This is a genomic window from Williamsia sp. Leaf354 (assembly GCF_001424365.1).
Classification (GTDB): domain Bacteria; phylum Actinomycetota; class Actinomycetes; order Mycobacteriales; family Mycobacteriaceae; genus Williamsia_A.
The window spans coordinates 115344-173014 of sequence record NZ_LMPL01000004.1; the positions used below are offsets into that span (position 1 = coordinate 115344).

55 protein-coding genes (3 of these 55 running past the window's edge) are annotated in these 57671 nt (G+C 69.2%); 33 read left to right on the top strand and 22 right to left on the bottom strand.

Annotated features, from left to right (window positions below; translation table 11 throughout):
- Positions 1-3, top strand: the end of a protein-coding gene (locus ASG12_RS15025) for a condensation domain-containing protein (protein ID WP_055791256.1). The gene continues 1500 nt to the left of window position 1, outside the view; 3 of the gene's 1503 nt are visible here — the last part of the coding sequence; its start codon lies beyond the left edge, outside the window; it ends in the stop codon at positions 1-3.
- Positions 1-1408 carry the 3' portion of a condensation domain-containing protein gene (locus ASG12_RS15030; protein ID WP_082502044.1) on the top strand. The gene continues 17 nt to the left of window position 1, outside the view, so only the last 1408 of its 1425 coding nucleotides appear in the window; its start codon lies beyond the left edge, outside the window; the stop codon is at positions 1406-1408. The genes ASG12_RS15025 and ASG12_RS15030 overlap by 20 nt, the downstream gene beginning before the upstream one ends.
- A 50-nt stretch (positions 1409-1458) precedes the next feature.
- Positions 1459-2343, top strand: coding sequence for a sulfurtransferase (locus tag ASG12_RS15035; protein ID WP_055791258.1), 885 nt, complete (start codon positions 1459-1461; stop codon positions 2341-2343).
- The gene (locus tag ASG12_RS15040) at positions 2340-2774 is read left to right on the top strand and encodes a SufE family protein (protein ID WP_055791261.1); all 435 of its coding nucleotides are present in this window, start codon (positions 2340-2342) and stop codon (positions 2772-2774) included. The genes ASG12_RS15035 and ASG12_RS15040 overlap by 4 nt, the downstream gene beginning before the upstream one ends.
- Positions 2775-2794: 20 nt before the next feature.
- On the top strand, positions 2795-4264 hold the full coding sequence (locus ASG12_RS15045) for a condensation domain-containing protein (protein WP_055791264.1): 1470 nt from the start codon (positions 2795-2797) through the stop codon (positions 4262-4264).
- 135 nt (positions 4265-4399) lie between these two features.
- Complete coding sequence (locus tag ASG12_RS15050) at positions 4400-6196, top strand: acetyl-CoA carboxylase biotin carboxylase subunit (protein WP_055791267.1); 1797 nt, start codon at positions 4400-4402, stop codon at positions 6194-6196.
- A 38-nt stretch (positions 6197-6234) separates the two neighbouring features.
- The gene (locus tag ASG12_RS15055; RefSeq protein WP_055791270.1) at positions 6235-6627 is read left to right on the top strand and encodes a hypothetical protein; all 393 of its coding nucleotides are present in this window, start codon (positions 6235-6237) and stop codon (positions 6625-6627) included.
- Between the two features lie 177 nt (positions 6628-6804).
- Positions 6805-7827, top strand: a complete 1023-nt coding sequence (locus ASG12_RS15060; RefSeq protein ID WP_200932798.1) for an alpha/beta hydrolase — start codon at positions 6805-6807, stop codon at positions 7825-7827.
- Positions 7828-7893: 66 nt separating this feature from the next.
- On the opposite strand, the gene ASG12_RS15065 is transcribed toward ASG12_RS15060, so the two are convergent.
- From ASG12_RS15065 to ASG12_RS15080, 4 genes are all read right to left on the bottom strand, one after another.
- Positions 7894-9117: an acyl-CoA dehydrogenase family protein gene (locus ASG12_RS15065; protein ID WP_055791272.1), complete on the bottom strand. Its 1224-nt coding sequence runs from the start codon at positions 9115-9117 to the stop codon at positions 7894-7896.
- Positions 9118-9205: 88 nt separating this feature from the next.
- Entirely contained in the window at positions 9206-9850 is a 645-nt protein-coding gene (locus ASG12_RS15070) for a histidine phosphatase family protein (protein ID WP_055791274.1), read from the bottom strand.
- Entirely contained in the window at positions 9748-10569 is an 822-nt protein-coding gene (locus tag ASG12_RS15075) for a CbtA family protein (RefSeq protein ID WP_055791276.1), read from the bottom strand. The genes ASG12_RS15070 and ASG12_RS15075 overlap by 103 nt, the downstream gene beginning before the upstream one ends.
- Before the next feature lie 38 nt (positions 10570-10607).
- Positions 10608-10841, bottom strand: a complete 234-nt coding sequence (locus ASG12_RS15080) for a CbtB domain-containing protein (protein WP_045822276.1) — start codon at positions 10839-10841, stop codon at positions 10608-10610.
- A gap of 266 nt (positions 10842-11107) precedes the next feature.
- Between ASG12_RS15080 and ASG12_RS15085 the strand changes: the two genes are divergently transcribed.
- From ASG12_RS15085 to ASG12_RS15105, 5 genes are all read left to right on the top strand, one after another.
- Positions 11108-15943 carry an ATP-dependent helicase gene (locus ASG12_RS15085; protein WP_055791278.1) on the top strand — a complete coding sequence of 1612 codons (4836 nt, stop codon included), beginning with the start codon at positions 11108-11110 and terminating at the stop codon, positions 15941-15943.
- Position 15944: 1 nt separating this feature from the next.
- On the top strand, positions 15945-16727 hold the full coding sequence (locus ASG12_RS15090; protein ID WP_055791281.1) for a DNA-formamidopyrimidine glycosylase family protein: 783 nt from the start codon (positions 15945-15947) through the stop codon (positions 16725-16727).
- 53 nt (positions 16728-16780) lie between these two features.
- Positions 16781-17203 (top strand): PPOX class F420-dependent oxidoreductase, encoded by a 423-nt coding sequence (locus ASG12_RS15095; protein WP_055791284.1) that lies wholly within the window; start codon positions 16781-16783, stop codon positions 17201-17203.
- A gap of 162 nt (positions 17204-17365) precedes the next feature.
- Positions 17366-18736 (top strand): HNH endonuclease, encoded by a 1371-nt coding sequence (locus ASG12_RS15100; RefSeq protein ID WP_055791287.1) that lies wholly within the window; start codon positions 17366-17368, stop codon positions 18734-18736.
- Positions 18737-18784: 48 nt separating this feature from the next.
- Positions 18785-19684, top strand: coding sequence for an SDR family NAD(P)-dependent oxidoreductase (locus ASG12_RS15105; RefSeq protein ID WP_055791290.1), 900 nt, complete (start codon positions 18785-18787; stop codon positions 19682-19684).
- 12 nt (positions 19685-19696) lie between these two features.
- On the opposite strand, the gene ASG12_RS15110 is transcribed toward ASG12_RS15105, so the two are convergent.
- The 3 genes from ASG12_RS15110 to ASG12_RS15120 all read right to left on the bottom strand — a co-directional run bounded on the left by ASG12_RS15110 (position 19697) and on the right by ASG12_RS15120 (position 23295).
- Positions 19697-20521 (bottom strand): SDR family oxidoreductase, encoded by an 825-nt coding sequence (locus ASG12_RS15110; RefSeq protein ID WP_055791293.1) that lies wholly within the window; start codon positions 20519-20521, stop codon positions 19697-19699.
- Between the two features lie 43 nt (positions 20522-20564).
- Positions 20565-21743, bottom strand: a complete 1179-nt coding sequence (locus tag ASG12_RS15115) for an aminotransferase-like domain-containing protein (RefSeq protein WP_156378129.1) — start codon at positions 21741-21743, stop codon at positions 20565-20567.
- Positions 21744-21873: 130 nt separating this feature from the next.
- Positions 21874-23295, bottom strand: a complete 1422-nt coding sequence (locus ASG12_RS15120; RefSeq protein WP_055791299.1) for an NAD(P)H-quinone dehydrogenase — start codon at positions 23293-23295, stop codon at positions 21874-21876.
- 161 nt (positions 23296-23456) lie between these two features.
- Between ASG12_RS15120 and ASG12_RS15125 the strand changes: the two genes are divergently transcribed.
- Entirely contained in the window at positions 23457-23942 is a 486-nt protein-coding gene (locus ASG12_RS15125) for a gamma-glutamylcyclotransferase (protein ID WP_045822129.1), read from the top strand.
- 3 nt (positions 23943-23945) lie between these two features.
- Here ASG12_RS15125 and ASG12_RS15130 read toward each other — a convergent pair whose 3' ends face one another.
- On the bottom strand, positions 23946-25103 hold the full coding sequence (locus tag ASG12_RS15130) for an amidohydrolase (protein ID WP_055791302.1): 1158 nt from the start codon (positions 25101-25103) through the stop codon (positions 23946-23948).
- On the bottom strand, positions 25103-25786 hold the full coding sequence (locus tag ASG12_RS15135) for an enoyl-CoA hydratase/isomerase family protein (RefSeq protein WP_055791305.1): 684 nt from the start codon (positions 25784-25786) through the stop codon (positions 25103-25105). The genes ASG12_RS15130 and ASG12_RS15135 overlap by 1 nt, the downstream gene beginning before the upstream one ends.
- 55 nt (positions 25787-25841) lie before the next feature.
- On the opposite strand from ASG12_RS15135, the gene ASG12_RS15140 reads away from it, so the two are divergent.
- The 3 genes from ASG12_RS15140 to ASG12_RS15150 are packed head-to-tail and all read left to right on the top strand — an operon-like array spanning position 25842 to position 29133.
- Positions 25842-26672, top strand: coding sequence for a purine-nucleoside phosphorylase (locus ASG12_RS15140; RefSeq protein ID WP_055791308.1), 831 nt, complete (start codon positions 25842-25844; stop codon positions 26670-26672).
- Complete coding sequence (locus ASG12_RS15145; protein ID WP_055791311.1) at positions 26669-28336, top strand: phospho-sugar mutase; 1668 nt, start codon at positions 26669-26671, stop codon at positions 28334-28336. Before ASG12_RS15140 ends, ASG12_RS15145 begins: the two co-directional genes overlap by 4 nt.
- Positions 28333-29133: an ABC transporter ATP-binding protein gene (locus ASG12_RS15150; protein ID WP_055791314.1), complete on the top strand. Its 801-nt coding sequence runs from the start codon at positions 28333-28335 to the stop codon at positions 29131-29133. The genes ASG12_RS15145 and ASG12_RS15150 overlap by 4 nt, the downstream gene beginning before the upstream one ends.
- On the opposite strand, the gene upp is transcribed toward ASG12_RS15150, so the two are convergent.
- The gene (gene upp, locus ASG12_RS15155) at positions 29115-29738 is read right to left on the bottom strand and encodes a uracil phosphoribosyltransferase (RefSeq protein WP_055791316.1); all 624 of its coding nucleotides are present in this window, start codon (positions 29736-29738) and stop codon (positions 29115-29117) included. The genes ASG12_RS15150 and upp overlap by 19 nt on opposite strands.
- A gap of 78 nt (positions 29739-29816) precedes the next feature.
- On the opposite strand from upp, the gene ASG12_RS15160 reads away from it, so the two are divergent.
- From ASG12_RS15160 to ASG12_RS15170, 3 genes are all read left to right on the top strand, one after another.
- The gene (locus ASG12_RS15160; protein ID WP_156378130.1) at positions 29817-30122 is read left to right on the top strand and encodes a type VII secretion target; all 306 of its coding nucleotides are present in this window, start codon (positions 29817-29819) and stop codon (positions 30120-30122) included.
- Positions 30119-31201: a C40 family peptidase gene (locus ASG12_RS15165; RefSeq protein ID WP_055791322.1), complete on the top strand. Its 1083-nt coding sequence runs from the start codon at positions 30119-30121 to the stop codon at positions 31199-31201. Before ASG12_RS15160 ends, ASG12_RS15165 begins: the two co-directional genes overlap by 4 nt.
- Before the next feature lie 88 nt (positions 31202-31289).
- Positions 31290-32582 (top strand): hypothetical protein, encoded by a 1293-nt coding sequence (locus ASG12_RS15170; RefSeq protein ID WP_055791325.1) that lies wholly within the window; start codon positions 31290-31292, stop codon positions 32580-32582.
- 22 nt (positions 32583-32604) lie between these two features.
- Here the strand turns inward: ASG12_RS15170 and ASG12_RS15175 are convergent, their stop codons facing one another.
- The 3 genes from ASG12_RS15175 to ASG12_RS15185 are packed head-to-tail and all read right to left on the bottom strand — an operon-like array spanning position 32605 to position 35497.
- A complete protein-coding gene (locus ASG12_RS15175; protein WP_055792157.1) occupies positions 32605-33705 on the bottom strand; it encodes an adenosine deaminase in 1101 nt (366 codons plus the stop codon).
- A 41-nt stretch (positions 33706-33746) separates the two neighbouring features.
- Entirely contained in the window at positions 33747-35075 is a 1329-nt protein-coding gene (locus tag ASG12_RS15180; RefSeq protein ID WP_055791328.1) for a thymidine phosphorylase, read from the bottom strand.
- Positions 35072-35497 (bottom strand): cytidine deaminase, encoded by a 426-nt coding sequence (locus ASG12_RS15185; RefSeq protein WP_055791330.1) that lies wholly within the window; start codon positions 35495-35497, stop codon positions 35072-35074. Before ASG12_RS15185 ends, ASG12_RS15180 begins: the two co-directional genes overlap by 4 nt.
- A gap of 225 nt (positions 35498-35722) precedes the next feature.
- Here ASG12_RS15185 and sdhC point away from each other — a divergent pair, with 225 nt between their 5' ends.
- From sdhC to ASG12_RS15205, 4 genes are read left to right on the top strand one after another with little or no spacing between them, the layout of a single operon-like run.
- The gene (sdhC, locus tag ASG12_RS15190; protein ID WP_082502046.1) at positions 35723-36127 is read left to right on the top strand and encodes a succinate dehydrogenase, cytochrome b556 subunit; all 405 of its coding nucleotides are present in this window, start codon (positions 35723-35725) and stop codon (positions 36125-36127) included.
- A gap of 15 nt (positions 36128-36142) precedes the next feature.
- Positions 36143-36598 carry a succinate dehydrogenase hydrophobic membrane anchor subunit gene (locus ASG12_RS15195; protein ID WP_045822116.1) on the top strand — a complete coding sequence of 152 codons (456 nt, stop codon included), beginning with the start codon at positions 36143-36145 and terminating at the stop codon, positions 36596-36598.
- Between the two features lie 51 nt (positions 36599-36649).
- A complete protein-coding gene (gene sdhA / locus ASG12_RS15200; protein WP_055791333.1) occupies positions 36650-38404 on the top strand; it encodes a succinate dehydrogenase flavoprotein subunit in 1755 nt (584 codons plus the stop codon).
- On the top strand, positions 38404-39213 hold the full coding sequence (locus ASG12_RS15205) for a succinate dehydrogenase iron-sulfur subunit (protein WP_055791336.1): 810 nt from the start codon (positions 38404-38406) through the stop codon (positions 39211-39213). Before sdhA ends, ASG12_RS15205 begins: the two co-directional genes overlap by 1 nt.
- An 84-nt stretch (positions 39214-39297) precedes the next feature.
- Here the strand turns inward: ASG12_RS15205 and ASG12_RS15210 are convergent, their stop codons facing one another.
- Positions 39298-40296, bottom strand: coding sequence for a YihY/virulence factor BrkB family protein (locus ASG12_RS15210; protein ID WP_235457119.1), 999 nt, complete (start codon positions 40294-40296; stop codon positions 39298-39300).
- 103 nt (positions 40297-40399) lie between these two features.
- Between ASG12_RS15210 and ASG12_RS15215 the strand changes: the two genes are divergently transcribed.
- Positions 40400-41662 (top strand): glycoside hydrolase family 27 protein, encoded by a 1263-nt coding sequence (locus ASG12_RS15215; protein WP_055791342.1) that lies wholly within the window; start codon positions 40400-40402, stop codon positions 41660-41662.
- A 47-nt stretch (positions 41663-41709) separates the two neighbouring features.
- Here ASG12_RS15215 and ASG12_RS15220 read toward each other — a convergent pair whose 3' ends face one another.
- Positions 41710-42636: an HpcH/HpaI aldolase/citrate lyase family protein gene (locus tag ASG12_RS15220; protein WP_055791345.1), complete on the bottom strand. Its 927-nt coding sequence runs from the start codon at positions 42634-42636 to the stop codon at positions 41710-41712.
- 145 nt (positions 42637-42781) lie between these two features.
- Here ASG12_RS15220 and ASG12_RS15225 point away from each other — a divergent pair, with 145 nt between their 5' ends.
- Together ASG12_RS15225 and ASG12_RS15230 are read left to right on the top strand one after the other, a co-directional pair.
- On the top strand, positions 42782-43237 hold the full coding sequence (locus ASG12_RS15225; protein WP_082502095.1) for an acyl-CoA thioesterase: 456 nt from the start codon (positions 42782-42784) through the stop codon (positions 43235-43237).
- Positions 43234-44349, top strand: a complete 1116-nt coding sequence (locus tag ASG12_RS15230; RefSeq protein ID WP_055791351.1) for an alcohol dehydrogenase catalytic domain-containing protein — start codon at positions 43234-43236, stop codon at positions 44347-44349. Before ASG12_RS15225 ends, ASG12_RS15230 begins: the two co-directional genes overlap by 4 nt.
- On the opposite strand, the gene ASG12_RS15235 is transcribed toward ASG12_RS15230, so the two are convergent.
- A complete protein-coding gene (locus ASG12_RS15235) occupies positions 44328-44987 on the bottom strand; it encodes a DedA family protein (RefSeq protein WP_055791354.1) in 660 nt (219 codons plus the stop codon). The two genes, ASG12_RS15230 and ASG12_RS15235, sit on opposite strands and share 22 nt — an antisense overlap.
- Before the next feature lie 146 nt (positions 44988-45133).
- Here ASG12_RS15235 and ASG12_RS15240 point away from each other — a divergent pair, with 146 nt between their 5' ends.
- Positions 45134-46648, top strand: coding sequence for an APC family permease (locus tag ASG12_RS15240; RefSeq protein WP_055791357.1), 1515 nt, complete (start codon positions 45134-45136; stop codon positions 46646-46648).
- The gene (locus ASG12_RS15245; RefSeq protein WP_055791360.1) at positions 46638-47549 is read left to right on the top strand and encodes a universal stress protein; all 912 of its coding nucleotides are present in this window, start codon (positions 46638-46640) and stop codon (positions 47547-47549) included. Before ASG12_RS15240 ends, ASG12_RS15245 begins: the two co-directional genes overlap by 11 nt.
- A 22-nt stretch (positions 47550-47571) precedes the next feature.
- On the opposite strand, the gene ASG12_RS15250 is transcribed toward ASG12_RS15245, so the two are convergent.
- The 3 genes from ASG12_RS15250 to ASG12_RS15260 all read right to left on the bottom strand — a co-directional run bounded on the left by ASG12_RS15250 (position 47572) and on the right by ASG12_RS15260 (position 51082).
- Positions 47572-48036: an SRPBCC family protein gene (locus ASG12_RS15250; RefSeq protein WP_055791362.1), complete on the bottom strand. Its 465-nt coding sequence runs from the start codon at positions 48034-48036 to the stop codon at positions 47572-47574.
- Positions 48037-48173: 137 nt separating this feature from the next.
- Positions 48174-49598, bottom strand: a complete 1425-nt coding sequence (locus ASG12_RS15255) for an NAD(P)/FAD-dependent oxidoreductase (RefSeq protein WP_235457121.1) — start codon at positions 49596-49598, stop codon at positions 48174-48176.
- Positions 49595-51082, bottom strand: a complete 1488-nt coding sequence (locus ASG12_RS15260) for an aminobutyraldehyde dehydrogenase (protein ID WP_055791365.1) — start codon at positions 51080-51082, stop codon at positions 49595-49597. The genes ASG12_RS15255 and ASG12_RS15260 overlap by 4 nt, the downstream gene beginning before the upstream one ends.
- Positions 51083-51111: 29 nt before the next feature.
- Here ASG12_RS15260 and ASG12_RS15265 point away from each other — a divergent pair, with 29 nt between their 5' ends.
- From ASG12_RS15265 to ASG12_RS15280, 4 genes are all read left to right on the top strand, one after another.
- The gene (locus ASG12_RS15265; RefSeq protein WP_082502047.1) at positions 51112-51645 is read left to right on the top strand and encodes an Lrp/AsnC family transcriptional regulator; all 534 of its coding nucleotides are present in this window, start codon (positions 51112-51114) and stop codon (positions 51643-51645) included.
- Positions 51642-53039, top strand: a complete 1398-nt coding sequence (locus tag ASG12_RS15270; protein ID WP_045822106.1) for an aspartate aminotransferase family protein — start codon at positions 51642-51644, stop codon at positions 53037-53039. Before ASG12_RS15265 ends, ASG12_RS15270 begins: the two co-directional genes overlap by 4 nt.
- A 284-nt stretch (positions 53040-53323) precedes the next feature.
- Entirely contained in the window at positions 53324-54121 is a 798-nt protein-coding gene (locus tag ASG12_RS15275) for an alpha/beta fold hydrolase (RefSeq protein ID WP_156378131.1), read from the top strand.
- 26 nt (positions 54122-54147) lie between these two features.
- Complete coding sequence (locus ASG12_RS15280) at positions 54148-55470, top strand: D-alanyl-D-alanine carboxypeptidase family protein (RefSeq protein ID WP_055791371.1); 1323 nt, start codon at positions 54148-54150, stop codon at positions 55468-55470.
- 5 nt (positions 55471-55475) lie between these two features.
- Here ASG12_RS15280 and yhjD read toward each other — a convergent pair whose 3' ends face one another.
- The 3 genes in view from yhjD to ASG12_RS15295 are tightly spaced (at most 34 nt apart) and all read right to left on the bottom strand, a layout consistent with a single transcriptional unit that may run on beyond the window.
- Positions 55476-56525, bottom strand: coding sequence for an inner membrane protein YhjD (gene yhjD / locus ASG12_RS15285; RefSeq protein ID WP_055791374.1), 1050 nt, complete (start codon positions 56523-56525; stop codon positions 55476-55478).
- A 34-nt stretch (positions 56526-56559) separates the two neighbouring features.
- On the bottom strand, positions 56560-57567 hold the full coding sequence (gene trpS / locus ASG12_RS15290; protein ID WP_235457130.1) for a tryptophan--tRNA ligase: 1008 nt from the start codon (positions 57565-57567) through the stop codon (positions 56560-56562).
- A 23-nt stretch (positions 57568-57590) separates the two neighbouring features.
- Positions 57591-57671 carry the 3' portion of an exodeoxyribonuclease III gene (locus ASG12_RS15295; RefSeq protein WP_055791380.1) on the bottom strand. It continues 747 nt past the right edge of the window, so the window shows 81 of its 828 coding nt (coding positions 748-828); its start codon lies beyond the right edge, outside the window; its stop codon occupies positions 57591-57593.

A 57671-nucleotide genomic window follows, 5' to 3' on the forward strand; every position in this document is an offset into this window, starting at 1 on the left:
TGACCGATTCGCGCCGGCTCCGGGCACTGTCGTGCAGTGGGCGGTCGACGCGACGGCGAGCACCGGTGTGGCGTCGGCGATCCCACCGTCGTTCAACCAGAGCCATCACCTCGCCTCCGCGGCCGCGGATCCGGCCGGGGAGAGCACGTGGCTCGCGGCCTCCTTCGACGTCGACGGGCCCGTGGACCTCAAAGCGATCGAACGGGCCTTCCTCGCCCTCATCGCCCGCCACGGCACCCTGCACAGCAGCTTCGTCCGCGACGGTGCACGCGTCGCCCGGTATCTGCACGATCCCGCCGACCTGCAGGTGGTCGCCGCGCCACCGAGATCGCTGACCACCGTCTCGGCGGTGCGCGATGCCCTCCGAGAGGGTCTGCGCCGTGCCTGCACCCCGTTCGGCGGGCCCGGTTGCCACCTCGCCACCATCGACCGCGCAGATCGCTCGACGATCCTCTGCGGTTTCGATCACGCACACGTCGACGCCTACTCGATGGCCATCGTCATCGACGACCTCGCGCGTCTCTACGAGGGGTACCGGGCCGAGCCGGGCGCGTTCGACCCCCGCGTCCTGGCCCCGGCGGCGAGCTTCGTCGACTACTGCGCCGAGGAGGCCGGCGACGACCGCGACTTCTCGCGACATCCCGGCATGGACCGCTGGATCGAGTTCTTCACCCGCCACGACCGCCGACCACCGGAGTTCCCGCTCGACCTCGGCCTCGCACCGGGTGAACGGGCCCGCCAGGCCGTGGATGTCCGCGCGCTCCTCGGGCCGCACGACACCGCCACCTTCGCCGCGTCGTGCGCCGAGTCCGGATCGAGCGTCTACGCCGGGATCCTGGCCGCGATGGCGCATACGGTGCGCGACCTCGGTGGAGGTGCCCAGATGCCCGTGCTGTTCCCCATGCACACCCGTCGATCCCGCCGGTGGGAGAACGCGATGGGGTGGTTCACGACGAACGCCCCGGTCACGATCACCGTCGAGGCCGACCTGCCCGCCACCATCGCGAGGGCCGGGCCGGCGGTCCGTGAGGCCGTCGCACTCGGGGAAGTACCGATCCCCCGGGTGCTCGAGGCGATCGGCGGCCTCCAGGCCGGCCGGACCGACATCTTCATGGTCTCCTACGTCGACTACCGCCGGCTGCCCGGCGCTCACGCGCACCGTCTCCTCGACGCCCACCACATCTCCAATGTGACCTCCGCCGACGACGCGCAGTTCTGGATCTCCCGGACCGAGGACGGGCTCTTCCTGCGCACCCGCCATCCCGACACCGACGTCGCCCGGACGACGATGGGGGCGTTCCTCGACGGTGTCGGACGACATGCCACGCGGGAAACCCGGCGACACGAGACAGCGCCAACCGGGCGACATGCGTCGCGGCGTGTGACGACGGACGAGGGTGACCACTAGGCTCGGTCCCAGCAGCGCTCGATCATCTTCTAGACCGCGGGAGCCTCGCAGTGACAGTCCCCACCGATCCCCATCCCGGCTTCGCCGCCTACGCCCACCCCGAACGGCTGGTGAGCACCGAATGGCTCAGCGCCCACATCGGCACCGAGGGTCTCAAGGTGGTGGAGTCCGACGAGGACGTGTTGCTCTACGACATCGGCCACATCCCCACCGCGCAGAAGATCGACTGGCACCTGCACCTCAACGACCCGGTCACGCGCGACTACATCGACGGTGAGCAGTTCGCCGAGCTCATGCGCAGCAAGGGAATCCGGCGCGACGACACGATCGTCATCTACGGCGACAAGAGCAACTGGTGGGCGGCCTACGCACTGTGGGTGTTCACGCTGTTCGGCCACGCCGACGTGCGCCTGCTCGACGGAGGCCGCCAGGCCTGGTTCGCCGAGGACCGCGAGACCAGCTTCGACGTCCCCGACCTGCCCCGGTCGGACTACCCCGTCGTCGAGCGCGACGACTCCACCATCCGTGCGTTCGCCGATCAGGTGCGCGACGTGCTGGGCACCGAACCGCTGATCGACGTGCGGTCGCCGCAGGAGTACACCGGCGAACGCACCCACATGCCGGAGTACCCGCAGGAGGGTGCGCTGCGCGGTGGCCACATCCCGACGGCGGTGTCGATCCCCTGGGCCAAGGCGGCCGCACCCGACGGACGGTTCCGTGGTCGCACCGAACTCGAGGAGATCTACGGCGAGTTCGCTCCCGATCAGCCGACCATCGCCTACTGCCGCATCGGCGAACGGTCCTCGCACACCTGGTTCGTGCTCACCCATCTGCTCGGGTTCACCCGCGTCCGCAACTACGACGGTTCGTGGACGGAGTGGGGCAACGCGGTCCGCGCGCCGATCGTGACCGGCCCCGAACCCGGAACCCGGTGACGCTGCCCGCCGCGCTCGCCGAGATCGTCGACGATTTCGGCGCGCTCGCCGAGTCCGATCGCGTCACCCTGCTGTTGGAGTTCGCGAACGAGTTGCCGGCCCTGCCCGACCACCTGCAGACCGAGGCGATGGAGCCGGTCCCGGAGTGCCAGTCGCCGGTGTTCCTGTCGGTCGACGCCTCCGACGCCACCGCGGTGCGGCTGTACTTCAGCGCGCCGCGCGAGGCGCCGACCACGCGCGGGTTCGCGTCGATCCTGCACCAGGCGCTCGACGGCGCGACCGCGTCGGACATCGTCGCCGTCCCCGGCGACTTCTACACCGACCTGCATCTCGACACCGTGGTGAGCCCGTTGCGTCTGCGCGGCATGGCCGGGATGCTGGCGCGCATCAAGAGCCAGGTCGCCGCCCAGACCGCGACCGACCCCGCCTAGGTCCTGTAGGCGCCGACCACGTGAAGTTCACCCAGATGATGGACCAGCCGGTGGAACCCGGTGGCCTCGTCGAGTGGTCGGCGCAGACCCCCGGCGGGTTCGCCCACTGGCACGCCGACCCGCGACCCACCTCGCACAACCACGAACTGCACCTGCGCTCGGCCCTCGAGTACCGCTGGCGTACCCGCCGCGAGGGTGGTCGTGAGTCGTGGCTGGGCCTGGCCATCGAGTTCGACGAGCCGATGTCGGTGCCCGCGATCCGCGCCGCTCTCACCCGATGGATCGATCGTCACGAGGTGTTGCGCAGCCACGTCGTGCTCAAACACACCGGGATGCAACGGTTGTCGACGCCGCCGGGGTCGGTGACGCTCAAGATGGGTCGGGTCGGCTGGTACACCGAGGCCGGACCCTTGCTCGACCAGCTCGCCGGGGCCTTCGACCGGGCCACCGCGCCCCTGCACTGGCCCGCATACCTCTTCGCGACCGTGGCGCGGGAGAAGACCTTCACCCTGCTCTTCGCCGGCGACCACTCGCTGCTCGACGGCTATTCGTTGATCCTCGCCCAGCACGAACTCATCGAGCTCTATCACGCCGCCCGCGAACGGCGTGACGACCGACTCGGCCCGGTCGGGAGCTACGTGGACTTCAGCGCCCACGAACGACGCATGGCCGACGAGGCCGACGCCGACCACCCCGCGGTCGCGGCATGGCGGGACTACCTCGCCGACAACGGCAACGAGATGCCGCGCTTCGACGTCTCCGGCGAATCGCACACCCGCACCGCGCAGGACGACACGCCGGGTGTCTCTCCGGAGGAGGGCAGGGCCACCGCGGAGGACCCGGGCGACGCCACGGGCCCACCGCAGTCGTCGGTCACGATGGAACTGCTCGACGACGACGAGGCCAACCGGTTCACCGCCGTGTGTTCGGCGGCGGGCGGGAACCTCTTCGCCGGCATCCTGGCCGCGCTGGCCATCGCCTACCGCGAATGCGGCGGCGGGGTGTTCCGCGCGATCACCCCACGCCACACCCGCGACGAGGGACGTTGGCTGGGGTCGCTGGGGTGGTTCGTGTCGACCACACCGCTGCGCCTCGACACCTCCGGCCTCGTGGCCTTCGACCAGGTGGTCGCCCGCGCCACCGGTGAGCTGCGTGCCACCCGCACCGCGGCCGGACTGCCGTTCCTGCGGGTGGCCGAACTGCTCGGCTACACCGGTGACCCCAAGTTCGTCGTGTCGTTCATCGACACCCGCCACGCACCCAACGCCGCCGCTGCCGACGCCGGTGCGGCACGGGTCCTGCGCTCGCACAGCTACGCCGACGACGAGGTCTTCATCTGGGTCAACCGGACACCGTCGGGCGTGCGGATCTCCGCGCGGTTCCCCGCCCTCGGACGCACACATTCCGAGGTGAGCCGATTCCTCATCGAGTTCGGCAGGGTGGTCCGCGAAGTCGGCGACCGCAGCACCTTCGGCCAACGCGAGGACTGACAGGACCGATCAATCGCTCGGTGCGTTAGGGTGCTCTTCGGGGTCAGCCAGGAAGCCTCGCAGACACCCCGAACGACGACGCCCAACACGAAGATCCCCAGACACGACGATCCTCAGTACGCAACAGGAGAAACAGTGCCCAGTCATGCCAGCTCGGTGATCAGCAAAGTCCTCGTCGCCAACCGGGGCGAGATCGCCGTCCGCGTGATCCGCGCGGCGCGTGATGCGGGGCTGGGAAGCGTCGCGGTCTATGCCGAGCCCGACGCCGACGCGCTGTTCGTGAAGCTCGCCGACGAGGCGTTCGCACTCGGCGGTCAGACCTCGGCCGAGTCGTACCTGGTGTTCGACAAGATCCTCGATGCCGCGAGCAAGTCCGGTGCCGACGCGATCCACCCCGGCTACGGCTTCCTGTCCGAGAACGCCGACTTCGCCCAGGCCGTCATCGACGCGGGCATCACCTGGATCGGTCCGTCACCGCAGTCGATCCGCGACCTCGGCGACAAGGTCACCGCCCGCCACATCGCGCTCAAGGCGAACGCGCCGATGGCCCCGGGCACCAAGGACCCGGTGAAGGACGCCTCGGAGATCGTCGCGTTCGCCGAGGAGCACGGTGTGCCCGTCGCGATCAAGGCGGCATTCGGTGGTGGCGGGCGCGGCATGAAGGTCGCCTACACGATCGCCGAGATCCCCGAACTGTTCGAGTCCGCCACCCGCGAGGCCGTCGCCGCGTTCGGTCGCGGTGAGTGTTTCGTCGAGCGCTACCTCGACAAGGCCCGTCACGTCGAGGCCCAGGTCATCGCCGACCAGCACGGCAACGTCGTCGTCGCGGGTACCCGCGACTGCTCACTGCAGCGTCGTTTCCAAAAGCTCGTCGAGGAGGCGCCCGCGCCGTTCCTCACCGATGAGCAGCGCGCCAAGATCCACTCCTCGGCCAAGGCCATCTGCCGCGAGGCCGGGTACTACGGTGCGGGGACCGTGGAGTTCCTCGTCGGTTCCGACGGCCTGGTCTCGTTCCTCGAGGTCAACACCCGCCTGCAGGTCGAGCACCCCGTCACCGAGGAGACCTCGGGCATCGACCTGGTGCGTCAGCAGTTCCGCATCGCCGCGGGCGAGGAACTCACCATCAAAGAAGACCCGACCCCGCGTGGCCACTCGTTCGAGTTCCGCATCAACGGCGAGGACGCCGGTCGTGGCTTCCTGCCCGCCCCCGGACCGATCGCGGTGTACAAGGAGCCGACGGGACCGGGTGTGCGTGTCGACTCCGGTGTGGTGCAGGGCGACGTCATCGGCGGCGGCTTCGACTCCATGCTCGCCAAGCTCATCGTCACCGGCGAGACCCGCGATCAGGCGCTCGAGCGTTCACGTCGCGCCCTCGAGGAGTTCCAGGTCGAGGGCCTCGCGACCGTTCTGCCGTTCCACCGCCACATCGTGTCCAACCCCGCGTTCATCGGCGACGGGGAAGGTTTCGAGGTCTACACCAAGTGGATCGAGACCGACTGGGACAACCCGATCGAGCCCTACACCGGCGGACAGCCCATCGAGGACGACGAGGTCGCACCGCGTCAGAACGTGATCGTCGAGGTCGGCGGTCGTCGCGTGGAGGTGTCGCTGCCCGGTGACCTCGCCCTGGCCGGATCCAACGGGGCCGGCGGCGGTGGCGCGATCCGCAAGAAGCCCAAGTCGCGTACCCGCACCAAGGGCGGCAACGTCGCGGTCTCCGGTGACGCGATCGCCGCACCCATGCAGGGCACCGTGGTCAAGGTCGCCGTCACCGAGGGCCAGGAGGTCACCGCCGGCGAACTCGTCGTGGTCCTCGAGGCGATGAAGATGGAGAACCCGGTCACCGCCCACAAGGACGGTGTCGTCACCGGCCTGTCGGTCGAGCCGGGCTCCGCGGTCACCCAGGGCACCGTCCTGCTCGAGATCAAGTAGCGCGACACCTCGCGGCGACCGACGGGCTGACTGACACCATGGAGACCGTCGAGATCAACGCCGGCGCCTGGTACCTGCGCGGGCTGCGTGACGACGACCGGGTGAGCGACGTGTACGCACTGCGCGACACCGACATCGACTGGCCCGACGACGCCGCACCTGCACGGTTCGTGGCCGATGCCGCCCGCACCTGGGCCGACGAGTCGCGCTTCGTGTGGGCGGTCTGCGAACCGACCACCGGCGAGCTCGTGGCCGCGGTGTGGTCCGACCCGGTCGACGACACGCGGGCGACGGTGGGCGGCTCGGCGCGCCCGGGACGCGGCGACGCCTTGGCCGCGGGCGTCACCGTGGTCACCCGCTTCGTCACCGGGGCGCTGGGATTCGACGTCGACGACACCCCGAACCCTCCCGGCGGATCGACCGATACCTGACCGACACCGGTTACCCCCGATACCGTGATCACCGCGGTGGGGCCACGACCGGGCCGCGCATCGTACGATCGACTCGACGACGTGGGGTGACACCCGTCCCGCGTGCCGCGATGTCTTCTCCACGTGCACCTGCGTGACGATCGAAAGGCTCCATCAGTGTTCTCGAGGACTCCTCGTGTGCGAACCGCGCCGCTGCGCGTCGCCGTGGTGACCGCCGCGCTCGCCGTCGGTCTGCTCGCCCCCCTGTCGACCGCATCGGCCGCACCCGCCGGCCTGCCCGCACCTGGCGTCACCTCGGCCGACGGCTCGTCGCTGGTGTCGGTGACCCCGGTCAACGACCGGCAACTCACCATCGAGGTGCGCTCGGCGGCCATGAACCGGGTCGTGCCGCTGTCGGTGATCCTCCCCCGCGATCGCTCCGTGGCCCGACCGACGCTGTACCTCCTCAACGGTGCCGGTGGCGGCGAGGACGCGGCCACCTGGGAACGCCAGACCGACGTCGTGAAGTTCTTCTCCGACAAGAACGCCTACGTGGTGACACCCAACTCGGGCGCCTACAGCTACTACACCGACTGGCAGCGCGACGATCCGGTGCTCGGCCGCAACAAGTGGTCGACATTCCTCGGCGTCGAGCTGCCGCAGGTGTTCGACAAGGCCTTCGCGACCAGTGGCCGCAACGCCATCGCCGGCATCTCGTCGTCAGGGTCGGCCGTCCTCGACCTCGCCATCGAGCACCCCGGTGTGTTCAAGGCCGTCGGTTCCTACAGCGGGTGCGCGGCCACGTCGAGCCCGCTCGGCCAGGCGTACGTGCGCCTCGTGGTCGAGACGCGCGGCGGCACCACCGCCACCAACATGTGGGGCCCGTACGCCGGACAGGGCTGGCGCGACCACGACGCCGTGCTGAACGCGGCGAAGCTGCGTGGGACCAGCCTCTACGTGTCGGCGGGCAGTGGCATCCCGGGCAAGTACGAGAACCCGGCGGGCGTCCGACCGGGCAATGATCTCGCCTCGCAGATCATCCTCGGTGGCCCGATCGAGGCCGCCACCGACGGCTGCACCCAGCAGCTGCGCACCCGTCTCGCGCAGCTGAAGATCCCGGCCACGTTCCATTTCCCGGGCACCGGCACCCACTCGTGGGGCTACTGGGAGGACGAGCTGCACCGGTCGTGGCCGCAGCTCGGACGCGCCATCGGCGCCTGACCGACACCAGCAGACGACACGACCGCCGCGCCCCGAGGACCCGGCGGTCGTGTCGTGTGTGCGTGTCTACTTCGCCGCGAGGAGTCCCTTGGCGACGTGGGTCACCTGGATCTCGTTGCTGCCCGCGTAGATCATGAGCGACTTCGCGTCGCGGGCGAGCTGCTCGACGCGGTACTCGGCCATGTAGCCGTTGCCGCCGAAGAGCTGTACGGCCTCCATGGCGACGTCGGTGGCGGCCTTCGAGGAGTACAGCTTCATCGCCGACGCCTCGGCGAGGCTGATCGACTTGCGGTCCTTGCCACGCTCGAGGGCGCTGAAGATCATGTTCTGCACGTTGATCCGCGCGATCTCCATCTCGGCGAGCTTGAGCTGGATGAGCTGGAACTGCCCGATGTTCTTGCCCCACAGCGTGCGGTTGCGGGCGTAGTCGACCGACAGGCGCAGGCACTCGTTGATGATGCCCAGTGACAGCGCGGCGATACCGACACGCTCCATGGTGAATCCGGCCTTCGCGCCCTCGCCGCCGCGGGTGTCGGCGCCGGTGTCCTCGGTCTCACCGAGCAGACGGTCCGGCGACACGCGCACGTTGTCGAAGAACAGCTCACCGGTGGGCGAGCTCATCATGCCCATCTTCTTGAACGGCTTGCCCTGGGTGAGACCCTCCATGCCCTTGTCGAGCACGAAGGACAGGACCTTGCGGTCGCGGATCGGGGTGCCGTCGCCCTCGTCGAGCTTGGCGAACACGACGATGGTGTCGGCGTAGGGGCCGTTGGTGATGAAGGTCTTCTGGCCCTTGAGGATGTAGTCGTCGCCGTCGCGCTTGACGGTGGTCTTCATTCCGCCCAGCGCATCCGAGCCGGAGTCGGGTTCGGTGATGGCCCAGGCACCGATCTTCTCGAGGGTCACCAGCTCGGGCAGCCAGCGCTTCTTCTGCGCCAAGGTGCCCTTGGACCGGATCGTCCCGACGGTGAGCTGGCAGACACCCAGCGACGCGATGATGCCGAGGCTGACGCCCGCGAGCTCGGTGTTGAGCAGCATGAAGGTGCTGTCACCCATGCTGCCGCTGACGGCACCGGGCTTGGCCTCTCCGGTGGCCTCGGACTCCAGTTCCTTCTCGAGGCCCTCGCGGGCCATCTGGTCGACCCCGAAGGTGGTGTACAGCTTCCGCGCGATGTCGTACGGCGGGAGCACGCCGGTCTCGAGCTCGTCGAGGTGCGGGCGCACCTCCTTGTCGATGAAGCCCCGCAGAGCGTCACGGATCATCAGATCCTCGTCGGACCACTCGTACATGCCCACTCCTCCTCGTGCCGTCCACGACACAAAAAATGAATTCTGTTTCAGTTCCGCACTCCAGAGTGACAGTTACATCCGCGGATGTCTACAACCCGGCGCGCACGATCCCGGCCGAGACCGTGTGGATGGAGGCGGGGCGGATGTCGACCGCGAAGTAGCCGGCGACCCCGGCCGTCCCCAGGTGGGCGACGACGGCCTGTACGACGGGCTTGGCCACGACGACGAGCGTCGACGGCGTCCCGTCCTGCGTTCCGATGTGGGGTGCGAACCACGCGGCGACCCGCGCGACGAACGCGGCGATGCTCTCGCCCCCGTGGGGGGTGCTCGTCACATCGGAGAACCAGAGTGCGAGCGCCTCGACCGGTATGTCCTCGGGGAGGCAGCCCGTCCAGGACCCCAGGTCGACCGAACGCAGCTGCGGCACCACCTGCACCCGGCCGCCCAGGGCGCGCGCGGTCTGGCGAACCGACGCCTCCGGTCCGCTGAGGACCAGGTCGGGGTGTTCGTCGAGGGACTCGCCGAGCGTGCGCGCGTCGTGCCGACCGCGGTCGTCGAGATCAGACGACTCCGCACCGAACCGCAGGGCGCGGTTCGGTGCGGAACGAGCGGCTGCGACGAGCCGGATTGTCAGCGGACCTGCGCGGTGTCCGGCCGGGTGCCCTGCGCACCCGTCGACCGGCGGGACAGGCGGGTGAGGACCACGGCGAACACGAGCCCCAGCACCGCCCACAGGATCATCTGGTTCGCGATCGAGTGGAACCGGAACGTCCCGACCACGTCACCGGGGAAGCCCGGGAACACGATCGCGCCGTCCGGCGACCTCAGGGCAGTGGGGACCTCGTCGAAACTCGGCAACACCGCCATCGCGACACCGACGACCGCCAGGTAGCCGACCGTCGACACGATGAGTGCGTAGAGACCACCGATACGCGGCAGCAACCAGAACGCCAGCACCACGGCGGCGATCGCGACGGCGAGAGACACCAGAGTCATCGTGAGGTACGAGCCACTCCGGGCACCGATGGTGTCGTCGTTGCCGACCGCGGGCGGGTTCGCCGGGTACTTGCCGAACGGAACCAGGTACACCGCGACGAAACCGCCGAACGCCAGCAGACCGGCCACCAGGCGCGGGTCCACCAGCGGGTACCGACGGCCGACGTACGCCCAGAGGACGGTGAACACGACCGCGAAGATCGCACCCATCGCCAGGCCGAAGACGATCGAGCCGACGCCGGCTCCGATGTTCTCCTGCACCGACCGTGTGAACACCTCACCGTGCTCGTGGGCACCGTGCTCACCGGCGAGCATCTCCTCGGCGTGGCTGCGGCCCGACTCGTAGTCGATCGCCTTCGCGACCTGCGGTTCGATGAAGATGCGGGCGAACACGAACGCGAACAGTCCGGCGACCAGACCTGAGATCAGGCCGGCGCCGATGAATTTCTTCTCCATGGAGTTGTCGGTTTCCTTCTCTGCGACCGGGAGGGGGATCAGTGGCAGGGGAAGCCGAGGAAGTGCCGCGCGTCGTGGACGAACTCGTGGACGTGGGTGTCGGCGCCGAAGACCGAGACCGCTCCCTGGTCGTAACCGAGGAAGTAGTAGGCGAGCGCGGCGACCGCGGTGGTGGCGGTGAGCCACAGCGCGGTGTTGATCACCGAGACGTCGGGGGTGTCGAGGACCAGCGGGCCCGAGGCCCTGCGGGTGGCGACGGATGTGGTGGACATGGAGCTCCTCTCGCGGGATGACGCGTCCCGCGTGGTGTGGATGGGATGACCGGGCATCGGATATCTGACTCGAGTCCCCTGACCTGCAGGGGACCACACAGTGGCGCGACCGTTCCGGAATGTCACCGGATTCTCCGTGTGCTCGGCTGGGTGAACTGTATGGGTGGCGATCGCCGCTGGTCAACACCAGTGCGCTCCGGTGTCGCGCCGGTCGGCCCCGCAGACGGCAGACGTGGGCTGTCGGACCGGTGGTGGATCATGGACCGATGACCACATCCACGGACGTCGAGGTGCTGGAACGCTTCAGCGCGCCGACCCGTGACTGGTTCACCGGAGCCTTCCGTGAACCCACGCCCGCCCAGTCGGGGGCGTGGAGCGCGATCGCCGACGGGTCGCACACCCTCGTCGTCGCCCCCACGGGGTCCGGCAAGACGCTCTCGGCGTTCCTGTGGGCGCTCGACCGGCTCGCCCGCGAGCCCGTCGCGCCGGCGACACCCATCGGATCCACGAAGGACGGGGCGGCCAAGCGGCAGACCAGCGTCCTCTACATCTCCCCGCTCAAGGCACTCGCGGTCGATGTCGAACGCAACCTGCGTGCACCGTTGGCGGGTATCACGCGGTCGGCGGCGGCCCTCGGTCTGCCGGTCCCCGAGATCACCGTCGGGGTGCGCTCCGGCGACACCCCCACCGCGCAGCGTCGGCTCCTCCTCAAGACCCCGCCCGACATCCTCATCACCACACCCGAGTCGCTGTTCCTGATGCTCACCTCGTCGGCCCGCGAGACGCTGACGTCGGTGCACACGGTGATCATCGACGAGGTGCACGCCGTGGCGAGCACCAAGCGCGGCACCCACCTCGCGTTGTCGTTGGAACGTCTCGACGATCTGCTCACGACACCCGCGCAACGCATCGGCCTGTCGGCCACGGTGCGGCCCGCCGAACGTGTGGCCGGCTTCCTGGCCGGTTCGGCGCCGTGCACCATCGTCTCGCCGCCGGCGGCGAAGACGTTCGATCTCACCGTCGACGTGCCGGTCCCCGACATGGCCAACATCCCGGCGCCGCCGGGTCCCGACGAGTTCGACGACGAGGCGGCCCCCACGGCGGGATCGTTGTGGCCGTTCGTCGAATCGAGCATCGTCGACCTCGTCGAGAAGAACCGGTCGACGATCGTGTTCGCCAACTCGCGTCGTCTATCGGAGCGGTTGACCGCCCGCCTCAACGAGATCCACGCCGAGCGGACCGGCGCGGGCGGCGAGCAGGAATCGAACGGCGCCGTCCCGGGCGGCGCGCCGGCCCATGTGATGGCCAGTGGCACCAGCCAGGGCGCCGACCCGGTGCTGGCCCGCGCCCACCACGGGTCGGTGAGCAAGGAGCAGCGCGCGCTCATCGAGGATGATCTGAAGGCCGGCCGTCTGCGGTGCGTCGTCGCCACCAGCTCGCTGGAACTGGGCATCGACATGGGCGCGGTCGATCTCGTGATCCAGGTCGAGACGCCGCCCTCGGTCGCGAGCGGCCTGCAGCGGATCGGGCGCGCGGGCCACCAGGTCGGCGAGATCAGCCGCGGCGTGCTGTTCCCGAAGCACCGCGCCGACCTCATCCACGCGACCGTCGCGGTGTCGCGGATGAAAGACGGTCTCATCGAGGAGATCCGGGTACCGGCCAACCCCCTCGACATCCTCGCCCAGCAGACCGTCGCGGCGTCGGCCGTCGACGACCTCGACGTCGAACAGTGGTATTCGACCGTTCGCCGTGCCGCGCCGTATGCGACGCTGCCCCGCTCGGCCTACGACGCCACCCTCGATCTGCTCGCCGGCCGCTACCCGTCCGACGAGTTCGCCGAGCTGCGTCCCCGCGTCGTCTGGGATCGCGACGCCGGCACCATCACCGGACGACCCGGCGCCCAACGCCTCGCCGTCACCTCCGGTGGGTCCATCCCCGACCGTGGCCTGTTCGGCGTGTTCATGGTCGGCGAAAAGGGCACGCGCGTCGGCGAACTCGACGAGGAGATGGTGTACGAGTCCCGCGTCGGTGACATCTTCGCGCTCGGTGCATCGAGCTGGCGGATCGAGGACATCACCCACGACCGGGTCCTGGTCTCCCCCGCCGCCGGTTCGCCGGGTCGCCTGCCCTTCTGGATCGGTGATGCCGTCGGTCGCCCGAGCGAGCTCGGCGAGGCCATCGGCAAGTTCGTGGGCGAGATCGGCCAGGGCCTCGGCGGTGTCGGGGCGCGCGGCGAGGGCTCCGACGGTCTGACCGCCGCGTCGTCGAGCGCACTCGACACCCGAGCCCGCGAGCTCGGGCTGACCACCTACGCCCGCGACAACCTCGCCACGCTCATCGCCGAACAGAAGGACGCCACCGGGTATCTCCCCACCGACAAGACCCTCGTCATCGAACGGTTCCGCGACGAGCTCGGTGACTGGCGCGTGATCCTGCACTCGCCCTACGGATTACGGGTGCACGCGCCCTGGGCGAGTGCCATCGGGGCGCGCCTGCGCGAGCGACTCGGGCTCGACGGCGTGGTCACCGCATCCGACGACGGCATCATCGTGCGTCTCCCCGACACCGACGACGAACCGCCGGGCACCGCGATGTTCACCATCGACCCCGACGAGGTCGAGCAGCTCGTCACCGACGAGCTCGGCGGGTCGTCGTTGTTCGCCAGTCGGTTCCGCGAATGTGCGGCGCGGGCACTGCTGCTGCCCCGCCGCAACCCCGGCCGCCGCGCACCGCTGTGGCAGCAGCGCCAGCGCAGCGCGGCCCTGCTGCAGGTCGCGGCGCGGTATCCGCAGTTCCCGATCATCCTCGAGACGTTGCGCGAATGCCTGCAGGACGTCTACGACCTGCCCGCGCTGACCGATCTCCTCACCGGCATCTCCTCGCGGAACATCCGGATCGTCGAGACCGAGACCACCACGCCGTCGCCGTTGGCGGCCTCGCTGCTGTTCGGTTACGTGGGCGCGTTCATGTACGCCGACGACGCGCCCCTCGCCGAGCGGCGGGCCGCGGCGCTGTCACTCGACACCGCGCTGCTGGCGCAGCTCCTGGGACGGGTCGACCTGCGCGAATTGCTCGATCCCGGCGTCATCGCCGACGTCGAGGCGAAACTGCAACGGACGCATCCCGATCGGCGTGCGCACGACATCGAGGGGATCGCCGATCTGCTGCGGTGGCTCGGGCCACTCACCGACGCCGAGATCGCCGATCGCTTCGCCGATCCGACGGCCGAGCCCGACGACTCCGCGGCAGACGGTGTCCGCACACCACCGGATCCGACACCACTGCTCGCGACGCTGCAGACCACCGGGCGCATCATCTCCGTCAACCACGGCGGGCGCGTGCTGTGGGCGGCCGTCGAGGACACCGCGCGCCTCCGCGACGCACTGGGTATCCCTGCGCCGCTCGGTATCCCGGCCGCATTCACCGAGCCGGTCGACGATCCGGTCGGCGACATCGTCGCCCGCTACGCGCGCACCCACGCGCCGTTCACCGTGGCGGAGGCGAGCACCTCCACCGGTCTGCCCGTCGCGGTCGTCCGCGACACCCTGGCGCGCCTCGCTGCGGCACGACGCGTCATCGAGGGCGACTTCCGCCCCGAACCCGCTGGTACCGGCGGCGACTCGCAGCAATGGTGCAACACCGACGTGCTCGCGCAGATCCGCCGTGGCTCCCTCGCCGCGAGCCGGGCCGAGATCGCCCCGGTGACGACCGACGCGTTCACACGCTTCCTGCTCGACTGGCAGCACGTCGCCCCGAACGCGAAGTCCCGCCTGCGCGGCATCGACGGTGTCGCGACGGCCATCGACCAGCTGGCCGGCCTGCCCATCCCGGCCTCGGCCCTGGAATCACTGGTGCTGCCCAGCCGTGTCGTCGACTACCAGCCCGCGATGCTCGACGAATTGTTCGCCTCCGGCGAGATCGCGTGGGCCGGCCACGGCCGGCTCGGCACCTCCGACGGGTGGATCAGCCTGCACCCCACCGACCTCGCGCCAGTCACCCTGCCCGAGCCGGTCGACATCGACACCAGCGCCACCCACGAGGCCATCGTCGAGACGCTCGCCCGCGGAGGGGCCTACCAGTTCCGCCAACTGGCGACGGTGCCCTCCGCGGCGGTCGATGCGTCCCGGGACGATCCCGCCCAGAAAGATCCGGCACAGAACGATCCGGCACCGCCGGTCGCCGCACCGACCGACGAGGACGTCGAGCGGTCGCTGTGGGACCTCGTGTGGGCCGGGCACGTCAGCACCGATTCGTTCGGCGCGGTGCGGGCCCTGTTGAGCCCGCGCCGGGTGGGCAGCGCACCCCGCGGCAACCCGACACACCGCAGTCGTGGGCGGGCTCCTCGACTACGCGCCCACCGACTCACCACGCGCTATCTCACCGAGAACCAGCTCGGCACCCGTACGACCCCGCCGACGGTGGCGGGCCGCTGGTTCGCGCTGCCCGGGCGTATCGACGACGCGACGGTGGCGGTCCACGGCACCTGCGAGCAATTGCTCGAGCGCTACGGGGTGGTCACGAAGGGGTCGGTGACCGGCGAGGAGGTGCCCGGCGGTTTCGCCCGGGTCTACAAGGCGCTCAGCGGTTTCGAGGACAGCGGCAAGGTCCGTCGCGGGTATTACATCGACGGACTCGGCGGCGCCCAGTTCGCGGCGGTCGGCACCGTCGACGCGCTTCGCGAGCACTCCGTCGACACCACCGATGACCGTTCCGAGCCCCCGGTCCCCGTCGTGCTCGCCTCGACCGATCCGGCGAACCCGTTCGGTGCCGCGCTGCCGTGGCCCGAGTCCACACCGACCGAGGGCAGCGGGCACCGTCCGGGCCGCAAACCCGGTGCGCTGGTGGTGATCGTCGACGGCCACCTCACGCTGTTCGTCGAGCGCGGCGGGAAGACCGTGCTCACCTTCGGCGACGCCTCCGACCGCGTGGCGCCGGCCGCCGCGGCCCTGGCCGAGGTGGTCCGGTCCGGGCGGGTCAGCAAACTGCAGATCGAACGCGTCGACGGCGAGGCGGTCCACGGCACCGAGATCGCCGCGGCATTCGTCGAATCCGGTTTCACCGCCACCCCGCGCGGGATACGACTGCGGCACATGGCGCGCTGACGTGCCCGAGGGTGACACCGTGTACCAGGCAGCGGCGCGTATCCGGCGTGCGTTCGAGCAGAAGACGCTGGAGTACACGCAGTTCCGTGTGCCGCGGTACGCCACGACCGATCTCACCGGACGAACCGTCGAATCGGTCCGGTCGATCGGTAAGCACCTGCTGATCGACGTCGGTGACGACCTGGCCATCCACTCCCATCTCAAGATGGAGGGCGCCTGGCATGTGCACCGGATCGGAACCCGCTGGCGCAAGCCGGCATACACGGCCCGGATCGTGCTGCGCACCGATGCCGCAGAGGCGGTCGGCTTCGACCTGGGGACGACCGAGATGCTGGCCGCGCCCGACACGGCGTTGTCCTACCTGGGTCCTGACCTGCTCGGTCCAGGATGGGACGCCGACCGCGCCGTCGCGCTGATCTCCGCCGATCCGGCACGGCCCATCGGGCTCGCCTTGCTCGACCAGCACCTCATGGCCGGAGTGGGCAACGTCTTCCGCTGTGAGGCCTGTTTCCTGCGGGGCGTCGATCCGCGCCGCCCCGTCGGTGATGTCGACATCCCGGCCATGGTCGATCTGTGCCATCGGCTCCTCCAGGCCAACCGCACCAATCGCGTCCGCACGACCACAGGCGTCACGGTCAACGGGAGGCGGTATCACGTCTACGGGCGCGGCGGCCGGCCGTGTTTTCGATGCGGGACGCCGGTGAGTCGCGACTTCCTCGGAGAGCCCGACGGCTTCTCCGACACCGACCGCGTGCTCTACCACTGCACGACCTGCCAGACCTGACCGACGAGGGCACAACCCCGGAATGGACGCGGCACGTCCGCGTTGCATACGGAATGAAACTCGACGAATCGGCTCGGAACCTGATCGGCGCGGGCGCGGATGCGACGCTCGTGACGATCGATCCCGACGGCAGTCCGCAGGTCTCGGTGGTGTGGGTGGCGCTGCGGCGGACGCCGGACGGCGACGAGCTGCACACCGCCCACCTGGGTGTGTACCGCAAGGTGCGCAACGTGCGTCGCGACGGACGGGTCGCGCTGACCATCCTGGGCTCGGACCCGGGATCGATGATGACGCCCTATCTGTCGGTCAGCGGCACCGCGGAGATCGTCGAAGGTGGTGCGCCGGAACTCCTCACCGAACTCGCCGCGACCCTCGCCCCACCCGGCACCGCGTTCCCGCCGCCCGACGCACCTCCCGGCTTCATCACCCGCATCCGCATCGACAAGGTCGGTGGCGTCGGCCCCTGGGCGACCTGACCTCGGCGCAGATGGAGCACAAGAATGTCGTTCTGGTAGTTGACAGGCGGATCCGATTGTCTCCACCACGGCCCGCGTTCCGCGGAACGCGGTCAGCAGGGTTTGTCGGTGGGTGTCGATAGGGTTGTGGGAGTTGATAACCGCAGCTCACCGGGGGTATGCATGTCGGTCACCGCTCTTGCGTCGAAACAATCGGATCTGCTCGATTCCGCATCCCCGGACCGGTTGTCCGACGATGAACTCACCGACCGTGTCGTCGGGCACGCCTCGCAGATCACCGCCCTGACGGCCCGATTCCTCGACCTGCTGCGCGAGTTCGACGACCGCGGAGTGTGGACCGGGATCGGGATCCGCTCGTGTGCGCACTGGCTGTCCTGGAAAACCGGGATGTCGCTACGCACCGCGCAAGACCACCTCCGCATCGCCCACGCCCTGACCGACCTCCCCAGGGTGTCCGAGGCGTTCGCCGACGGCCGGTTGTCGTACTCGAAAGCCCGTGCCGTGACCCGTGTCGCCACACCCGATCGCGAGGAGGAACTCGTCAACGTCGCCCTGTCGGCGACCGCAGCGCAGGTCGAACGCATCGTGCGCTCCATCGCCCACATCGACCGCGCCGAGAACGAAGCCGACACCGGTCGTGTCGAGTCGACCTCGCGCTGGACGTGGAACGACGACGGCTCACTGGCCGTCACGATGCGACTCGCGCCGCTCGACGGCGCCCGGTTCCTCGCCGGCGTCGTGCGCAGCGAATACGAACGCACCCGCACCGCCGGTGACCCCGACCTGCACCTCCCCGACGACATCACCGGCCTCGACGCGGCAGCGACGACACCTGACCTGTGGCGCGGTGTTCCCGCCGACATCTCCGCCGCGGTGATCACCATGGCCGACACCGCACGCACCGTGACCGCCACACCCGACTTCGCGCCCAGCGCAGAGATCGTCATCCACACCGGCACCGACGAGTCCGTCGATCCACACCTCGATGCCGGGCCCGCAGTGACCACCACCGATGTCGATGAAGCCGCCTGCGGCGGATCGACGAGGGAGATCGATCACGGTCCACGACGGAAGGGCCGACGTGGTGTGGCACTGACGTTCGGGCGGAACCGACGACTTCCCACCCGTGCCCTCCTGCGGGTGGTGTTCGAACGTGACCGCGGATGCCGACACCCCGCATGCGGACGCACCCGACACCTCCACGCCCACCACGTCCGGTTCTGGAGCCAGGGCGGCACCACCGACCCCGACAACCTGATCCTGCTGTGCTCCACCCACCACCGCGCATTGCACAACGGCGACTTCATCATTCGGGCGCGCGGGAATCAGGAGTTCAGCTTCCACCACCCCAGCGGCACCATCATCGACACCGCGCCCGCGACCACTGCACCGGACGGTTGGCGACCCAACTCGTCGATAGCGGACGACGCCGTCGAACCCGTCGGCGGCGGCACCCTCGACCTCGGCTACACCCTCGAAGTCCTCTACGGCATCTGGGAATGGCGCAACGGACAACAACCCACCGCAGCCTGAACCGCGTTCCGCGGAACGCGGTTGTATGTCGTCACTACTGTGGAACGCATGGCAGCGGATCAGCAGTGGACACCCGCACGACTCGGCGACCGGAGCGGTCAGCGCGTGATCGTGACCGGCGCGACGAACGGTATCGGGCTCGCGACCGCCCACGCCCTGGCCCGGGCCGGTGCGCACGTCATCCTCGCGGTGCGCAACGTCGACCTCGGCGAACGGCGAGCCGCCGAAATGGGTGGGTCCACCGAGGTCTCCCACGTGGACCTGTCCGACCTCGCGTCGGTGCGCGCGTTCGCCGACCGGCTCACCGAGGACGTCGACGTCCTCGTCAACAACGCCGGACTGGTCGCGCAGAAGCGCGAGACGACCACCGACGGTTTCGAGATGTCGATCGGGACCAACTTCCTCGGGCCGTTCGCCCTGACCAACCTCGTGGCACCACGTGTCCGTTCGCAGATCGTCAACGTCGGCTCCGACGCCCACAAGTTCGCGACGCTCGACCTCGACGATCTCCACCTCACCCGCTCGCGGTGGAACCCCATGGGCGCCTACGGCCGCTCGAAGCTCGCCGTCATGCTGTGGGGTCTCGAACTCGATCGACGCCTCCGGGAGTCGGGCTCGACGGTCACCACCGCTCTGACCCACCCGGGGTGGGTCGCGTCGAATCTGTCGAACGTCTCCGACGCACCGCTGATGTCAATGTTCCACACTGTGACCCAGACGATCGCGAAGACCCTCGCCAACGACACCGACGCCGGCGCGGCACCCACGCTCTACTGCATGACCGAACCGATCCCGCCGGGCAGCTACGTCGGCATCGACAGCCGGCTCGGACTCAAAGGCGGCCCGACCCTCGCCGGACGCACCGCCCAGGCCAGTGATTACGCTCTCGCGCAACGCCTCTGGCAACGCGCCGAAACCGAGACCGGTACCTCCTGGCCGCGGATGTGACCTGCCGCGGGTTCAGCCCTTGCGCGTGGCGACCGACAACACGAGATCGGTGACACGCGTCGGGGTCACGGCGCTGAGCGCGACCTGGGCACGACTCGGTGCGTCGCAGAGGTAACGCGGCCTCGGCCGCCGATCGGTGAGGGCCCTCTCGACGGCGGTGGCGACCTTCTCCGGCGGCACGGCGGTCTTCTGCAGACGCGGGAGCAGTCGACGCATACCTGCGTTCTGCGAGGCGTAGAGGCGACGGTGCTCGTCGCTGAGCCCCGACACCATGGCATCGAAGGCGTCGAGCATGCCGGTCCAGATGTCGGTGTGTGTGGTGCCCGGCTCGACGAGGCTGACCCCGATCTTCCACGGACGCAACTCGATCCGCAGCGCGTCGGCCAGTGATTCCAGCGCGTACTTCGATGCGCTGTACACGCCGGTACCCGGCGTGGTGACACGCCCACTCACCGAGGAGATGAACACGATCCGACCCGCGCTCGCCCGCAGCAACGGCAGCACAGCCTGCGTCACCGCGATCTGGCCCGTGACGTTCACATCGAGTTGCCGGGCGATGTCGGCGGGCGCGACACCCTCCACCGGCCCCTGCACCACGATGCCCGCGTTGTTCACGACGGCGTCGAGACGGTCGGGAAGAACGTCGGTAAGGGCGGCGACGGCATCAGGATCGGTGACGTCGAGGCGAACCGGGTGCACGTTGGCGAGCGCACCCAGGGCCGCGAGATGGTCAGCCGACCGCGCTCCGGCGTAGACCTGCCAGCCCGCGCCGGCGAGTCGCTCGGTCGTCGCGAGACCGATTCCGCGACCGGCTCCGGTGACGAGAACAGTGGGCATGGGTGCTCCTTCACGACCGGACACGACGAACGGGCACCTCACTCTAACCAGCGGCCGCCGCCGCGCGTAGCCGGCCCGCTGCCGTGCACAACTGATCCTCGGTCAACGTCGCGAAACTGAGACGCAACCGATCGGACAGATCTCTGTGCACCGAGAATGCCTGTCCCGGAACGTATGCCACTCCATTATCGACCGCCGCGTCCAACAGCGACGAGGTGTTCACGCCGGGCAGTCGCGCCCAGCAGAACATGCCGCCATCGGGCACCGATGTCTCGATGGCCTCACCGAAGACGTCGTCGAGGGCAGCGACGAGCGCATTCGCACGCCGACCGTAGGCTCCGGCGACCGCGGCGATGTGCGCGGCGAGCCAATCCGTGTCGTCGAGCAGGTCGCCGACGACGGCCTGGCACAGGGCCGAGCCGCACAGGTCCGCGCTCTGCCGGATCCGTTCGACGAGTGCGACCACCTGCGGCGGGGCGATCAGCCATCCGACGCGGAGTGCGGGCGCGAGGATCTTCGACGCTGACCCGAGTGTGATGACGCGGTCGCCGAAGCTGCGCGTCGGCGCCGGCATGTCACCACGGAACCGCAGGCGGCCGTAGGGATCGTCGTCGATGACCCAGAAGCCGTAGCGCTCGGCCAGCTCGGCGAGGTCACGCCGTCGACCCGCGTCGGCGCTGACGCCCCCGGGATTGTGGAACGCGGTGACCGTGTGCACGATCGTCGGCCGAAGCCCGTCGGCGCACCACTGCCCGAGCAGCGAGACGTCGATGCCCCCGTCGGTCAGGGGTAGCCCCCGGATGTCGGCGCCGACCGATGCGAACACCTGCATCGCACCGACATACACCGGGTCATCGACCACGACGACGTCGCCGGGATCGACCAGCGCCGCGGCGAGCAGCGACAGCGCCTGTTGCGAACCGTGGGTGACGAGGACCTCCTCGGGCGCCACGGACTCGTGGCGGGCGATCGACTCGCGCGTGCGCCGCAGTCCAGCACTGGCGGTGTACTGCAGCAGTTCCCGGTCACCGACGGCCGCGGCGGTGGCGTCGGCGATGCGCTGCGCCGGTATCAGCTCGGTGGCGGGCAGCCCGCCGGCCATGCTCAGGACCGTCGGCGTCTCGGTCAGTCGCAGGAGGTCTCGGATGGCCGATCCCGGCACGGCGGCAGCCGAACGCGACGGGTGGACAGAGGGCGGGACGAGGGAAGCGGGGGAAGGCACGACACACTCCGACAGGGGCGAGAAGAGTCGGTGATGCGTGTGGTCACCAGAGAGGGTGGGGATGTCCCGTCGACGACGTTACGCCGCCACCTCCAGAAAATGGAATACGATTCCCGCTATGTGAGACCGACTAGTCGAGGTCGTCGTGGCGGATCAGCTGCCGTGCCGCCTCGGTCACCGAACCCGTGAGCGACGGGTACACCGAGAACGTCTGCGCGAGATCGTTGACCGGCAGCTTGTTCTGCACGGCCAGAGCGATGGGCAGGATGAGCTCGGATGCGTTGGGCGCCACCACGACCCCACCGATCACGACACCGGTCGCGGGTCGGCAGAAGATCTTCACGAAACCGCGACGCAGTCCGCTCATCTTCGCGCGGGGGTTGGTCGCCAGCGGCAACATCACCGTCCGAGCGGGATACTCACCGTCGTCGATGGCCTGCTGGCTCACACCGACGGTCGCGATCTCGGGACGGGTGAAGATCGCCGAGGCGACGGTCTTGAGCTTGATCGGCACCACGCCCTCGCCGAGCGCGTGGTACATCGCGATACGGCCCTGCATCGCGGCGACCGAGGCAAGGGGCAGCAATCCGGTGCAGTCGCCCGCCGCGTAGATCCCCGACGCCCCCGTTCGCGACACGCGGTCGACCGCGAGGTAGCCACCCGCTGCCAGCTCGACCCCGACCTTGTCGAGCCCGAGGTTGTCGGTGTTGGGCACCGACCCGACCGTCATCAGCACGTGCGATCCGGTGATGACCCGCCCGTCGGCGAGATGGACGTCGACCCCGTCGCCGCTGCGTCGGACGGCATCGGCGCGGGCGTGCTTGATCAGCGTGACCCCGCGTTCGGCCAGGACATCCTCGAGGACCAGCGCCGCGTCCTCGTCCTCACCGGGCAGCACGCGATCGCGGCTGGAGACCAGGGTCACCTGCACACCCAGCTCGGTGTAGGCGTGCACGAACTCCGCGCCGGTCACACCGGATCCGACGACCACGAGGTGTTCGGGCAGCTCCTCCAGGTCGTAGAGCTGACGCCAGGTGAGGATCCGTTCGCCATCGGGCTGGGCCGAGGGCAGCACGCGCGGTGACGCACCGGTCGCGATGAGGACCACGTCGGCCAGGACGGTCTGCTCCTCGCCGTCGGCAGCTCCGTCGTCGCCGACCGGGGTGACGATCACGGTGTGGGTGGACATGCCCGTCTCGGCGTCGCCGAGTCGGCCGCGTCCGGCGATCACCGTCACGCCCTCGCTGAGCAGTCGGGATCGGATGTCGGCCGATTGTGCATAGGCGAGGTCGCGGACCCGCTGGTGGATCTGCGGGAGGGAGACGACGGCGTCGTCGTGATGGAGGTTGATGCCCAGGTCGACCGCGCGGCGCACCTCGGTGCGGATACCGGTCGAGGCGATGAACGTCTTCGAGGGGACGCAGTCCCACAGCACACACGCGCCACCGATGCCGTCGGCGTCGATCACCGTGACCTCGGCCCCGTACGCGGCGGCCACCAGGGCCGCTTCGTAACCGGCCGGTCCGCCGCCGATGATCGCGATGGTCGTCACGTGTGCATCACTCCTGGATCCTCGAATCCGGCGTCGTCCACGGCGCCGGGTTGTGCCCGCCCTGACCCAAAACCTAGTCGATCCGACACGAGAGCTCGATCGGTGACGACTTCGCCGACCGCGCCCTGTCCCGTGCGGACGGGACCATCTAGGCTTTCGCCGTGCCGATTTACGCCGCGTACGGATCGAACATGCATCCGGACCAGATGATGGAACGCGCCCCGCACTCCCCCATGGCCGGTACCGGCTGGCTCAACGGGTGGCGACTCACCTTCGGCGGCGGCGACATCGGCTGGGAGGGCGCCCTCGCCACGGTCACCGAGGACAAGTCCGATCCCGACGCGCGCGTCTTCGTCGTCCTCTACGACGTCACACCCGAGGACGAGAGTTCGCTGGACAGCTGGGAGGGATCCGAGCTCGGGATCCACCGCAAGATCCGCGCACGCATCGACACCGCCGACGGCGCCGTTCTCGCGTGGCTCTATGTGCTCGACGCCTTCGAGGGCGGACTGCCCTCGGCCCGCTACATCGGCGTGATGGCCGAGGCGGCCGAGATCGCCGGCGCACCCGCCGAGTACGTCCACGCCCTGCGCGTGCGCGACGCCCGCAACGTCGGTCCCGGCCCCGGGGAGAGCTTCAACACCTGACCGTCAGGCAGCGGGAGCGCCGAGCACGAGTCCCGCGAGGGTGCGGACGCCGACGGCCATGGCACGTTCGTCGAGGTCGAAATTCGGCTGGTGCAGGTCGACCTGCGCACCGTCACCGCTCCACACGCCGAGACGGCCCATCGACCCCGGGACGTGTTCGAGGTACCACGAGAAGTCCTCGCCACCACCGGACTGCGCGGTGTCGGCGACGGTGTCGGGACCCACGGCCTGCGCGCTGCGCCGCAACATCTCGGTGGCCTCGGGATCGTTGACCACCGGCGGCACGCCGCGGTGGTAGTTCAACTGGTGACGCACACCGAGCGGGGCAAGCAGACCGGCGATCACCTCGGTCACCAGCGGCTCCAGCAACGCCCATGTGGCGTGGTCGCCGGTGCGAACCGTGCCGCGAAGGCGTCCCTCCTGGGGAATGGCGTTGGCGGCGTTGCCGGCATGGGCCGACCCCCAGACCATCACCGTCCCGGTGCGCGGGTCGATACGGCGCGACAGCACGGCGGGCAGGCCGGTGATGACCGTCCCCATGGCGTGCACGAGGTCACCGGTGAGGTGTGGTCGCGAGGTGTGGCCGCCGGGCGAGTGCAGCTGCAGATCGATGTGGTCGGCTGCCGAGGTGATGGGGCCGACCCGCAGTCCCACCTTGCCGACCTCGAGCTTCGGGTCGCAGTGCAATGCGAAGAATCGCGAGATGCCCTGGGTGACACCGGCTTCGACGGCGTCACGAGCGCCTCCGGGCATCACCTCCTCCGCGGCCTGGAACACCAGGCGCACACCGACCGGGAGATCGCCGGCGGCGGCCAGGATCTTCGCGACGGCGACCAGGATCGCGGTGTGTGCGTCGTGGCCGCAGGAGTGCGAGACCCCGTCGATGGTGGAGGTGAACGGCAGCCCGGTGCGCTCGGCGATCGGTAGCGCGTCCATGTCGGCGCGCAGTGCGATACGCGGGCCCGCCGGCCCGAGGTCGCACACGACACCGGTGCCGAGCGGCAGCCGTTGCGGGTGCAGACCGACGCTGGACAGCTCGGCCATCACGAACTCGGTGGTGCGGTGTTCCTGGCGCGACAGCTCGGGGTGTGCGTGGAGATCTCGGCGCCAGCCGATCATCTCGGTCTCGTGCGTCGCGAGCCACGCGTCGACGAGGTCCATCACGACGTCTGCGGTGCGAGGTCGGCGAGCAGAGCCCGACGCATCCCCTTCTTGATGGCGTGGAGGTTGGCGCCGGCGAACGCGGTGCGTTCGGCGGCCACGGCACGGGCGCGGGTGAGCAACTCGTCGACGTCGACGGCCTCCTCGACGATCCCGAGCTGCGCCGACTCCGAGCCGCCGTAGCGGCGGCCCGTCGTCATCGCCTCCGTGCGGACCGACTCGGGCAGCCGTTCGTGCAGCAGCGACGCCATTCCGAGCGGGAACGGCATGCCGAGCGCCACCTCGGGCAGCGACCAGTAGCCGCGCTCGGTGCGCATGACGCGGTGGTCGGCGCACAGTGCGAGCATGGCTCCGGCGCCGAAGGCATGGCCGTTGACCGCGGAGACCGTGGCCACCGGGAGCGTGAGCACCCGGGCGTAGATGTCGTGCACCGAATCGATGTAGCCCTCGAGCTTCGTCGGATCGGCGACCTCGGCGATCTCGAGTCCGTTGCTGAAGAATTTCCCGGTCGCGGTGATCACCAGTGCCCCGGTGGCGTCGTCGGCGACGGTCTCGAGCAGACCGCGGACCTCGGAGATCCACGAACCTGCGAAACGGTTCTCCGGGTTGTCCGGGGCGAGTTCGGATCCCTCGGCACCCAGGTAGAGCTCCCAGATGTCATCGGTGCGGGTCAGATACGGCATCGCACGACCATATCCTCCCGCGGCGCAGCCGTCGGCGTCGATCTACCCTCGACCCATGAGCAGCGGACCCGCGTCCAGCGATCCCGACCCGACCGTTGACCCCACCGCCGCCGCGAACGCGGCCGCCGCCGCGATCGGCGAGGCCACCGGCGTGCCGACACACGACGTCGCCGTCGTGCTGGGCTCGGGATGGGCGCCGGCCGCCGACGCCCTCGGCTCCCCGGTCGCGACACTCGCGATGGCGGACCTCCCGGGCTTCACGGCGCCGAGCGCCGCCGGACACTCCGGCGTCGTCCACTCGGTGCGCATCGGTTCCCGATCGGTGCTGGTCCTGCTCGGACGAACGCACGCCTACGAGGGAAATCCCCTGGCGCGTGTCGTGCACGCGGTGCGCACCGCCGCCGCCGCCGGCGCGACGACAGTCGTGCTCACCAACGCCGCGGGTGGGCTGCGCGACGACATGTCGGTCGGTCAGCCGGTGTTGATCAGCGACCACCTGAACCTCACCGCGCGATCACCGCTGGTGGGCGCGCAGTTCGTCGATCTCGTCGACGCCTATTCGCCCCGGCTGCGCGCGGTCGCCCGCGAGGTGCGTGGCGACCTCGCCGAAGGTGTCTACGCCGGACTGCCCGGCCCGCACTACGAGACCCCCGCCGAGATCCGGATGCTGCGCACGATGGGCGCGGACCTCGTGGGCATGTCGACGGTGCACGAGACCATCGCCGCCCGCGCCGCGGGCATGGAGGTCCTGGGCATGTCGCTGGTGACCAACCTCGCCGCCGGGATCACCGGGGAGCCTCTCGATCACACCGAGGTCCTCGATGTCGGCCGTCGGTCGGCGGGCGACATGGGCCACCTGCTGGCGCAGGTCATCGAGCGCCTGTGACCTCGAACGACACAACAGCCGTCGAGGCGTGGATCGCCGCCGATCCCGACCCGGTGACGCGCGACGAGCTCACCGGACTCGATCCGACCGCGCTGGCGCAGCGCTTCGCCGACCGTCTTCATTTCGGGACCGCAGGACTGCGCGGGCCGGTCCGCGGCGGGCCCAACGGGATGAACCGCCTGGTGGTGATCCACACGACCACTGCTCTCGCCGACTGGCTGATCGACGCCGGGCACGCCGGCGGATCGGTCGTGGTGGGGCACGACGCCCGCCACGGTTCGCACCCCTTCGCCGCCGACGCCGCCGGCGTTCTCCGCGATCGCGGGTTCGACGTCATCGCTTTCGCCACACCGGTTCCCACGCCTGTCGTCGCGTTCACCACTCGCCGGTTCGGCGCGGTCGCCGGGGTGATGATCACCGCATCCCACAACCCGCCGGCCGACAACGGGTACAAGGTCTACCTCGGCGGTGGGCCGATGGACGCAGGGGCGCAGATCATCCCGCCCGTCGACGCCGAGATCGAGGAACGTATCGCGCGGATGGCCGTCGACGCGCTCGTGGTGCCCGCCACCGGAGCACCGGTCACCGATCCGCGGGCCGTCGACGCGGTCGAGGCCTACCTGTCGCGGCTGCTCGAGCGACACGGCTCCCGCTCGTCGACCCTGCGTGTGGCGTTGACGCCGATGCACGGTGTCGGCGGTGATCTCACGCTCCGCGCGCTGGCCGCCGCGGGTGTCACCGACGTGGTGGTGGTCGACGAGCAGTTCGCCCCCGACCCCGACTTCCCCACCGTCGCCTTCCCGAACCCCGAGGAGCCGGGAGCAGCGGATCTGCTTCTCGACCTGGCCGCCCGAAGCAACGCCGACATCGCGATCGCGCTCGATCCCGACGCGGATCGGTGCGCCGTGGGCGCCGTCGTCGACGGCGCGTGGCGGATGCTGACCGGTGACGAGACGGGTGCGCTGCTCTCGACGGCCGCACTGTCGCAGCACGATTCGTCGACCGATGCAGGCGCGCCGTTGGTCGCCACGACCATCGTGTCGAGCACCCTCCTCGGCCGCATCGCCGACGCCGCCGGCGCGCTGCACACCCGCACGCTCACCGGCTTCAAATGGCTGGTCCGGGCCGGTGAGGGCCTGCGCTACGCCTACGAGGAGGCCATCGGACACTGTGTCGATCCCGACGCCGTCCGCGACAAGGACGGCATCAGTGCGGCGGTGGCTCTCGCGGTGCTCGCGCACGAACGGAATTCTGCCGGACAGGATCTCGCCGCAGCCCTCGACGAGCTGTTCGCGCGCCACGGCGTCCACCGCACCGGGCAGGTGTCGGTCCGCACCGACACCGCCGACGACATCACCGCCATCATGACCCGCCTGCGCACCCGTCCCCCGGCGACGCTCTGCGGCGTCGGCGTCGCCCGTTCCGACTTCGCCACGCGCACCGACCATCTGCGCACCGACGCCGTCGAGTTCACCGGCCATTCCCCCGGCCACGACGTCCGCGTGATCGTCCGCCCCTCGGGCACCGAGCCGAAGGTCAAGTTCTATCTCGAGGTCGTCGTAGCGGCCGGCGGCCCCGAACGTCTCGACGAGGACAAGCGTCGCGCCGACATCCTGCTGGACGATCTGCGCGTCGCGGCACGCGAACTCGGTGACCTCCGATGATCGGCCCGGTCGTCGCGGTGTCGGGGGTCGATGTGGTCCGCGGGGGACGATTCCTGTTGCGGGACATCGCGCTCGAGGTCTCCGCCGGGGAGCACTGGGCGCTGCTCGGTCCGAACGGCGCGGGGAAGTCGACGCTGCTGCACATCCTCGGCGCCTTCGGACATCCCACCCACGGCACGGTCGACGTGCTCGGGGCCCGGCTCGGACGTGTCGACATGCGGGAGCTGCGCACCCATATCGGCCACGTCGACCCACGGCATCGGCTCGACCTGCCGCTGCCGGTCCACGACGTCGTCCTGACCGGCCTCACCAACACCCCCGAGCTCGATCACCGCCGCACCTACACCCGCGCCGAGCACGAGCGCGCCGATGACCTGCTCGCCATCCTGGGCATGGCCGACCGGCGCGAACTGCGGTGGACCACGATGAGTCAGGGCGAGCGGGGACGCACCCTCGTCGCCCGTGCCCTCATGGCGCAGCCGTCGCTGCTCCTGCTCGACGAGCCTGCGACCGGCCTCGATCTCGCCGCCCGAGAGCAACTCCTCGCCGGGATCGATCAGTTGCGTTCTCAGGTCGCCGATCTCGCGAGCATCCTGGTCACCCACCACCTCGAGGACCTGCCGACGTCGACCTCGCACGCTCTGCTCCTGCGCGACGGTCGCAGCGTGGTGCAGGGTCCGGTCGCAGAATCGTTGACCTCGACGACGATCACCGAGTGCTTCGCGCACCCTGTGGAGTTGCGCCGCACCGACGGACGGTGGTCGGCCACCTCACCGGGTCAGCGCGGGCCGAACTGACGGTCGCCGGCGTCGCCGAGGCCGGGCACGATGTAGGCGTCGCCGTTGAGGCCGTCGTCGACGGCCGCGGTGATCAGCCGCATCGGATGGCCTGACTCCTCCAGCGTGGCAACGCCTTCGGGAGCGGCGACGACGCACACCGCGGTCACGGCCACCGCACCGCGCTGCCGCAGGAGGTCGATGGTGTGCAGCATCGATCCTCCGGTCGCCAACATGGGGTCGAGGACGAACACCGGGGTCGTCGAGAGATCGGCGGGCAGCGACTCCAGGTACGGCACCGGCTGATGTGTGGTCTCGTCGCGGGCGATGCCGACGAAGCCGACGTTCGACTCGGGCACCATCGCATGGGCCTGCTCCACCATGCCCAGTCCCGCACGGAGCACCGGCACCAGCAGCGGCGGGTTGGCCAACCGTGCGCCCACGGTGTCGGCGACCGGGGTCGTGATCGAGACGTCGGCAACCTCGGCCGACGCCAGCGCCTCGTAGATCAGCATCTGGGTGAGGTCGGCGAGCGCCCCGCGGAACGACGCGTTGTCGGTGCGCCGATCACGAAGGGTGGTGAGTCGAGCTCGGGCCAGTGGGTGGTCGACGACCGTCACGTCCATGGGGCGATCCTAGAGCCGTCGCGACGACGAATGGAGATCCACGGGAACCGCTCGGGCCACCGCCCCGTCGTAGAGGGCATGAATTCCGTATCGGTCACCCCGGATGCACTGTCGCAGTTGCACCACACCGTCATCGCACTCGCCGCGTCCGTCGTCGCTCCGCACGCCGCAGTCGCCGCCATGGCACCGCTCGCGGCCACCGTCGGTCCGATCGGGGCCGACTTCGCCGCGGCCGTGCTCGACACCACCACCCGTCACACCGCGTCGGTGGCCGATCACGGCCGACGGCTCGCACTGATCGGCGTGGCCGTCGAGGCGACGCGGGTGGCGTACCTGCACACCGACGCCGATGCGGCACAGTCCATCGACGGGACCTTCGCATGACCAGCCCGATCGATGTCCTGGCCATGCCGATCCGCACGCTGTTGGCGTCGGTGGGAACAGGCGAGATGCCGGGCACCGATCCCGCGACCGCACTGCGCGACTGCTGCTGCCGTCTGGAGCGGTCCTCGCAAGACCTCGAGGGTGCCACGCAGAAAGCGTTGTCGCAGTGGCAATCACGCGCGGCCGACACCGCCGAGCAGACCATCGGGGCGCACCGCCGACACGGCCGGCAACTCGCCGACGACAGCGCCGACGCCGCCGACCTCCTCGACGAGGGCAGGGCCGAGGTCGCCGCGGCCGCCCGGGAGCTGCGGACCGTTCTCGACTCGTTCGTGACCGCGGCCGACGCACTCGGTCCGTCGGTGTACACCCCGAACGGTGTCGCCGCGCTGATCCCGGTCGCCGCCGAACATCTCCAGCGCGCCCTGGCGGTGGTGCGGCGCACCCATGATCGCCTCGGTGCGTTGGCTCGGCGGGCGCAGCGCCTCGGGCGACAGGCCGCACCGGCATCGCTGCCCGATCTCGCCACGCTGATGAAACAGGTCAGCACGTCTGCGGGACGGTCGTCGTCGCGACCCGGTCGACAGACCGGGCGTCCCGCCACCTCGTCCGGCGCGTCCACCCGCTCGGCGTCGGCCGGCGATCTCCACCCGGCAGCGACCACTGGACGCCCACCGACACCGGGCGCCGTGCCCATCACGTTGCCCGACGGGTCGGTCGCTTGGGCCCCGAACCAGCGTGCCGCCACGGCCGTTCGGGCCGCGTTGAGCCAGCGTGGTGTCCCCTACGCCTGGGGCGGCACCACACCGGGACGCGGACTGGACTGCAGCGCTCTGACCCAATACGCCTATCGCCAGGCCGGGGTCGAGCTCCCTCGGCTCGCCCAGGACCAGGACACGGCGGGGTTCCGCGTGGACCGGTCCGAACTGCTGCCGGGCGATCTCGCCGTCTGGTCGGGACATGTCGCGATGATCGTCGGGAACAATCAGATGATCGAGGCCGGAGACCCCGTCCAGCTGTCAGCAATCCGGACCACGAACCTCGATCAGACCTTCGAGGGCTTCTACCGTCCGCGGTGACCGGGCATACGGCGCGAACGAGACGCGCACGCGATGTTCACCAGGGCACGTGGCCACTCATCAGAATCGGTGGCTAGGCTTCGTTCCCATGGCCGGAGACATCGTACCGATCGAACTCGGATTGACCGACGGGAACGCCTTCACCCTCTGGGCACCTCGGTGGCGTGAGGGTGACGACGAGTGGGAGGCCTTCCTGGGGCTCGACGAGGACCTCTACGGCTTCGGCGATGTCGCACACCTGGTGGCGTTCATCCGCACCAACGACGACAACGATCTCGTCGAACACCCCGCCTGGGAGACCGTGGTGGGGCTGCAGGCCGAGGAGCTGGTGCCCGCCGAGGACAAGTCCTACGACCTGATCGGCGTGCCCGAGCTGGCCTCCGAGGACCCCTCCCCCGAGGTGATCGCCGAGCTCGAGGACGTCCTGGAGATCGTGCGGATCATCGGTGAGGTCTGCGAACTCACCACCGTCACCAAGTTCTTCAACGGCAACCCGATCCTGGGTGCGGTCACCACCGGCACCCGCAACTTCATCGGCAAAGAGGGCCAGGAGCTCTGGGGACGCATCGGCGGCCTCATCGACAAGCACTGGGACGACGTGGTCGACGCGATCGACGACGTGATCTCCACGCCCGAGGTCGACGCCTCGGCGGTGTCGGTGGCCGAAGCCGAGCTCGAGGCCGCGGCGAGCGCCGAGGACGAGGACGAGCCCGGCGAGGACGACGACGTCGAGATCGTCACGCCCGGTGAGGATTCGGACGCCTCGGAGTCCCGCGGCCGCCACGCCGCAGCCGCCGACGACGAGGACGACGCCGACGAGCAGGACCTCGAGGACGACTTCTGGGGTGGGGTCGGCATCGACCCGATCCGCATCGTCACCGACGCCTCGGAGTACTTCACGCTGCGCTGCTACCTCGGTGACGACCCGATTTTCCTGGGCAAGGACGGTTCGATCTACGTCTTCACGTCCGAGCGCGCGCTCGTCCGGTACCTCGCCGACAACACCGACCACGAGTTGTCGGAGGTGAGCACCTACTCGGAGATCCAGGTGGCCGCCACCGACGGTTCCCTCGAGGTCGACGTCTTCGACGAGAACGTCTACGTGCTCCCCGGGCTCGCCGAGGACATCACCGACGGTCCGCGCCGCATCGACCGCAAGCAGCTCGAGCTCGCGGTCGAACTGCTCAACGACGCAGCCGACTTCGCCGACGACGACTCGGTGTCCGAGGCGTTGGGATCGACCACCCCACTGGGGTGGTTCGTCAACTACGCGATCAACCCGGATCCGAAGCGGCTGGCTCCCAGCGGGCCCTTCGACAACGAGTCCGAGGCGTGGCGGGCGCTGGTGCACGAGCTCGAGGACCGCCTCACCGTCAAGTGAGCGGTCGGCGCCACCGGGCCGATCAGCCGATCAGCACCGCGTAGCCGGGCTTGATCACGTCGTCGATGAGCGCGAGGCGCTCGTCGAAGTGCACGAACGCGGACTTCATCGCGTTCACCGTGAACCGTTCGAAATCGGCCCAGCCGTAACCGAACTGGTTGTGCAGCGTGATGAACTCCTTGCTCATCGACGTGTCGCTCATCAGTCGGTTGTCGGTGTTGACCGTCACGCGGAAGCGCAGACGGGCCAGTACGTTGAAGGGGTGCTCGGCGATGCTCGCGACCGCGCCGGTCTGCACGTTCGAACTCGGGCACAGTTCCAACGGGATGCGCTTGTCACGCACATAGTTCGCGATGACGCCCAGTTCCGCACCGCCGAACTGGTGGGCGGCGAGATCGGTCCCGGCGGGCAGCGTGATGTCGTCGATGACCCGCACCCCGTGACCCAGTCGGTCGGTGCCGCAGAAGCTGATCGCCTCATGGATCGAGGGCAGCCCGAACGCCTCGCCGGCGTGGATCGTGAACGGTGCGTTGTTGGCCCGCATGTACTCGAAGGCGTCGAGGTGTCGGCTCGGCGGGTAGCCCGCCTCGGCGCCGGCGATGTCGAAGCCCACGACCCCCCGGTCACGGAACCGCACCGCCAGCTCGGCGATCTCGCGGGACCGTGCGGCGTGGCGCATGGCGGTGACGAGGCAGCGGACCTCGATACGGCGTCCTGCATCGGCGGCCTCGGCGGCACCCTCGTCGAACCCCCGCAGGACGGCCTCGACGACCTCGTCGAGGCTCAGGCCGGTCGTCAGGTGTTGCTCGGGGGCGAAGCGGATCTCGGCGTAGACGACACCGTCGTTCGCGAGATCGAGCGCGCACTCACGGGCCACCCGCGCCAGGGCGGGGGCGGTCTGCATCACCGCGACGGTGTGGGTGAAGGTCTCGAGGTAGCGCACCAGCGACCCGCTGTCGGCCGACTCGCGGAACCAGCGGGCCAGACCGTCGGCGTCGTCGGCGGGCAGCTCGGAGTACCCGACCTCGTGCGCGAGCTCGAGGACGGTCGCCGGGCGCAGACCACCGTCGAGGTGGTCGTGGAGCAACACTTTCGGGGCCAGCGCCACCGACGACAGATCCATCGCGGCGGGGGTGGGTGAGAACGACGGATCAGCGGCGGCGGTCATGATCCGACGGTAACGCGCTCGATGATCAACGGCCCGCCGATCGTGGCCGACATCGCATCGCTGTCGCCGGCGGGCACGGGCCCGATGTCGACGGCGTCGGCGAGAGCGGCACGCGCGGCGTCGAATCGCTCGGGGGTCTGCGTCGCCAGCGTCATGAGCGGTTGGCCGCGCCGGACGCGATCACCGGGCACCACATGCCACCGCACCCCGGCCTCGGCCTGCACCGGCGCCCCCTGGCGTGCGCGACCGGCGCCCAGGCGCCAGGCGGCCACCCCGACGGCCAGCGCGTCGAGCCGTGTCACGACGCCGTCGTCGGCGGCGAGGACGTCCTCGGTGTGGTGCGCGGTCGGCAGCGGGGCGTCGGGATCGCCGCCCTGGGCGGAGATCATCGCCCGCCAGCTGTCCATCGCCCGTCCGTTGCGCAGGTGCTCGGCGGGATCGACGTCGACGCCGGCCGCCGCGAGCATCTCGCGCGCCAGGGTGACGGTCAGCTCCACCACGTCCGCGGGGCCGCCGCCGGCGAGCACCTCGAGGGACTCCTCGACCTCGAGGGCGTTGCCGGCGGTCCGTCCCAGCGGTGTCGACATCGCGGTCAGCAGCGCCACCGTCGCCACGCCCGAGTCGGCGCCGAGAGCCACCATGGTTCGCGCGAGCTCGCGTGCGTCGTCGAGGGTCTTCATGAACGCGCCGGTGCCCACCTTCACGTCGAGGACCAGCGCGCCGGTGCCCTCGGCGATCTTCTTGCTCATGATCGACGAGGCGATGAGCGGGATGGACTCGACGGTGCCGGTCACGTCTCGCAGGGCGTAGAGCTTCTTGTCGGCCGGGGCGAGACCCGCACCCGCGGCGCAGACGACCGCGCCGACCTCGCGGAGCTGCGTCATCATCTCGTCGGTGGTGAGGTCCGCCCGCCAGCCCGGGATGGATTCGAGCTTGTCGAGGGTTCCGCCGGTGTGGCCCAGGCCCCGACCGGACAGCTGCGGGACCGCCACCCCGTACGAGGCGACCAGGGGTGCGAGCGGGAGCGTGATCTTGTCCCCGACACCGCCTGTCGAGTGCTTGTCCACCGTCGGCAGCGAGCGGTCGCCGCGCCGCAGACCCGAGAAGTCCATCCGCTCACCGGAGGCGATCATCGCCGCGGTCCACCGCGCGACCTCCCGACGGTCCATCCCGCGCAGCAGGATCGCCATCGCGAGCGCCGACATCTGCTCGTCGGCGACGCCGCCGGTCGTGAAGGCGTCGACGACCCAGTCGATCTGCTCGTCGGTCAGTGCGTGGCCGTCGCGTTTGGCCGCGATCACCGACACCGCGTCGGGGACCGTCATGACCCCGCCGCCGGGTCGGTCGTGCGGCCGGCCGACAGGTCGTCGGGGCCGAACGCGTCGGGCAGCAGCGTCGCGAGCGGGCGCGGTCCCGCGCGGTGGTCGACGAGCAGCTCGCCTCCGCCGTGCTCGAACAGGATCTGTCGGCACCGACCACAGGGCATGAGGATCTGACCACGTCCGTCGGCCACGCTGACCGCTCTCAGTCGACCTCCACCGGTCCGGTGCAGGTCCGCGGCCAGGGAACACTCCGCGCAGATACCCAGACCGTATGAGACATTCTCCACATTGCATCCGACGACGACACGTCCATCGGACGTGAGGGCGGCCGCACCGACCGGATAGTCCGAATAGGGCGCATAGGCCGTGCGCATCACCTCTGTCGCCTTGTCACGCAACAGATCCCAGTCGATTTCTGCGGTCACCGTGGGCCCTCCCCGTCCGGCCTTCGCGGGGCGTCCGGGGCGACTCCCGGCGCCGAAACTCAAGTAAGGCAAGCCTTATTCGCAAACACCGCTGTTCGCGCTTCGACTCATACCGATTCTTACCGCCGTCAGCTTAGGTTTAAAGTCGATGAGGTAGGTCGACGATAGAGCCGGAGCACGCCGGGTTCATCGCATCCACCGTCGATGTTGGAGGCCATTTTTTCGATGAGTACTCAGACCGAGGTCGCGCCGGAGCCGATCCGCCGCCGCTCCCTGTACCGCGGTGATCCAGGCATGTGGTCCTGGGTCCTGCACCGCATCACCGGCGTGTCGATCTTCTTCTTCCTGTTCGTCCACGTCCTGGACACCGCGATGATCCGCGTGAACCCGGACACGTACACGCAGATCATCGACACCTACAAGTCGCCGATCATCGGTCTCATGGAGATCGGTCTGGTCGCCTGCGTGCTCTACCACGCGCTCAACGGCGTGCGGATCATCCTGGTCGACTTCTGGTCGAAGGGCCCGAAGTACCAGCGTCAGATGCTCTGGACGATCCTCGGCATCTTCTTCGTCGTCTTCGCCGCAGCCGCAGTCCGGCTGCTCGCGATCCTGATCGATCACGCATAGGAGGGGAGGACAACGATGACCACCTCAGAAGCACCCAAGCTCGCCAAGACGGTCGGCACCGCCCACGACCGCCCCGCCAGCCTCGACAACCCGCGGTCGCCGCGGCGTCCGAAGAGCGGCAACTTCGAGAAGAACGCATGGCTGTTCATGCGCTTCTCGGGCATCGCGCTGATCTTCCTCACGCTCGGTCACATGACGATCATGCTGACGCTCGACAGCGGCGTGCATCGCATCGACGCATCGTTCGTCGCCCAGCGGTGGAGCCAGCCCTTCTGGCAGATCTGGGACCTCAGCATGCTGTGGCTCGCCCAGCTGCACGGCGGCAACGGCGTCCGCACGGTGATCGCCGACTACTCGCGCAAGGACTCGACCCGCTTCTGGCTCAACGTGGTCCTCGCCCTGTCGATGATCCTGACCGTCGGACTCGGCACCTACGCGATCCTCACCTTCGACGTGAACTCGGTCAGCTGACATCCGTCTGACATCCAGCCATCAGCCACAGGCTCCAGAGGGGAACCACAGATGCAAGAACATCGCTACGACGTCCTCATAGTCGGTGCCGGTGGCGCGGGTATGCGCGCAGCCATCGAAGCCGGCCCCCGCGCGCGGACCGCCGTGCTCACCAAGCTCTACCCCACGCGCAGCCACACCGGCGCGGCCCAGGGCGGCATGTGTGCCGCATTGGCCAACGTGGAAGAGGACAACTGGGAGTGGCACACGTTCGACACCGTGAAGGGCGGCGACTACATCGCCGACCAGGACGCGGTCGAGATCATGTGCAAGGAGGCGATCGACGCCGTCCTCGACCTCGAGAAGATGGGGCTGCCGTTCAACCGCACCCCCGAGGGCAAGATCGACCAGCGCCGCTTCGGCGGGCACACCCGTGACCACGGCAAGAGCCCCGTCCGCCGGTCCTGCTACGCCGCCGACCGCACCGGTCACATGATCCTGCAGACGCTGTACCAGAACTGCGTGAAGAACGACGTCGAGTTCTTCAACGAGTTCTACGCACTCGACCTCTGCCTGTCGGAGAACGAGGCCGGCGAGCAGGTCGCGACCGGCGTCGTCGCCTACGAGCTGGCCACCGGCGAGATCCACGTCTTCCACGCGAAGTCGGTCATCCTCGCCACCGGCGGTTCGGGCCGTATGTACAAGACGACGTCGAACGCCCACACCCTCACCGGTGACGGCATGGGCATCGTCTTCCGCAAGGGACTCCCCCTCGAGGACATGGAGTTCCACCAGTTCCATCCGACGGGCCTCGCGGGTCTGGGCATCCTCATCTCCGAGGCGGTCCGCGGCGAGGGCGGCATCCTCCGCAACGCCGACGGCGAGCGGTTCATGGAGCGCTATGCCCCCACCATCAAGGACCTCGCACCTCGCGACATCGTCGCGCGCTCGATGGTCCTGGAGGTGCTGGAGGGCCGCGGCGCCGGACCGAACAAGGACTACGTCTACATCGACGTGACCCACCTGGGTGCCGAGGTGCTGGAGGAGAAGCTCCCCGACATCACCGAGTTCGCCCGCACCTACCTCGGTGTCGACCCGGTGACCGAGTACGTGCCCGTCTTCCCGACGTGCCACTACGCCATGGGCGGTATCCCGACCAACATCCGCGGCGAGGTCCTCTCCGACCCCGACACCGTGGTGAAGGGCCTCTACGCCGCCGGCGAGTGCGCGTGCGTCTCGGTGCACGGCGCGAACCGTCTGGGCACCAACTCGCTGCTCGACATCAACGTCTTCGGTCGCCGCGCCGGGATCTACGCCTCGGAGTACGCCGAGAAGGCGGAGTTCGTCGCGCTGCCCGAGAACCCGACCTCGATGGTCGACAACTGGCTCGAGCTGGTGCTGTCCGAGCACGGTCACGAGCGTGTCGCCGACATCCGCACCGAGCTGCAGGCGTCGATGGACGCCAACGCGTCGGTGTTCCGCACCGAGGAGACGCTCAAGCAGGCGTTGACCGACATCCACGGTCTCAAGGAGCGGTACAACCACATCCGGGTGCACGACAAGGGAACCCGGTACAACAGCGACCTGCTCGAGGCCATCGAGCTCGGGTTCCTGTTGGAGATGGCCGAGGTCACCGTCGTCGGTGCGCTCAATCGCAAGGAGTCGCGCGGCGGGCACGCCCGCGAGGACTACCCCGACCGCGACGACACCAACTACATGCGCCACACGATGGCCTACAAGAAGGGCAGCGAGCTGCTCTCGGACATCGAACTGGGCTGGAAGCCCGTGGTGCAGACCCGCTACGAACCGATGGAGCGCAAGTACTGATGACCATCGCACCCGAGGTCTCGAAGACCCCCGCGTCCGACGATCCGCCGTTGCCGCCCGTCCCCGACGAGGCGACGATGGTGACCCTGAAGATCGCCCGTTTCGATCCGGAGAACCCGGACGCGCACGGCTGGGAGAGCTTCCGCGTACCGGCGCTGCCGACCGACCGCATGCTCAACCTGCTGCTGTACGTGAAGGGCTACCTCGACGGCACCCTCACGTTCCGTCGCAGCTGTGCACACGGCGTCTGCGGTAGTGACGCGATGCGCATCAACGGCGTGAACCGTCTCGCCTGCAAGCTGTTGATGAAGGACATGCTCCCGACCGACAAAGACGGCGCCTTCAAGGAGGGCAAAGAGGTCACCATCACCGTCGAGCCCATCCGTGGCCTGCCGGTCGAAAAGGACCTGATCGTCGACATGGAGCCGTTCTTCGACGCGTACCGCGCCGTGAAGCCGTTCCTGATGACCAGCGGCAACGAGCCGACCCGCGAGCGCATCCAGAGCCAGACCGATCGCGCGCGGTTCGACGACACCACCAAGTGCATCCTGTGTGCCTGCTGCACGACGAGCTGCCCGGTGTTCTGGAACGAGGGCAGTTACTTCGGTCCGGCCGCCATCGTCAACGCGCACCGGTTCATCTTCGACAGCCGCGACGAGGGTGCCGCCGAGCGTCTCGACATCCTCAACGATGTCGACGGCGTCTGGCGCTGCCGCACCACCTTCAACTGCACCGACGCATGCCCGCGTGGCATCCAGGTCACCCAGGCGATCCAAGAGGTCAAGCGCGCACTGATGTTCTCGCGCTAGACGACTCTCGCATCTCCACCCGATCCCGGCGACCGATCAGGTCGCCGGGATCGTGCGTTTGCGGGCCGCACTGCGTCCGTCCGATCAGCCCCGAGCGTTGTCGTCGTCGGGATCGGCGGGCGGCGGGCGTTTGTCGAAGGTGACGTCGATCTGTTCGAAACCCTTGGCGCGCTGGGCCTTGGCCTGATTGGTGTAGGCACGGCGGTCGCCGCGGGTCAACACGACGTCGTCGGTGAACGGGGTGAGAAGGGCGCGGGGATAGAGCTTGTCGACGCGCACGCTGTTGATCTCGGCGGTGAACACCACCGAGATGGCCGTGAGGTAGAGGAACGCCATGAGTCCCAGCACCACGGCGAAGACACTGTTGGTGGCGCTGGCGTTCCGGACCACCCGCTCGACGTAGTAGGCGCCGAAGGTCTGCAGGAGTTGCCACACGACCGCCATCACCGCCGCACCCGGGAGCACCTGCCGCATCGAGAGATCGCGTGACGTCCCGATGCGGTATCCGTAGGCGAACACGACAGCGTTGATGACGACGGCGCCGACCACGGAGACGGCGGTCCACACCGACCCGAACGAGTCGAAGATGTTGCCCAGCAACGACAACGTCGTCGTGCCCGCGAGGGCGACGACCAGCACCAGCAGCAGGCGCACACTGCGGATGCGGGCGAGGAACGGGTTGGGGCGACTGTTGCGCGGGACGGCCCACACCGTGTTCATGGCGTTCTGCGTGGCCTGCCCGATCCCCGACGCGCCGTACAGGGCACCGATCACACCGATGACGACACCGGTCGACCCGCCACCGAGGCGGCGCGGTTCGCCGAGTTGATCACCGATGATGGGGAATTCACCCAACGCCGAGTTGAGCAACCTCTCCTGCAGACCGGGATCACCGGCGAGGAGGAACCCGAGAATCGTCGTCGACAGCAACAGCAGCGGGAACAACGACAGGAACGCGTAATAGGTGACCAGCGCCGCGAGGTAGCCGCCCTGATCGTCGACGAACTTGTAGATCACCGCGAAGACGAAACCCACACCGCGGTTGCGACGCTGCAGGGCGTCGAGCCGTTTGAACACTCCCACCCCTCGTCAGCAGGTCCATCCACCGTGGACGTGTCCACGCTATAAGAGGCCGCACAGTCACACCGCAGTCGGTTGCCAGGTCGGCTCCCTACACTCGCCGTCGATGACCACCCACCGCTTGCGTCGCGCCGCGTCTGCGCTCGTGGTGTCGGCCGCGGTCCTGTCCGGATGCGCCACCGCACTCCCCCACGATCTCGGCGGCTCGGCCCCCGCCATCGCGGGCGTCGCGGCCACACCACCGATGGGGTGGAACAGCTGGAACACCTTCGGCTGCGACATCGACGAGACGACGATCCGGGCGCAGGCCGACGCCCTCGTCTCGTCGGGACTCGCCGCCGCGGGATACCGCTACGTGGTCGTCGACGACTGTTGGTACACCCCGACCCGTGACGCCGCAGGCCGGCTGACGGCGTCGTCGTCACGGTTCCCGTCGGGGATGGCCGCACTCGGCGCCTACCTGCACGCCCGAGGTCTTCGATTCGGCATCTACGCCGGCGCGAGCGATCGCACCTGCGCACAGTTGTCGGGAACCTATCCCGGGGCCACGGGCAGCCGCGGCCACGAGACCGCCGATGCTGCGACCTTCGCCTCCTGGGGCGTCGACTACGTGAAATACGACTGGTGTTCCTCGGAGTCCGATGCCGGCGATCAGCGCGACGCCTTCGTGGCCATGCGGGACGCGATCCGCGCGACCGGACGGCCGATGGTCTACAGCATCAACCCCAACAGCGGGATCGTGCTCCCCGCCGATGCCGACGCCGCCGCGGTTCCCGGCGCGGCCCACGACTGGGGCGGTGTCGCGACGATGACGCGCCTCACCAACGACATCACCGCGCAGTGGAGTACGTCGGCCGGCGTCTCGGGATATCAGGGGGTTCTCGACATCGCCGCGGCGTCGGCGAGCGCATCGGCCGATATCCGCGCCGGACGGTGGCTCGACCTCGACATGCTCGAGATCGGTGTCGGCACAGCGCTCACCGAGGCCCAACAGCGGTCGCATCTCGCGCTGTGGGCGATGGCGGGGTCACCGCTCATCGCCGGAAACGACCTCACCCGCATGGACCCCGCGACACGGTCACTGCTCTCCTCGCCCGGCATCCTCGCGATCGATCAGGACACGACCGCCCCGGCGCGGTCGGTGTCCGCCGACGGCTGGACACGGGCGAAACGGATGGCCGACGGGACGACGGCGGTGTCGGTCACGAATTCGTCCACCGAGGCCCGAACGCTGACGGTCGATCGCACTGCCGTCGGTGCGCAGGGAGCGGTCACCGACCTCTGGACCGGACGTCAGATCGCCGATGCGGGTGCACCGATCCGTATCACCGTCGCCGGCGGCGACACCGCCGTCCTGCGGATCGGCTGAGGCTCGCGGCCCACCGGATGCCGTTGCGCGGGAACGAGTGCGCGGCCTCAGTAGTGGTAGGTGTCCGAGGGCGCCGGGGCGTGATCGGGGTCGTCGTACTCGGCGTGCACCTCGATGCCATAGGACCGTGCCAGGTCGACGATCTTGGTCGCACGAGCGATGCGGGGAAGATCCGAGCCGTTGCGGATCTCTCCGCCGTCACGTTCGAACTCACTGAAGAACTCACGCGCCCAGGCGATCTCCTCCTGCGAAGGTGAGAGCCCCTCGTTGACCGAGGCGCACTGGTCAGGGCTCAGGCAGATCTTGCCGGTCATCCCGAACTCGCGACTGACGGCGGTGGCCTCGCTGAGCTTCAACGCCGACGACCCCACCGTGGGGCCGTCGATGGCGCTCGGCAGGTGCGCCGCCTTCGCCGCGATCGTGAAACGCGAACGGGCGTAGGCGAGAGTGGCGGGATGCTCCCCGAACCCGGTGTCGCGACGGAAGTCACCGATGCCGAAGGCCAGGCGGAATGTGCCCTTCGCCGAGGCGATCTCACTGATCCGTTCGAGGCCGCGCGCGGTCTCCACCAACGCCACGATCGGGATGCCGGGCAACTTCTTGGCGGTCTCGGTGACGTGGTCGACCGATTCGACCATCGCGAGCATCACGCCGCCGAGGTTGTCACCGACGTCGTGGAGCGCCGCGAGATCGGCCTCCCACCACTGGGTGCCGAACCCGTTGACGCGCACCCAGTCGCGATTGCCGCCCTCGAGCCACCGGACGACGTTCTCCCGCGCGGCGACCTTGTCCTTCGGGGCGACGGCGTCCTCGATGTCGAGCACCACGATGTCGGCGCGGGAATGGGACGCGGCCTGGAAGCGATCGAAGGCGATCCCGTTGACCAGGAGCCAGCTACGGGCGAGCACGGGGTCGATACGGGAACCGATATCCTCGGGTTCGAGATCGGCGGCGGGTGTCGGTGGCGGGTTCATCACGGCATATCGTCCCACCGGTGCCGACCGGGCGGAAATCGGGTTCGACGTGTGCCGACGGCACAGACCGGAGCGGGGACGAGGAGCGCCACAGGTGACGAACGACGACAGGCCCGCACTCGGCCACTTCCCGGTCGCACGGCCGATGACCACGCGCTGGGCCGACAACGACATGTACGGCCACCTCAACAACGCCGTCTACTACCAACTGTTCGACACCGCCATCAACGCCTGGATCATCGAGGCGACAGGGGTCGACGCGACGACATCGGCCGCGCAGGGCGTGGTGGTCGAGTCCGGCTGCCGCTACTTCTCGTCGGTGCAGTTCCCCGAACCGGTGACCGTCGCCATCGCCGTCGCCCGACTCGGCTCGTCGAGCGTCACCTACGACCTCGGGCTCTTCGCCGGGACGACCGACTCCGACGCCGCACCACCGACGATCGCGGCACGGGGCCGGTGGGTACACGTCTACGTCGACACCACCACCCGCCGACCCGTCCCGATCCCCGACGACATCCGCGCACTGCTGGCCACCGCCGACATCAGTGGACGTACGACGACATCCGACGAGACCGACACACGAGACAGGGACGACCGATGAAGATCGACGCAGCGGTTCTGGTGGAATCCGGCCGATCGCGGCCCTACTCCGACTCGACCCCGATGGTCGTACGCGAGCTCGACCTCGACGAGCCCGGCCCCGGGGAGATCGGCGTCCGCATCGAAGCCGCCGGTGTCTGTCATTCCGATCTGTCGGTCGTCGACGGGAACCGCCTGCGCCCCCTGCCGATGGCCCTCGGACACGAGGCCGCGGGCATCGTGGAATCCCTCGGCGAGGGCGTCGACGACGTCGCCATCGGCGACCGGGTGGTCATGGCGTTCCTTCCCCGCTGCGGCGAGTGCACCGAGTGCGCCACCGACGGCCGGCTGCCGTGCGCGCCGGGATCGGCGGCCAACAACGCGGGGACTCTCCTCGAGGGCGACCGCCGCCTGCACGACCCCGCCGATCCCGAGACGACCGTGCACCACCACCTCGGGGTCTCCGGTTTCGCCACCCACGCGGTGGTCGACCGCCGGTCGGCGGTGGTCGTCGGCGCCGACGTACCCGCCGAGATCGCCGCGGTCCTCGGGTGCGCCGTCCTCACCGGAGGCGGCGCCGTCATCAACGCGGGCAAACCCGAGCCCGGGCAGTCGGTGATGGTGGTCGGACTCGGCGGCGTCGGCATGGCCGCGGTGTTGACCGCTCTGTCCCTCGAGACCGGCGACGTGATCGCCGTCGACTCCCTGCCCGAGAAACTCGCCGCCGCCACCGACGCCGGCGCCGCCGCGGTCTACTCCCCCGCCGAGGTCGCCGAACTGGGCATCACCGCCCCGATCGTCATCGAGGCCGCGGGCAACGCGAAGGCGTTCGAGACGGCCGTCGCCGCGACCGCACCCGGCGGGATCACCGTCACCGTGGGCCTGCCGTCGCCGGACGCGCGGTCGTCGATCGCCCCGCTCGGACTGGTCGCCGGTGCGCGCACCATCGTCGGCAGCTACCTCGGCTCGGCGGTCCCGGCCCGCGACATCCCGGTGTACGAGCAGCTGTGGCGAGAGGGGCGGCTACCGGTGGAGAGGCTGATCTCGTCGCGGATCCGCCTGAGCGACATCAACTCGGCGATGGACGCGCTCGCCGACGGGACCGCGATCCGTCAGGTCATACTCTTCGACTGATCGGCCGGGGTGCCGGTCGGTTGCGACGAGCGACGGGCACGCATCCGGTGCCGGACGTACAGCGCGACCGCGACGACGACGAACAGCGCGATGAAGACATACGAGGTGTATCCGAGGTCTTTCTCGACGGTCTTGTAGGACTTGCCGGCGATGTAGCCGAGCGATCCGACCACGCACGCCCAGATGGTGCCGCCGATGGCGTTGGCGATCACGAAGGTCCGCAACCGGACCTCACTCATCCCCGCCAGCCCCGGGATCAGCGCGCGCAGGGCTGCGATCCACCGGCCGAACAGCACCGCGACGGCACCGCGCTTGCGCAACGCCTCCCGGCCGCGCTCGACGTGCTCGGGTTTCACGAGCCGCTCGGGCAGCTTCGCGAGCAGGGTGGTGCCCCAGCGTCGACCCACCTCGAACCCGATGAAGTCGCCGATGATCGCGCCGGCGACGGCGGCCACGAGGACTTCCCACAGCTCGAGTCGGCCTCCGTTGGCGATGACACCCGCGATGAGAACCGCGATCTCGCCGGGTACCACGACGCCGACGAAGATCGACGCCTCGAGGGCGGGGAACAGGAAGGCCATGCCCAACGCCACCCACGGGGGCAGGTCGAGCAGCCATTCGACGAGTGCATCGATCACCCATAGACAGTAGCCGCGGCGGAATGCGGTCGACCTGAACCAGCGTCACAGGTCGTGAGACGACTGAATCAGTCGTCGTGTTACCGCACAGAAAACAAATCCGTCGTTGTCACGCGTGATCACGACCGAAACCGTACTGTTCCCACATGGCAGTATCGAAGCCGTCGCCCATGCTCCCGGCCCCCGCGTCCGACAAGGGTCTCCGCGCCGGGTCCCTGGGGCTCGTCGGCAACGTCGTCATCGGACTCTCCGCCGTGGCACCGGCCTACAGCCTCGCCGCGACCTTGGGGTACGTGGTCGCCGAGGTCGGCACGAAGGCGCCGGCCATGTTCGTCCTCGCGTTCATCCCGATGCTGCTCATCGCCTTCGCCTACCGGGAACTCGGCGAGGACACCCCCGACTGCGGCACCACCTTCACCTGGGCGACGAAGGCGTTCGGTCCGTGGATCGGGTGGATGGGCGGCTGGGGCCTGGCCGTGTCGGCGATCATCGTGCTGGCCAACGTGGCCGAGATCGCCGCGATCTACCTCTTCAAGTTCCTCGGCCTGGAGTCGCTGGCCGACAACCTCCTCGTGAAGGTCGGCGTCGGGTGCTTCTTCATCATCGCGATGACCTGGGTCAGCATCCGCGGGATCCTCATCAGCGAGCGGATGCAGAACGTCCTCATCGCGGTGCAGTTCGGGGTCCTGATCGTCGCCAGCGTCATCGCGTTGGTGAAGGTCGGTTTCGACAAGGCCGGGCCGCAGGCGATCTCGCCGAGCTGGGACTGGCTGTGGCCGAGCGGGGTGACCTCCTCGCAACTCGCGGCGGCGATCATCCTGTGCATCTTCATCTACTGGGGCTGGGATGCCTGTCTCGCCGTCGGTGAGGAGACGAAGGACTCGACGAAGACCCCCGGTCGCGCGGCCGTCCTGACGACCCTGATCCTCGTGTGCACCTATGTGCTGGTCGCCTACGCGGTGCAGTCGTTCGCCGGATTCGGCGAGACGGGTATCGGCCTCAACAATCCCGACAACGCCGACGACGTGCTGACCATCCTCGGCGATCCCGTTGCCGGAGTGGTCATGTCGTCCCTGCTGCTGCTGACGGTGTCGATCTCGGCCTTGTCGTCCACGCAGTCGACGATCCTGCCGACGGCGCGTGGCACCCTGTCGATGGCGGTCTATCAGGCTCTGCCGCGACGTTTTGCCCGCATCCACCCGAAGTACATGACGCCCGCGTTCGGTACCGCGGTCATGGGTGGCGCCGCCCTGTTCTTCTACCTGGTGCTCGCCCTGGCCAGCGAGGACACACTCGGCGACTCGGTGTCGTCGCTGGGGCTGGCGGTCGCCTTCTACTACGGCATCACCGCGTACGCCTGCGTCTGGTATTTCCGTCGCACCCTGTTCGTCTCGCTGCGGAACTTCCTGATGCGCGGGCTGTTCCCGCTGCTCGGAGCACTCGCCATGACGTGGGCGTTCGTGCAGAGCTCCATCGACATGATCAAGCCCGACTACGGGTCGACGTCGTTCGGCGGCATCGGCGGGGTGTTCATCCTCGGCGTCGGGATGCTGGTGCTCGGTATCCCCCTGATGTTGCTGTGCGTGGCCGGCGGCCGGGAGTTCTTCAGCGGCCGCTCTCTCAACGCCGGCACCGAGGTGAAGGTCCCCGATGTCTACTGACACAACGAACTCCGTCGACACCCACGCGGCGCCCGCGCGCATCACCGTCGGCTATCTGGCCACCGCATCCGGCGACGACGGTGTCGCACTCGCCGTCGCCCTGGCCCGCGCCACCGGCGCCTGCATCGATCTCGTGTGCGTGGTGCGGTCGGAGGAGCCCGACGGGACGCCGGGCCGCGCCGCGTACCAGGACATGTTGATCCGCCGCGCCCGCGAGTGGGTCGCGGCGGGGTCCGATCTCGTGCCCGACGACCTCACCGTCGAGGTCCACACGCCGGTCGCGGAGTCGTTCACAGAGGGGTTGATCGACTTCGCGGACGCCTCCGGCGCGGGCCTGATCGTGGTCGGCGGGACGCGCGACGGACTGCTCGGCCGCCACACGCTCGGCTCCATCAGCTCCGAACTCGTGCACTGGTCACCGCTGCCGGTGGCGCTGGCACCCCGGGGGTACGCCGAGCGTGACGAGGTCGTCCTCGACTCCCTCACCGTCGCGGTACCGACAACCGGTCGCAGCGACAACCCACTGCCGTTCGCGGTGGCCCTCGCGGAGGAAGCACATCTCGCGCTGCGCCTGGTGTCGCTGGTATCCCTCGACGACGCAGGCGATCTGGACACCGAGACGTCGGCGCAGACCCGTGCTCGACACATCTCCGCGGCGACCGACATCCTCGACGAGGCGACGCGGCGTGCGCCGTCGACGCTGTCGGTGGAATCGGTGGTCGCCGACGGCGACACCCTCTCGGAGGCGCTCGACAGCCTGCGCTGGGGTGAGGGTGATCTCGTCGCGGTCGGTTCGGCGCGCCTGGGCCCGCCGAGTCGCGCGTTCCTCGGATCGACGGCGGCGCGCATCCTGCGGAACACCACCGCGCCGATGATCGTGGTGCCCAAGGCCGCCGACTGAGGCGTCGCGCCCCAGGGGCGACCTAGCCGGTCGTCGCGGCCGCGAGGCGACCGAGGCTGTCCTCGAGCTCACCCTCGCTGACGAGCGGGAACTTGATCTGCTCGAGCAGCTTCTTGTCCGTCACCTTCGACCAGTCATAGGTGAGACGTACGAGGGTGGAATCGGGGCCCTGGGAGTCGAGCTCCCACAGCCATTCCCACCCGGGCGGCTCGGTGCCGGCCGGCGCGGTCTTCCACGCGACCAGCTTGTCCTTGGCGAACCCGCTGACGTGGTTGTCGGTCTTGTATTCGCCACCCATGTGCGGGCCGTCCATGTTCATCGTGAACACATCACCCACGGCGCTGATCCGCTCGCCGTTCTCGTCGCCACGCACGAAACCGGAGCCGTCGAGTTCCACGTGGCGCTTGGGGTTGGTCAGGATGTCGAAGACATCCTTGGCGGATGCGTCGATGAGACGCTCGACGGTGACGCTGGTCTGATCGGTCATGAGGGGATCCTCGCAGTCGACGGTGACTTACCCCATCAAACGTACGCGAGGTCGTTCGCCGCACATCCGATCGCGGAGCGATCAGCCGTCGAAACCGATCGCGGAGCGATCAACTGTCGAATCCGATCGCGGAGCGATCAGCTGTCGAAACCCAGCCCGACCCTGTCCATGGTGCGCAGCCAGATCCCGCGGCGACCCTGTGAGCGGTCGGCGCGGGCGAACTGTCGGCGGGTGATGGTGATCCCGATCCAGCGCAGCGGTTCGGGTGGGAACGGGATGGGTCGGGTGCGCACCATCTGCAGGCGGGTGCGTTCGGTGTCGTGACCGTCGACGAGGTCGAGCGCGGTGCGGGCACCGAAATGCGATGCGCCGACGCCCAACCCGGTGAATCCGAGCACCGACACGACGCGTCCGCGCATGCTGGTGTGCCAGTAGGCGCAGAACCGCGAGCTGGTGTCGATGGCGCCGCCCCACGCGTGGGTGATCGCGATGCCCTCGAGTGGGGGGAACATCTGCAGGAGGTGTTCGGCGAGGACGGCGAACTCGTGGTCGTCGCTGCTGTGGCGGTCTTCGCGGTCGGATCCGTAGCGGTACACCGCATCCCATCCCCCGAAGAGGATCCGGTTGTCGGTGGTGAGCCGGAAGTAGTGGAAGCGGTTGCCGCCGTCGGCCAGCCCCTCGCGGCCGTCCCAGCCGATCGATGCCCGTTGGGCGTCGGTGAGCGGCGCGGTCATCAGCACGTAGTCCCACACCGGGACCGTCCCCCACCGGTTCCACCGCCGCAGGGGCCGCGCCGCGGCCGTGGCCACGATGACCTTGTTCGCGGTCACCGACCCCCGCGGCGACTCGGCGTGCACACCTCGGCCACGGCGGCGGAGGCCGGTGATCTCGGTGTTCTCACAGATCACGACGCCGAGACGCTCCGCGGCGGCGGCGAGCCCCCATGCGAGTCTGGCCGGGTCGAGCATGATGACCGCCGGGTCGTGGGCGGCGGCCGCCACCATCGGCGACCGCACCTTCGATCGGGCGTCTTCCTCGTCGTGGAAGGTGGTGTCGCGTCCCAGGGCGACGGCCTCCTCCACCCCGTCACGGACCGCATCGACCTGCCAGTCGAAGTTGGCGATGTCGAGTTCACCGGTCCGTTCGAGGTCGGCGTCGACACCGAGGCGGTGCACCGCCTTCTCGATCTCGTCGAGCGTCTCGTCCCCCATGCGCAGCAACGTCGGCAGCTCGTCGGCGAAGCGCGACATCCCGTTCGACAGTCCGTGGGTGATGCTCGCCGAACAGAATCCGCCGTTGCGTCCCGACGCCTGCTCGGCCACCCGGTCGCGATCGACGAGGATCACCTGGCGGTCGGGGTCGGCCTCGATGGCCTGCACCGCGGCCCACAGTCCGGTGAAGCCGGCGCCGATCACCAGCAGGTCGCATCGACGGTCCCCGCGCAGCGCCGGCCGTGCCTCGGGACGTTCGGGGCGATCGAGCCAGAACGGTCGGCGCACGGCGTCGGCGATCATGCGGCGGCCGCGCTCGGTCGGCTCCTCGGCCCAGGCAGGGGCGGTCACGCTTCCTCCGCTGCGAATATCGTTCGGTGCCAGGGCTTGCGGGCCACCCCGGTGATGTCGCTCATCACGTGCTTGATCGAGAGGTACTCGTCGAGGGAGTAGGCCGACATGTCCTTGCCGAATCCCGAGGCCCCGAATCCGCCGTGCGGCATCTCGCTGACGATCGGGATGTGGTCGTTGATCCACACGCATCCCGCGCGGATGTCGCGTGCGGCCCGCTGCGCGCGGTAGACATCACGTGTCCACGCCGAGGCCGCCAGCCCGTAGTCGGTGTCGTTGGCGCGTCGGATGCCGTCGTCATCGTCGTCGAACGCGCTGGCGGTGAGCACCGGACCGAACACCTCGTCGCGGTACACCTCCGCGTCCTCGTCGACCTCGGCGAGCAGGGTCGGCGGGTAGTACGCGCCCGGACCCGACGGGACGGTCCCGCCGGTCACCACGCGGATGCCCGAAGCGGCTGCGCGTGAGACCATCCCGGCCACCTTGTCGCGATGGGCGCGGGAGATGAGTGGACCCATGTCGGTGGCGGGATCGGTGGGGTCGCCCATCCGTACCCGCGACATCACCTCGGCGACGCCGTCGACGAAGTCGTCGTACAGAGGCCGCGCGACGATGGCGCGGGTGGCCGCGGTGCAGTCCTGACCGGAGTTGATGAGCGCCCCGGCGACCGCTCCGTGGACGGCGGCGGTGAGGTCGGCGTCGTCGAACACGAGGAACGGCGCCTTGCCGCCGAGCTCGAGCTGTACGCGGGTGCCCCGTGTGGCGGCGGCCGCCATCACACGCCGTCCCACACCGGTGGAGCCGGTGAAGGTCACCACGTCGACGCCGCGGTGACCGGCGAGTGCGGCGCCCACCTCGGCGCCGGTTCCGGTGAGGACGTTGAGGACACCGTCGGGGACGCCGGCCTCGGTGGCCAGGCGCGCGAGGGTGAGCGTGGTGAGTGGCGTGAGCTCGGCCGGTTTGAGGACGACGGTGCACCCGGCGGCCAACGCGGGCATCACCTTCCAGACCGCCATGCCCAATGGATAGTTCCACGGCGTGATCGACGCGACGACGCCGACGGCCTCCCGGCGGATCGAGGAGGTGTGGCCACCGGAGTACTCGGTGGCGGCCTTTCCCTCGAGTGCGCGGGCGAGGCCGGCGAAGAAGTCGGTGTTGTCGACCGCGCCCGGGAGATCGAACTCGGTGGCCAGCCGGATCGGTTTGCCCGTCTGGCTCACCTCCTGCGCGGCCAGGGCAGCGGACTCGCGCTCGAGGATGACGGCGAGACGCCGCAACACGGCACTGCGCGTCGCCGGCGTGGCACCCGACCAGCCGGGTAGAGCGGCGCGCGCCACGGTGACAGCGGTGTCGACGTCGGCGGCGGTTGCCAACGCCATCTGCGCGACGGGTAGGTCGGTCGAGGGGTCGACGACGGTGTGCACAGGGCCCGCGGCGACGAAGTCCCTCCCGGACACCCATCCGGCGGGCAGAGTTGGCGGCATGTGTCCGATGGTAGGTGAACGACGACGAAATGCACCATCAAATCTGGCCACAGACCACTGGATCGGTGGTTTTTGTTGCACGAATCTGCGGAATCCGTCACGATGGCGCTGTGGCCAAAGACCTCGATCACGTCTCCAAACAGATCATCGAAGCGTTGCAGACCGACGGCCGTCGGTCGTATGCCTCGGTGGGCAAGTCGATCGGGTTGTCGGAGGCCGCGGTGCGCAATCGCGTCCAAAAGCTCAGCGACAGTGGCGTTCTGCAGATCGTCGCGGTGACCGACCCGTTGCAGGTCGGATTCGCCCGGCAGGCCATGATCGGCATCCGCTGCACGGGCGACTCGGTGGCACTGGCCAAGAATCTCGCCGAGATCCCCGAGATCGACTACGTCGTCCTCACCGCGGGCAGCTTCGACATCATGATCGAGGTGGTCTGCGAAGACGACGACGGCTTGTTGGACCTGCTCAACCGCACGGTCCGCACCCAGCCCGGTGTCACCGCGACCGAGACGCTCGTCTACCTGAAACTCGTCAAACAGCAATACAACTGGGGAACCCGATGACCACCACAGCGATGCCCGTGAGCTCCTCCTCCGATGCCGCGGGCTCCGACCTCGGCGCCCGCAGCGCCCGGCACCTCTGGGGCCACTTCGCCCGTCACGGCGAACACATCACCCCGCCGGTGATCACGCGCGGCGAGGGGCATCGCATCTTCGACGACCGCGGTCGCAGCTACATCGACGGACTGTCGGGGCTGTTCGTCGTGCAGGTCGGCCACGGTCGTGAAGAGCTCGCACGCGCCGCCGCGAATCAGGCTCAGACGTTGGGCTTCTTCCCGCTCTGGTCCTACGCGACACCGCCGGCGATAGAGCTCGCCGAACGACTCGCCCACCACGCCCCCGGCGACCTCAACCGCGTCTTCTTCACCACCGGCGGCGGCGAGGCGGTCGAGAGTGCGTGGAAGCTGGCCAAGAAATACTTCAAGCTGACCGGAAAGCCCTACAAGCACAAGGTGATCTCCCGTGCCGTCGCCTATCACGGCACGCCGCAGGGAGCGCTCGCCATCACCGGCATCCCGGCGATGAAGCAGGACTTCGAGCCGCTGACACCCGGGGCGTTCCGCGTGCCCAACACCAACTTCTACCGCGCCACCGAACACGCCGACGACCCGAAGGCGTTCGGGCGCTGGGCCGCCGACCGCATCGCCGAGGCCATCGAGTTCGAGGGCCCCGACACCGTCGCCGCGGTGTTCCTCGAACCCGTACAGAACGCGGGCGGCTGCTTCCCGCCGCCGCCCGGGTACTTCGAGCGGGTGCGCGAGATCTGCGATGAGTACGACGTGCTGCTGGTCTCCGACGAGGTCATCTGCGCCTTCGGGCGCATCGGCTCGATGTTCGCCTGCGACGACTTCGGCTACGTGCCCGACATCATCACGTGCGCCAAGGGCATGACCTCGGGGTACTCGCCCATCGGCGCGATGATCGCCAGCGACCGGCTCTTCGAGCCGTTCGACGACGGCGTGACCTCGTTCGCACACGGCTACACCTTCGGCGGTCATCCGGTCTCGGCGGCCGTCGCGCTGGCCAACCTCGACATCTTCGAGCGCGAGGGCATCACCGACAACGTCAAGAACAACGCCGGCGCGTTCCGCTCGACCCTGGAGCGACTCAAGGATCTGCCGATCGTCGGCGACGTCCGCGGAGAGGGCTACTTCTACGGGATCGAACTGGTCAAGGACCAGGCCACGAAGGAGACGTTCACCGCCGACGAGTCCGAACGGGTCCTGCGCGGGTTCCTGTCACACGCACTGTTCGAGGCCGGGCTGTACTGCCGCGCCGACGATCGCGGCGATCCCGTCGTCCAGCTCGCGCCGCCGCTCATATGCGGGCAGCGCGAGTTCGACGAGATCGAATCGATCCTGCGCGGCGTCCTCACCGAGGCCTACAGCAAGATCTGACCGGTTCACCGGGAAGATCTGACCGGTTCACCGGGAGCATCTGACCGGGTGCCGACGCACAGCGGGCCGCCCACCCCGATCGGGGGTGGACGGCCACGCGGAGGACGGACCCGCCATTGCGCCTCTCGGCAGAAGGCCGCTCGTGGCGGCAAATGGGGTGGTACCCGGGGCAGTGAATCGAGCCCGTCGGGTGATGTAACGCCATCCGGGCCGAGGATTGTTCCCGAGCCCGAAAACGGTTCCCGACATCCGTACAGTTTCGGCCTACGCCTATCGTCTGCCCGGTGACCGACCTCCGAATCCCCCGCGACGGTGCTGATCTCGCTGTCGACCGCCCGTCGGGGGCGCGACCGATCGCCGTCTACGCCCACGGCATGTCCTCCAGCCGCCGGTTCGACGACGAGAGCGGCATCTTCGACTGGACGCCCGTCGACGGCGACGACCGCGAGCTCGTGCGGTTCGACGCGCGCGGCCACGGCGAGTCGACCGGACGCCCGGTCCCGGCGGATTACATCTGGACCGCGCTCGCCGATGACCTGTTGGCAGTGATCGACGCGGTCTCGCCCGAGGAACCCGTCGACGCCATCGGTGCATCGATGGGCTCGGCCGCCATCCTCTGGGCCGTCCTGCGCGCTCCCCACCGCTTCCGACGACTCGTCCTGTCGCTCACTCCCACCGCCTGGGAGACACGCGCGGGCCACTCGAGCGGGTACCTGAGCACTGCGACCCTCCTCGAGAACGAGGGTCTCGAGGCCCTGTTCGCGATGGTGTCCGCCATGCCTCCGCCGCCGATCATCACTGCGGGCGGATGGTCGACCGAGCCGCGTCCCCCCGCCGTCGACGTCTCGCTGTTGCCCTCGGTGATGAGAGGCGCGGCGCAATCCGACCTCCCCGACGTCGAGAGCGTCACGCATATCACCCACCCCACGCTGCTGCTGCCCTGGGACACCGACGCCGGACACCCGGTCAGCACCGCACAACGGCTCGCCGAACTCCTCCCCGACGCGACGCTCGAGATCGCCACCGAACCCGACCACGTCCGCGGATGGGGGGCACGCGCCGCGCGGTTCCTCGGGGCCTGAGGCTCGTCGGGGTACTTTCGACCTCGATGCCAGCCCTGCGCCGATCGTCCCGAATCCTCGCCGCGTCGGTGTCGGCCGTCGCCGTGGTCGTCGCGTGCGCGACGTTCGGCGCCCCCGCGGTGTCGGCGGACCCCGTCGTCCCGACGCCGACGGCAGGGCCGCCGAGCACACCGAACACCGAGAGCTGCCCCTACCGCACATCCCCTGCGGCAGCCGTGGACACCTCGGAGGTACCGCCCTCGGGGCAGGCGGCCCCGGCTCCGCTACCGGTGCCCGATCCGCCGGTCGGCGGCGAGAAGCTCGGGGCGTGTGGCGTCGTCACCGCCGGCAACGCCGCGTCGATCCCCCGCGGGATCACCTCGGCCGGCTGGCTGGTCGCCGACGCGGGAACCGGCGCCGTCCTCGCCGCGAAGGACCCGCACGGCCGCTACCGTCCCGCCAGCACCATCAAGACGCTGCTGGCACTGGTCGCCCTCGACGAACTCGATCTCGACACCACCGTCACCGGTACCCGCGCCGACTACAGCATGGAGGGCGACTCGGCCGGCATCGGTCCCGACGGCCGCTACACCGTGCGGCAGCTGCTGCAGGGCCTGCTGATGGTGTCGGGCAACGACTGCGCCAACGCACTGGCCCGGGAACTCGGCGGCTACGAGGTCGCGGTCGGGAAGATGAACGAGATGGCCCACCGACTGGGCGCCGAGGACACCCGCGCGGCGTCACCCTCGGGCCTCGACGCCCCCGGCATGAGCACCTCCCCCTACGACCTCGCGCTGATCTTCCGCGCGGCCCTGAAGAACTCGACGTTCCGCGATCTCATCTCACACAAGAACGCGCCGTTCCCGGGCTACCCGCCGCTCGCCGACGTGCAGAACGACAAACCGCACCCGGGCTACATGATGCAGACCCAGAACCGACTGCTCCTCGACGACTACCCCGGCACGATCGGCGGGAAGACGGGGTACACCGACGACGCGCGCAAGACCTTTGTCGGCGCGGTCGAGCGGTCCGGACGCACCCTGATCGTGGTGCAGATGTACGGCCTCAACGAGGTCGACGACTCCTACTGGGACCAGGCGAAGGGGCTCCTCGACCACGGATTCGGCATCCCGACGGGCGAATCGGTCGGGCGTCTGGTCGAGGAGAACACCTCCGACTCGGCGTCGGACCCGTCGACCGGCCGGTCGTCGTCCGGCGACGGCCACAGCGGTGCGGTCGCCTACCCCTCGTCCGAGGACGGCGCCGGCGGCTCACCGTGGACCGACCGGTTGCTGTTCGGCGGCATCGGGCTCGTCGTCATCCTCGGCCTGGTCTATGCGGCGTTGCGGGTCAACCGCCGGTCACGCTGACGCGTTCAGCGTCGGTGTCGGCGTGCGCGCAGTCGTGAGTACCCGAGTGCGGCCGCCGCGCCCGTGAGAGCGGTCGCCGCGAGGGTGACCCCTGACGGCTCGGGCCGGATCGCGACCACGGGCGCGATCGTCACCGGATCGGGTACCTGGGCGGCCTGGTACTGCGCGTTCATCGGATCGGTCGCCGCCCAAGCGGTCGCGAAAAGGATGATCCGCGTGGTGAAGAAGGCGAACACCATGATGCCGATGATGGGGCCGAAGGTGGCTCCGGCCGGACCGCTGGTGACGCCCTTCAGGTAGAAGGTCGCGATGAACTTGAAGATCTCGAAGATCACCGCGGTGAGCAGACCGGCCTTCGCGGCGTTGCGATACGGCAGCGGGATCCGCGGCAACCGGGCGATGACCCAGGTGAACAGCAGCGTCGAGGCGACCAACGACACCACGATCGACAGCACGCGGACGACGATGAACACTCCGGGCACGTGATCGAGCCCGACGAACTCGAGGATCGTCGTGGTCAGTCCGCTCCCCGCGATCGCCGACAGTCCGAACGACACCACCAGCGCGAGGAACAGCCCCAGCAGGGCACCCAGGTCACCGATCTTGGTCTTGACGAACGTCGACGCCGGGGGCTCGGCTCCCCACTGCACGGTCAGGGCGTTGCGCAGGTTGGCCATCCACCCCAGCCCGGAGTACAGCGCGAGCACCAGCCCGATCACGCCGATCGACGCACGGGAGCTGATCGCCTGGTCCATGAGGTCCTGGAGCTGATTGCCCATGTCGCCCTGGACCGAGTCGGCGATCTTGTTCTTCGCGTCGTCGAGGAGCCCGGGACTGGCGGCGAAGACGAATCCCGCTGCGGCGAAGCTGATCATGAGGAGCGGGAACAGCGCCAGGATGCTGAAGTAGGTCGCCCCCGCGGCGAAGAAGTCGCCCTTGGAATCCTGATAGCGCCCACCGGCGCGGACCAGGTGGTCGAGCCAGGGATACCGCGCCCGCAGCTGTTCGAGGCGCGATGGTCCCTTCTCGGTCGATGTCTCGTCGGTGTCGGCCATGGTCACTCCGCTCGTCGACTCGTCCTCGCTCGCGTCATCGCCGCGGCAGGAACCCCACCTTGTCATAGGCGCTCGCCAGCGTCTGCGCGGCGACCTCTCGGGCACGGTCGGCACCGCGGGCGAGGATCGCGTCCAGCTCAGCGCGGTCGGACATCAGCTCGTCGACACGCCCTCGCAGTGGCGCCACGAAGTCGGCCAGCACGGTGGCGGTGTCGACCTTGAGGTCGCCGTACCCCTTGCCCTCGTACCCTGCGACGAGGTCGTCGACGGGGGTGCCGGTCAGCGCGGACTGGATGCTCAGCAGGTTGCTGACACCGGGCTTGTTCTCCCAGTCGAGTCGGATCTCCCGCTCGTTGTCGGTGACCGCCGAACGGACCTTCTTCGCCGAACGCTTCGGGTCGTCGAGCAGGTTGATGAGTCCGGCGTCGGAATCGGCTGACTTGCTCATCTTCGCCGTCGGGTTCTGCAGGTCGTAAATCTTCGCGGTCTCGGCCACGATGTGCGCCTCGGGCACCGTGAACGTCTCGCCGAAACGGGAGTTGAAGCGCTGCGCCAGGTTTCGCGTGAGTTCGAGGTGCTGGCGCTGGTCCTCACCGACGGGCACCCGGTCGACCTGGAACGCGAGGATGTCGGCGGCCATCAGGATGGGATAGGTGAACAGGCCGACGCCGGCGGAGTCGGTTCCCTGCTTGGCCGCCTTGTCCTTGAACTGCGTCATGCGGTTCGCCTCACCGAAACCGGTGATGCACGACAGAACCCACGTCAGCTGCGCGATCTCGGGCACATGCGACTGGACATAGATCGTCGATCGTTCGGGGTCGACCCCGACGGCGAGCATCTGCGCGACGCTGACGAGCGTCCGCTCCCGCAGGGCCGCCGGGTCGTGCGGCGCGGTGATCGCATGCATGTCCGGGATGAAGTAGTAGGCCTCGAAATCGTCCTGCAGCGCCACCCATTGCCGCACCGCGCCGAGGTAGTTGCCCAGGTGGAAGGAGTCACTGGTCGGTTGGATACCGGAGAGGACGCGTGCGGTGTTGCTCATGAGGGGCATTGTTTCATCCGGCCTCAAGCGAATTCGACGGTGACCGGTGCGTGGTCGGACCACCGCCGGTCATAGGCGTCGGCACGCTCGACGCGGGTGGCGCG

Bases quoted from the DNA above. Each gene is read 5' to 3' on its own strand.
- ASG12_RS15065 (WP_055791272.1), bottom strand. From the start codon at position 9,117: ATGTACGAGTGGTCCGACGAGGATCTGATGATCCGTGACGCTCTGCGG.
- ASG12_RS15160 (WP_156378130.1), top strand. From the start codon at position 29,817: ATGAATTCCGTATCGGTCACCCCGGATGCACTGTCGCAGTTGCACCAC.
- ASG12_RS15150 (WP_055791314.1), top strand. From the start codon at position 28,333: ATGATCGGCCCGGTCGTCGCGGTGTCGGGGGTCGATGTGGTCCGCGGG.
- ASG12_RS15085 (WP_055791278.1), top strand. From the start codon at position 11,108: ATGACCACATCCACGGACGTCGAGGTGCTGGAACGCTTCAGCGCGCCG.
- ASG12_RS15225 (WP_082502095.1), top strand. From the start codon at position 42,782: ATGACCACGCGCTGGGCCGACAACGACATGTACGGCCACCTCAACAAC.
- ASG12_RS15220 (WP_055791345.1), bottom strand. From the start codon at position 42,636: ATGAACCCGCCACCGACACCCGCCGCCGATCTCGAACCCGAGGATATC.
- ASG12_RS15270 (WP_045822106.1), top strand. From the start codon at position 51,642: ATGACCACCACAGCGATGCCCGTGAGCTCCTCCTCCGATGCCGCGGGC.
- ASG12_RS15250 (WP_055791362.1), bottom strand. From the start codon at position 48,036: ATGACCGATCAGACCAGCGTCACCGTCGAGCGTCTCATCGACGCATCC.
- ASG12_RS15170 (WP_055791325.1), top strand. From the start codon at position 31,290: ATGGCCGGAGACATCGTACCGATCGAACTCGGATTGACCGACGGGAAC.
- sdhA (WP_055791333.1), top strand. From the start codon at position 36,650: ATGCAAGAACATCGCTACGACGTCCTCATAGTCGGTGCCGGTGGCGCG.
- ASG12_RS15055 (WP_055791270.1), top strand. From the start codon at position 6,235: ATGGAGACCGTCGAGATCAACGCCGGCGCCTGGTACCTGCGCGGGCTG.
- trpS (WP_235457130.1), bottom strand. From the start codon at position 57,567: ATGAGCAACACCGCACGCGTCCTCTCCGGTATCCAACCGACCAGTGAC.
- ASG12_RS15265 (WP_082502047.1), top strand. From the start codon at position 51,112: ATGCACCATCAAATCTGGCCACAGACCACTGGATCGGTGGTTTTTGTT.
- ASG12_RS15140 (WP_055791308.1), top strand. From the start codon at position 25,842: ATGAGCAGCGGACCCGCGTCCAGCGATCCCGACCCGACCGTTGACCCC.
- ASG12_RS15175 (WP_055792157.1), bottom strand. From the start codon at position 33,705: ATGGATCTGTCGTCGGTGGCGCTGGCCCCGAAAGTGTTGCTCCACGAC.
- ASG12_RS15205 (WP_055791336.1), top strand. From the start codon at position 38,404: ATGACCATCGCACCCGAGGTCTCGAAGACCCCCGCGTCCGACGATCCG.
- ASG12_RS15110 (WP_055791293.1), bottom strand. From the start codon at position 20,521: ATGCCCACTGTTCTCGTCACCGGAGCCGGTCGCGGAATCGGTCTCGCG.
- upp (WP_055791316.1), bottom strand. From the start codon at position 29,738: ATGGACGTGACGGTCGTCGACCACCCACTGGCCCGAGCTCGACTCACC.
- ASG12_RS15245 (WP_055791360.1), top strand. From the start codon at position 46,638: ATGTCTACTGACACAACGAACTCCGTCGACACCCACGCGGCGCCCGCG.
- ASG12_RS15130 (WP_055791302.1), bottom strand. From the start codon at position 25,103: ATGGACCTCGTCGACGCGTGGCTCGCGACGCACGAGACCGAGATGATC.
- ASG12_RS15080 (WP_045822276.1), bottom strand. From the start codon at position 10,841: ATGTCCACCACATCCGTCGCCACCCGCAGGGCCTCGGGCCCGCTGGTC.
- ASG12_RS15105 (WP_055791290.1), top strand. From the start codon at position 18,785: ATGGCAGCGGATCAGCAGTGGACACCCGCACGACTCGGCGACCGGAGC.
- ASG12_RS15240 (WP_055791357.1), top strand. From the start codon at position 45,134: ATGGCAGTATCGAAGCCGTCGCCCATGCTCCCGGCCCCCGCGTCCGAC.
- ASG12_RS15260 (WP_055791365.1), bottom strand. From the start codon at position 51,082: ATGCCGCCAACTCTGCCCGCCGGATGGGTGTCCGGGAGGGACTTCGTC.
- ASG12_RS15180 (WP_055791328.1), bottom strand. From the start codon at position 35,075: ATGACGGTCCCCGACGCGGTGTCGGTGATCGCGGCCAAACGCGACGGC.
- ASG12_RS15135 (WP_055791305.1), bottom strand. From the start codon at position 25,786: ATGCCGTATCTGACCCGCACCGATGACATCTGGGAGCTCTACCTGGGT.
- ASG12_RS15195 (WP_045822116.1), top strand. From the start codon at position 36,143: ATGACCACCTCAGAAGCACCCAAGCTCGCCAAGACGGTCGGCACCGCC.
- sdhC (WP_082502046.1), top strand. From the start codon at position 35,723: ATGAGTACTCAGACCGAGGTCGCGCCGGAGCCGATCCGCCGCCGCTCC.
- yhjD (WP_055791374.1), bottom strand. From the start codon at position 56,525: ATGGCCGACACCGACGAGACATCGACCGAGAAGGGACCATCGCGCCTC.
- ASG12_RS15075 (WP_055791276.1), bottom strand. From the start codon at position 10,569: ATGGAGAAGAAATTCATCGGCGCCGGCCTGATCTCAGGTCTGGTCGCC.
- ASG12_RS15095 (WP_055791284.1), top strand. From the start codon at position 16,781: ATGAAACTCGACGAATCGGCTCGGAACCTGATCGGCGCGGGCGCGGAT.
- ASG12_RS15215 (WP_055791342.1), top strand. From the start codon at position 40,400: ATGACCACCCACCGCTTGCGTCGCGCCGCGTCTGCGCTCGTGGTGTCG.
- ASG12_RS15165 (WP_055791322.1), top strand. From the start codon at position 30,119: ATGACCAGCCCGATCGATGTCCTGGCCATGCCGATCCGCACGCTGTTG.
- ASG12_RS15230 (WP_055791351.1), top strand. From the start codon at position 43,234: ATGAAGATCGACGCAGCGGTTCTGGTGGAATCCGGCCGATCGCGGCCC.
- ASG12_RS15280 (WP_055791371.1), top strand. From the start codon at position 54,148: ATGCCAGCCCTGCGCCGATCGTCCCGAATCCTCGCCGCGTCGGTGTCG.
- ASG12_RS15100 (WP_055791287.1), top strand. From the start codon at position 17,366: ATGTCGGTCACCGCTCTTGCGTCGAAACAATCGGATCTGCTCGATTCC.